The 56,256-nt window shown below is 65.2% G+C and carries 57 protein-coding genes, 1 tRNA gene and 2 pseudogenes (1 of these 60 running past the window's edge); 22 read left to right on the top strand and 38 right to left on the bottom strand.

What is annotated here, in order from left to right; all coding sequences use genetic code 11:
* Positions 1 to 123: 123 nt before the first annotated feature.
* From purM to purF, 6 genes and pseudogenes are all read right to left on the bottom strand, one after another.
* Entirely contained in the window at positions 124 to 1,203 is a 1,080-nt protein-coding gene (gene purM / locus ACIBG0_RS07845; RefSeq protein ID WP_397030412.1) for a phosphoribosylformylglycinamidine cyclo-ligase, read from the bottom strand.
* Positions 1,204 to 1,347: 144 nt separating this feature from the next.
* Entirely contained in the window at positions 1,348 to 3,033 is a 1,686-nt protein-coding gene (locus ACIBG0_RS07850; protein WP_397030414.1) for an ABC transporter ATP-binding protein, read from the bottom strand.
* A gap of 278 nt (positions 3,034 to 3,311) precedes the next feature.
* Positions 3,312 to 4,229: pseudogene (locus tag ACIBG0_RS07855) on the bottom strand (ABC transporter permease); the annotation flags it as partial.
* A 35-nt stretch (positions 4,230 to 4,264) separates the two neighbouring features.
* Positions 4,265 to 5,275 (bottom strand): ABC transporter permease, encoded by a 1,011-nt coding sequence (locus tag ACIBG0_RS07860; protein ID WP_397031160.1) that lies wholly within the window; start codon positions 5,273 to 5,275, stop codon positions 4,265 to 4,267.
* A 119-nt stretch (positions 5,276 to 5,394) separates the two neighbouring features.
* Positions 5,395 to 6,951, bottom strand: a complete 1,557-nt coding sequence (locus tag ACIBG0_RS07865) for an ABC transporter substrate-binding protein (protein ID WP_397031161.1) — start codon at positions 6,949 to 6,951, stop codon at positions 5,395 to 5,397.
* A gap of 387 nt (positions 6,952 to 7,338) precedes the next feature.
* Positions 7,339 to 8,898, bottom strand: a complete 1,560-nt coding sequence (gene purF, locus ACIBG0_RS07870; RefSeq protein WP_397031163.1) for an amidophosphoribosyltransferase — start codon at positions 8,896 to 8,898, stop codon at positions 7,339 to 7,341.
* A 217-nt stretch (positions 8,899 to 9,115) separates the two neighbouring features.
* Here purF and ACIBG0_RS07875 point away from each other — a divergent pair, with 217 nt between their 5' ends.
* Positions 9,116 to 10,369: an ABC transporter permease gene (locus ACIBG0_RS07875; RefSeq protein ID WP_397031165.1), complete on the top strand. Its 1,254-nt coding sequence runs from the start codon at positions 9,116 to 9,118 to the stop codon at positions 10,367 to 10,369.
* 54 nt (positions 10,370 to 10,423) lie between these two features.
* Complete coding sequence (locus ACIBG0_RS07880) at positions 10,424 to 11,440, top strand: acyl-CoA dehydrogenase (RefSeq protein ID WP_397030416.1); 1,017 nt, start codon at positions 10,424 to 10,426, stop codon at positions 11,438 to 11,440.
* A gap of 74 nt (positions 11,441 to 11,514) precedes the next feature.
* Here the strand turns inward: ACIBG0_RS07880 and ACIBG0_RS07885 are convergent, their stop codons facing one another.
* The 3 genes from ACIBG0_RS07885 to ACIBG0_RS07895 form a co-directional block, all read right to left on the bottom strand.
* A complete protein-coding gene (locus ACIBG0_RS07885) occupies positions 11,515 to 11,913 on the bottom strand; it encodes a sterol carrier family protein (protein ID WP_397030418.1) in 399 nt (132 codons plus the stop codon).
* Positions 11,914 to 12,106: 193 nt separating this feature from the next.
* Positions 12,107 to 12,676 carry a lysostaphin resistance A-like protein gene (locus tag ACIBG0_RS07890; protein ID WP_397030420.1) on the bottom strand — a complete coding sequence of 190 codons (570 nt, stop codon included), beginning with the start codon at positions 12,674 to 12,676 and terminating at the stop codon, positions 12,107 to 12,109.
* A 68-nt stretch (positions 12,677 to 12,744) separates the two neighbouring features.
* Entirely contained in the window at positions 12,745 to 14,496 is a 1,752-nt protein-coding gene (locus tag ACIBG0_RS07895) for an alpha/beta hydrolase (RefSeq protein ID WP_397030422.1), read from the bottom strand.
* 302 nt (positions 14,497 to 14,798) lie between these two features.
* Between ACIBG0_RS07895 and ACIBG0_RS07900 the strand changes: the two genes are divergently transcribed.
* Entirely contained in the window at positions 14,799 to 15,089 is a 291-nt protein-coding gene (locus ACIBG0_RS07900) for a YiaA/YiaB family inner membrane protein (RefSeq protein WP_397030424.1), read from the top strand.
* Positions 15,090 to 15,146: 57 nt separating this feature from the next.
* Here the strand turns inward: ACIBG0_RS07900 and ACIBG0_RS07905 are convergent, their stop codons facing one another.
* Entirely contained in the window at positions 15,147 to 16,940 is a 1,794-nt protein-coding gene (locus tag ACIBG0_RS07905) for an alpha/beta hydrolase (RefSeq protein WP_397030426.1), read from the bottom strand.
* Positions 16,941 to 16,993: 53 nt separating this feature from the next.
* Positions 16,994 to 19,288, bottom strand: coding sequence for a phosphoribosylformylglycinamidine synthase subunit PurL (purL, locus tag ACIBG0_RS07910; RefSeq protein ID WP_397030428.1), 2,295 nt, complete (start codon positions 19,286 to 19,288; stop codon positions 16,994 to 16,996).
* A 177-nt stretch (positions 19,289 to 19,465) separates the two neighbouring features.
* Here purL and ACIBG0_RS07915 point away from each other — a divergent pair, with 177 nt between their 5' ends.
* Positions 19,466 to 20,767 (top strand): glycosyltransferase 87 family protein, encoded by a 1,302-nt coding sequence (locus tag ACIBG0_RS07915; RefSeq protein WP_397030430.1) that lies wholly within the window; start codon positions 19,466 to 19,468, stop codon positions 20,765 to 20,767.
* A gap of 348 nt (positions 20,768 to 21,115) precedes the next feature.
* Here the strand turns inward: ACIBG0_RS07915 and ACIBG0_RS07920 are convergent, their stop codons facing one another.
* Together ACIBG0_RS07920 and ACIBG0_RS07925 are read right to left on the bottom strand one after the other, a co-directional pair.
* Positions 21,116 to 22,414 (bottom strand): M18 family aminopeptidase, encoded by a 1,299-nt coding sequence (locus ACIBG0_RS07920; protein ID WP_397030432.1) that lies wholly within the window; start codon positions 22,412 to 22,414, stop codon positions 21,116 to 21,118.
* Positions 22,415 to 22,832: 418 nt separating this feature from the next.
* Entirely contained in the window at positions 22,833 to 23,258 is a 426-nt protein-coding gene (locus tag ACIBG0_RS07925; protein WP_397030434.1) for a MarR family winged helix-turn-helix transcriptional regulator, read from the bottom strand.
* Positions 23,259 to 23,307: 49 nt separating this feature from the next.
* On the opposite strand from ACIBG0_RS07925, the gene ACIBG0_RS07930 reads away from it, so the two are divergent.
* Positions 23,308 to 24,384 carry a substrate-binding domain-containing protein gene (locus ACIBG0_RS07930; RefSeq protein ID WP_397030436.1) on the top strand — a complete coding sequence of 359 codons (1,077 nt, stop codon included), beginning with the start codon at positions 23,308 to 23,310 and terminating at the stop codon, positions 24,382 to 24,384.
* A gap of 79 nt (positions 24,385 to 24,463) precedes the next feature.
* Here ACIBG0_RS07930 and purQ read toward each other — a convergent pair whose 3' ends face one another.
* Together purQ and purS are read right to left on the bottom strand one after the other, a co-directional pair.
* Positions 24,464 to 25,141: a phosphoribosylformylglycinamidine synthase subunit PurQ gene (gene purQ / locus ACIBG0_RS07935; RefSeq protein ID WP_397030438.1), complete on the bottom strand. Its 678-nt coding sequence runs from the start codon at positions 25,139 to 25,141 to the stop codon at positions 24,464 to 24,466.
* Positions 25,142 to 25,217: 76 nt separating this feature from the next.
* Complete coding sequence (purS, locus tag ACIBG0_RS07940; RefSeq protein WP_040686358.1) at positions 25,218 to 25,457, bottom strand: phosphoribosylformylglycinamidine synthase subunit PurS; 240 nt, start codon at positions 25,455 to 25,457, stop codon at positions 25,218 to 25,220.
* Between the two features lie 95 nt (positions 25,458 to 25,552).
* Here purS and ACIBG0_RS07945 point away from each other — a divergent pair, with 95 nt between their 5' ends.
* Positions 25,553 to 26,197: an MBL fold metallo-hydrolase gene (locus ACIBG0_RS07945; RefSeq protein WP_397030440.1), complete on the top strand. Its 645-nt coding sequence runs from the start codon at positions 25,553 to 25,555 to the stop codon at positions 26,195 to 26,197.
* Positions 26,198 to 26,285: 88 nt separating this feature from the next.
* Here ACIBG0_RS07945 and ACIBG0_RS07950 read toward each other — a convergent pair whose 3' ends face one another.
* Entirely contained in the window at positions 26,286 to 27,650 is a 1,365-nt protein-coding gene (locus ACIBG0_RS07950; protein ID WP_397030442.1) for a dipeptidase, read from the bottom strand.
* Positions 27,651 to 27,884: 234 nt separating this feature from the next.
* Here ACIBG0_RS07950 and ACIBG0_RS07955 point away from each other — a divergent pair, with 234 nt between their 5' ends.
* Complete coding sequence (locus tag ACIBG0_RS07955; protein WP_397030444.1) at positions 27,885 to 29,315, top strand: glutamate decarboxylase; 1,431 nt, start codon at positions 27,885 to 27,887, stop codon at positions 29,313 to 29,315.
* A gap of 165 nt (positions 29,316 to 29,480) precedes the next feature.
* Here ACIBG0_RS07955 and ACIBG0_RS07960 read toward each other — a convergent pair whose 3' ends face one another.
* Complete coding sequence (locus ACIBG0_RS07960; RefSeq protein WP_397030446.1) at positions 29,481 to 30,182, bottom strand: DUF2334 domain-containing protein; 702 nt, start codon at positions 30,180 to 30,182, stop codon at positions 29,481 to 29,483.
* 92 nt (positions 30,183 to 30,274) lie between these two features.
* Here ACIBG0_RS07960 and ACIBG0_RS07965 point away from each other — a divergent pair, with 92 nt between their 5' ends.
* A complete protein-coding gene (locus tag ACIBG0_RS07965) occupies positions 30,275 to 30,565 on the top strand; it encodes a hypothetical protein (RefSeq protein WP_397030448.1) in 291 nt (96 codons plus the stop codon).
* A gap of 1 nt (position 30,566) precedes the next feature.
* On the opposite strand, the gene ACIBG0_RS07970 is transcribed toward ACIBG0_RS07965, so the two are convergent.
* The gene (locus ACIBG0_RS07970; RefSeq protein WP_397030450.1) at positions 30,567 to 31,217 is read right to left on the bottom strand and encodes a nitroreductase family protein; all 651 of its coding nucleotides are present in this window, start codon (positions 31,215 to 31,217) and stop codon (positions 30,567 to 30,569) included.
* 120 nt (positions 31,218 to 31,337) lie between these two features.
* On the opposite strand from ACIBG0_RS07970, the gene ACIBG0_RS07975 reads away from it, so the two are divergent.
* Positions 31,338 to 31,781 carry a MarR family winged helix-turn-helix transcriptional regulator gene (locus ACIBG0_RS07975; RefSeq protein ID WP_397030452.1) on the top strand — a complete coding sequence of 148 codons (444 nt, stop codon included), beginning with the start codon at positions 31,338 to 31,340 and terminating at the stop codon, positions 31,779 to 31,781.
* Positions 31,782 to 31,812: 31 nt separating this feature from the next.
* Here the strand turns inward: ACIBG0_RS07975 and ACIBG0_RS07980 are convergent, their stop codons facing one another.
* Positions 31,813 to 33,996: a S9 family peptidase gene (locus ACIBG0_RS07980; protein ID WP_397030454.1), complete on the bottom strand. Its 2,184-nt coding sequence runs from the start codon at positions 33,994 to 33,996 to the stop codon at positions 31,813 to 31,815.
* Between the two features lie 10 nt (positions 33,997 to 34,006).
* Complete coding sequence (locus ACIBG0_RS07985; RefSeq protein WP_397030456.1) at positions 34,007 to 34,378, bottom strand: MerR family transcriptional regulator; 372 nt, start codon at positions 34,376 to 34,378, stop codon at positions 34,007 to 34,009.
* Between the two features lie 178 nt (positions 34,379 to 34,556).
* Here ACIBG0_RS07985 and ACIBG0_RS07990 point away from each other — a divergent pair, with 178 nt between their 5' ends.
* Both ACIBG0_RS07990 and ACIBG0_RS07995 read left to right on the top strand, forming a co-directional pair.
* Positions 34,557 to 35,645, top strand: coding sequence for an alkene reductase (locus ACIBG0_RS07990; protein WP_397030458.1), 1,089 nt, complete (start codon positions 34,557 to 34,559; stop codon positions 35,643 to 35,645).
* Positions 35,646 to 35,686: 41 nt separating this feature from the next.
* A complete protein-coding gene (locus tag ACIBG0_RS07995; protein WP_397030460.1) occupies positions 35,687 to 36,727 on the top strand; it encodes a DUF2330 domain-containing protein in 1,041 nt (346 codons plus the stop codon).
* Between the two features lie 267 nt (positions 36,728 to 36,994).
* Here ACIBG0_RS07995 and ACIBG0_RS08000 read toward each other — a convergent pair whose 3' ends face one another.
* Positions 36,995 to 37,417: an HIT family protein gene (locus ACIBG0_RS08000; RefSeq protein ID WP_397030462.1), complete on the bottom strand. Its 423-nt coding sequence runs from the start codon at positions 37,415 to 37,417 to the stop codon at positions 36,995 to 36,997.
* 21 nt (positions 37,418 to 37,438) lie between these two features.
* A pseudogene (locus tag ACIBG0_RS08005) lies at positions 37,439 to 37,675 on the bottom strand (adenylosuccinate lyase); the annotation flags it as partial.
* Between the two features lie 3 nt (positions 37,676 to 37,678).
* Between ACIBG0_RS08005 and ACIBG0_RS08010 the strand changes: the two are divergent.
* A complete protein-coding gene (locus ACIBG0_RS08010; RefSeq protein ID WP_397031167.1) occupies positions 37,679 to 37,780 on the top strand; it encodes a hypothetical protein in 102 nt (33 codons plus the stop codon).
* 89 nt (positions 37,781 to 37,869) lie between these two features.
* On the opposite strand, the gene ACIBG0_RS08015 is transcribed toward ACIBG0_RS08010, so the two are convergent.
* Genes ACIBG0_RS08015 through ACIBG0_RS08025 form a run of 3 tightly spaced genes read right to left on the bottom strand, consistent with a single transcriptional unit; the run spans position 37,870 to position 39,219 of the window.
* Positions 37,870 to 38,001: a hypothetical protein gene (locus tag ACIBG0_RS08015; RefSeq protein WP_397030464.1), complete on the bottom strand. Its 132-nt coding sequence runs from the start codon at positions 37,999 to 38,001 to the stop codon at positions 37,870 to 37,872.
* Positions 37,998 to 38,471 carry an NUDIX domain-containing protein gene (locus tag ACIBG0_RS08020; protein ID WP_397030466.1) on the bottom strand — a complete coding sequence of 158 codons (474 nt, stop codon included), beginning with the start codon at positions 38,469 to 38,471 and terminating at the stop codon, positions 37,998 to 38,000. Before ACIBG0_RS08020 ends, ACIBG0_RS08015 begins: the two co-directional genes overlap by 4 nt.
* Positions 38,455 to 39,219, bottom strand: a complete 765-nt coding sequence (locus ACIBG0_RS08025) for a hypothetical protein (protein ID WP_397030468.1) — start codon at positions 39,217 to 39,219, stop codon at positions 38,455 to 38,457. Before ACIBG0_RS08025 ends, ACIBG0_RS08020 begins: the two co-directional genes overlap by 17 nt.
* Before the next feature lie 171 nt (positions 39,220 to 39,390).
* On the opposite strand from ACIBG0_RS08025, the gene ACIBG0_RS08030 reads away from it, so the two are divergent.
* The 3 genes from ACIBG0_RS08030 (at position 39,391) to ACIBG0_RS08040 (ending at position 40,475) form a co-directional block, all read left to right on the top strand.
* Positions 39,391 to 39,627, top strand: a complete 237-nt coding sequence (locus ACIBG0_RS08030; protein WP_397030470.1) for a hypothetical protein — start codon at positions 39,391 to 39,393, stop codon at positions 39,625 to 39,627.
* Entirely contained in the window at positions 39,624 to 39,794 is a 171-nt protein-coding gene (locus ACIBG0_RS08035; protein WP_397030472.1) for a hypothetical protein, read from the top strand. The genes ACIBG0_RS08030 and ACIBG0_RS08035 overlap by 4 nt, the downstream gene beginning before the upstream one ends.
* 324 nt (positions 39,795 to 40,118) lie before the next feature.
* Positions 40,119 to 40,475: a hypothetical protein gene (locus ACIBG0_RS08040; protein WP_397030474.1), complete on the top strand. Its 357-nt coding sequence runs from the start codon at positions 40,119 to 40,121 to the stop codon at positions 40,473 to 40,475.
* Between the two features lie 47 nt (positions 40,476 to 40,522).
* Here the strand turns inward: ACIBG0_RS08040 and ACIBG0_RS08045 are convergent, their stop codons facing one another.
* The 4 genes from ACIBG0_RS08045 to ACIBG0_RS08060 all read right to left on the bottom strand — a co-directional run bounded on the left by ACIBG0_RS08045 (position 40,523) and on the right by ACIBG0_RS08060 (position 44,330).
* The gene (locus tag ACIBG0_RS08045; RefSeq protein ID WP_397030476.1) at positions 40,523 to 40,783 is read right to left on the bottom strand and encodes a hypothetical protein; all 261 of its coding nucleotides are present in this window, start codon (positions 40,781 to 40,783) and stop codon (positions 40,523 to 40,525) included.
* A 21-nt stretch (positions 40,784 to 40,804) separates the two neighbouring features.
* On the bottom strand, positions 40,805 to 42,226 hold the full coding sequence (purB, locus tag ACIBG0_RS08050) for an adenylosuccinate lyase (protein WP_397030478.1): 1,422 nt from the start codon (positions 42,224 to 42,226) through the stop codon (positions 40,805 to 40,807).
* Between the two features lie 83 nt (positions 42,227 to 42,309).
* Positions 42,310 to 43,020, bottom strand: a complete 711-nt coding sequence (locus tag ACIBG0_RS08055; protein ID WP_397030480.1) for a TetR/AcrR family transcriptional regulator — start codon at positions 43,018 to 43,020, stop codon at positions 42,310 to 42,312.
* Positions 43,021 to 43,163: 143 nt separating this feature from the next.
* Positions 43,164 to 44,330 carry a pyridoxal phosphate-dependent aminotransferase gene (locus ACIBG0_RS08060; RefSeq protein ID WP_397030482.1) on the bottom strand — a complete coding sequence of 389 codons (1,167 nt, stop codon included), beginning with the start codon at positions 44,328 to 44,330 and terminating at the stop codon, positions 43,164 to 43,166.
* Between the two features lie 132 nt (positions 44,331 to 44,462).
* Between ACIBG0_RS08060 and ACIBG0_RS08065 the strand changes: the two genes are divergently transcribed.
* On the top strand, positions 44,463 to 45,434 hold the full coding sequence (locus ACIBG0_RS08065) for a M23 family metallopeptidase (protein WP_397030484.1): 972 nt from the start codon (positions 44,463 to 44,465) through the stop codon (positions 45,432 to 45,434).
* Between the two features lie 296 nt (positions 45,435 to 45,730).
* Here ACIBG0_RS08065 and purD read toward each other — a convergent pair whose 3' ends face one another.
* The gene (purD, locus tag ACIBG0_RS08070) at positions 45,731 to 47,002 is read right to left on the bottom strand and encodes a phosphoribosylamine--glycine ligase (RefSeq protein WP_397031169.1); all 1,272 of its coding nucleotides are present in this window, start codon (positions 47,000 to 47,002) and stop codon (positions 45,731 to 45,733) included.
* Between the two features lie 281 nt (positions 47,003 to 47,283).
* Here purD and ACIBG0_RS08075 point away from each other — a divergent pair, with 281 nt between their 5' ends.
* Both ACIBG0_RS08075 and ACIBG0_RS08080 read left to right on the top strand, forming a co-directional pair.
* Positions 47,284 to 47,658: a PH domain-containing protein gene (locus tag ACIBG0_RS08075; protein ID WP_397030486.1), complete on the top strand. Its 375-nt coding sequence runs from the start codon at positions 47,284 to 47,286 to the stop codon at positions 47,656 to 47,658.
* Between the two features lie 184 nt (positions 47,659 to 47,842).
* Positions 47,843 to 48,268 (top strand): HIT family protein, encoded by a 426-nt coding sequence (locus tag ACIBG0_RS08080; protein WP_397030488.1) that lies wholly within the window; start codon positions 47,843 to 47,845, stop codon positions 48,266 to 48,268.
* Here the strand turns inward: ACIBG0_RS08080 and ACIBG0_RS08085 are convergent, their stop codons facing one another.
* The 5 genes from ACIBG0_RS08085 to ACIBG0_RS08105 form a co-directional block, all read right to left on the bottom strand.
* Positions 48,269 to 48,451: a hypothetical protein gene (locus tag ACIBG0_RS08085; RefSeq protein WP_397030489.1), complete on the bottom strand. Its 183-nt coding sequence runs from the start codon at positions 48,449 to 48,451 to the stop codon at positions 48,269 to 48,271. It lies immediately after the preceding gene.
* Positions 48,452 to 48,532: 81 nt separating this feature from the next.
* Positions 48,533 to 50,029: a sensor histidine kinase gene (locus ACIBG0_RS08090; protein WP_397030490.1), complete on the bottom strand. Its 1,497-nt coding sequence runs from the start codon at positions 50,027 to 50,029 to the stop codon at positions 48,533 to 48,535.
* The gene (locus ACIBG0_RS08095) at positions 50,026 to 50,763 is read right to left on the bottom strand and encodes a response regulator transcription factor (protein ID WP_397030492.1); all 738 of its coding nucleotides are present in this window, start codon (positions 50,761 to 50,763) and stop codon (positions 50,026 to 50,028) included. Before ACIBG0_RS08095 ends, ACIBG0_RS08090 begins: the two co-directional genes overlap by 4 nt.
* 68 nt (positions 50,764 to 50,831) lie before the next feature.
* The gene (locus ACIBG0_RS08100) at positions 50,832 to 52,409 is read right to left on the bottom strand and encodes a trehalose-6-phosphate synthase (protein WP_397031171.1); all 1,578 of its coding nucleotides are present in this window, start codon (positions 52,407 to 52,409) and stop codon (positions 50,832 to 50,834) included.
* Positions 52,410 to 52,492: 83 nt separating this feature from the next.
* A complete protein-coding gene (locus tag ACIBG0_RS08105) occupies positions 52,493 to 52,663 on the bottom strand; it encodes a hypothetical protein (protein WP_169338030.1) in 171 nt (56 codons plus the stop codon).
* A gap of 188 nt (positions 52,664 to 52,851) precedes the next feature.
* On the opposite strand from ACIBG0_RS08105, the gene ACIBG0_RS08110 reads away from it, so the two are divergent.
* From ACIBG0_RS08110 to ACIBG0_RS08125, 4 genes are all read left to right on the top strand, one after another.
* On the top strand, positions 52,852 to 53,685 hold the full coding sequence (locus tag ACIBG0_RS08110) for an alpha/beta fold hydrolase (protein ID WP_397030493.1): 834 nt from the start codon (positions 52,852 to 52,854) through the stop codon (positions 53,683 to 53,685).
* A gap of 128 nt (positions 53,686 to 53,813) precedes the next feature.
* A complete protein-coding gene (locus tag ACIBG0_RS08115) occupies positions 53,814 to 54,056 on the top strand; it encodes an MbtH family protein (RefSeq protein ID WP_011207082.1) in 243 nt (80 codons plus the stop codon).
* A gap of 119 nt (positions 54,057 to 54,175) precedes the next feature.
* Positions 54,176 to 54,250, top strand: a tRNA-Thr gene (locus ACIBG0_RS08120).
* A gap of 158 nt (positions 54,251 to 54,408) precedes the next feature.
* Positions 54,409 to 54,915 (top strand): DUF3995 domain-containing protein, encoded by a 507-nt coding sequence (locus ACIBG0_RS08125; RefSeq protein WP_397030495.1) that lies wholly within the window; start codon positions 54,409 to 54,411, stop codon positions 54,913 to 54,915.
* Positions 54,916 to 55,006: 91 nt separating this feature from the next.
* Here ACIBG0_RS08125 and ACIBG0_RS08130 read toward each other — a convergent pair whose 3' ends face one another.
* The 3 genes from ACIBG0_RS08130 to ACIBG0_RS08140 all read right to left on the bottom strand — a co-directional run.
* The gene (locus tag ACIBG0_RS08130) at positions 55,007 to 55,330 is read right to left on the bottom strand and encodes a hypothetical protein (protein WP_397030496.1); all 324 of its coding nucleotides are present in this window, start codon (positions 55,328 to 55,330) and stop codon (positions 55,007 to 55,009) included.
* A 79-nt stretch (positions 55,331 to 55,409) separates the two neighbouring features.
* Positions 55,410 to 55,895 (bottom strand): h domain protein, encoded by a 486-nt coding sequence (locus tag ACIBG0_RS08135; RefSeq protein WP_397030498.1) that lies wholly within the window; start codon positions 55,893 to 55,895, stop codon positions 55,410 to 55,412.
* On the bottom strand, positions 55,892 to 56,256 hold the 3' portion of the coding sequence (locus tag ACIBG0_RS08140; protein ID WP_397030499.1) for a hypothetical protein. It continues 367 nt past the right edge of the window; 365 of the gene's 732 nt are visible here — the last part of the coding sequence; its start codon lies beyond the right edge, outside the window; the stop codon is at positions 55,892 to 55,894. The genes ACIBG0_RS08135 and ACIBG0_RS08140 overlap by 4 nt, the downstream gene beginning before the upstream one ends.

Below are 56,256 nucleotides of genomic sequence, written 5' to 3' on the forward strand. Positions count from 1 at the left end.
CCCGCGGGGGGGCCGGGCGCGGCCCGCCCCCCCCCCCCCCCGCGCGCGGCGCCCCCCCCCCCCCCCCCCCACACCAGGGGGCCGCGAACACGCAGCGCCGAAGGCGCTGCCAAAGACACAGACTCAGAAGCGCGGGTGCTCGCCGACCAGGACGGCGCGCACCGCCTCGGCATCCTTGGCCTTCTTGACGGTGCCGAGGGTCCAGCAAGCGATGTGGCGTGCCGTCAGCACGGCCAGGGCGCGGTCGACATCCTCGGGCGCCACCACGGCAACCATGCCGACACCCATATTGAAGGTCTTCTCCATCTCGACCCGGTCGACCCGGCCGCGCTGGGCGATCATCTTGAAGACAGGCGCCGGATTCCAGGTGCCGCGATCGAGCTCGGCAACCATGCCCGCGGGAATCACCCGACCCAGATTCGCGGCCAAACCACCGCCGGTGACGTGTGCGAAGGTCCGCACATCGGTTTCGGCGATCAGCGCGAGGCAGTCCTTGGCGTAGATGACCGTCGGCTCCAGCAGCTCCTCACCGAGGGTGCGGCCGAACTCCTCGATATGGCCGGTCAGCGACATCCGGTCGATATCGAGCAGGACCTTGCGGGCCAGGCTGTAGCCATTGGAGTGCAGACCCGAGGAGCCCATGGCGATCACCACATCGCCGGGACGCACCCGATCCGGACCAAGCACCGAATCGGCCTCGACCACGCCGACGCCGGTCGCGGACAGATCGTAGTCGTCCGGATCCATCAGGCCGGGGTGTTCGGCGGTTTCGCCGCCGAGCAGGGCGCAGCCCGCACGCACGCAGCCCTCCGCGATACCGGAGACCAATTCGGCCACCTTCTCCGGGACAACCTTGCCGATGGCGATGTAGTCCTGCAGGAACAGCGGCTCGGCGCCGCAGACCACCAGATCGTCGACGACCATGGCGACCAGGTCGAGGCCGACAGTGTCGTGCTTGTCCATCGCCTGGGCGATCGCGATCTTGGTGCCGACCCCGTCGGTGGAGGCCGCGAGCAACGGCTCGCGGTAGCTACCCTTCAGTGCGAACAGCCCAGCGAATCCGCCGAGCCCACCCTGCACCTCGGGCCGGCTGGCCTTCTTCGCCAATGGCCCGAACAACTCGACTGCGCGGTCGCCTGCCTCGATGTCCACGCCGGCTGCGGCGTACGAGGCACCGGCACCAGTGGGGGTCTGTTCAGTCATTTTCGGGGAGAGCTCCAAACCGAATCGGCGGATAGATGCCAGCTCACGCTACCGGAGTCACATAACAAGCTTGCAGCGGACGTCGCGCTGGATGGCTCCCGAAATCAGTCTTCTCCTTCGTACCGGGCACACGCCGCGCGCCGATCATTCGGTGTGCCCGGTGGCGAACATCGCGGCGGATTGGGCGCGCCTGCGTCGCTGCTCCACCGGATCGGGAACCGGGACCGCGGCGACCAGCCGCCGGGTGTACTCCTGTTCGGGTCGGCGCAAGATGCGATCACGATCCCCCTGTTCGACCACCGCGCCGTTGCGCAGTACCACGATCCGATCGGCCAGCTGGTCGACGACCGCCAGATCGTGGCTGATGAACAGGCAGGCCCAGCCGCACTCCTGCTGCAGCTGTCCGAACAGTTCCAGCACCGCCGCCTGCACCGAGACGTCCAGCGCGCTGGTCGGCTCGTCGGCGACCAGTAGGTCCGGATCGAGGACCAGTGCTCTGGCCAGGCTGGCGCGCTGACGTTGGCCGCCGGACAGTTCGTGCGGATAGCGGCGTTCGGTGCCCGCGGGCAGCTGCACGTCATCGAGGAGTTTGCGGACCCGCGCCCGGATCTGCGTGGCGCTGCCCGCCTTGTGCACGATCAGCGGTTCCGCCACGCAGTCGCCGACGGTGAGCCGCGGATTCAGCGAACTGGCCGGATCCTGGAAGACGAATCCGAAGCGGCGGCGAATCGGGCGCAGCTGCCGCTGGGACAGCTCCGCGATGTCCTGTCCGCGTACCTTCACCACCCCGGAGGTCGGGCGCTGCAAGGCCGCGACGCAGCGGCCGATGGTGGACTTCCCGGAACCGGACTCGCCGACCAGGCCGAGGGTTTCACCGGGCCGAATGGACAGACTCACGTTGTCCACCGCACGGAACGGCGGTCGGCCGAACGGTCCGGGAAACTGCACCACCAGATCGGACACCGCGAGCACCGGCTCGGCGGTGGCGACTTCCTCGACCGCACCGTGCTCCAACTGCTCGGTGCCCAGATGCGGTACGGCGGCGAGGAGTTTGCGGGTGTACTCCTGCTTCGGAGCCGCGAACAGCTCGTCCACCGACGCTTGCTCGACCACCTTGCCGTCGCGCATCACCACCACCCGGTCGGCGATATCGGCGACCACCCCCATGTTGTGGGTGATCAGCACGATGGCGCTGCCGATGCGATCACGCAGATCGCGCAGCAGCTCCAGGATTTCGGCCTGCACGGTGACATCGAGTGCGGTGGTCGGTTCGTCGGCGATGATCACCTTCGGCTCACAGGAAATCGCGATCGCGATCATCACGCGCTGCTTCTGGCCGCCGGAGAGCTGATGCGGGTAGTAGTCCACCCGATGCTCCGGATCGGGCAGTCCGACCATCCGCAGCAGCTCGATCGCCCTGGACTTGGCTGCCTTACGGCTCATATCACTGTGCGCCCGCAGTGCCTCGGCGATCTGATAGCCCACCGTGAACAGCGGATCGAGTGCACGACCCGGCTCCTGGAAGATCATCGAGATCGCGCCGCCGCGCAGTGCGGTGAGCTGCCGCTCACTCATCGAGGTGACCTTGTCCGCGCCGAGGGTGACCAGTCCCTCGACCCGCGCGGTATCCGGCAGCAGCCCGATCGCGGTGCGCGAGCTCACCGATTTGCCCGACCCGGATTCCCCGACAATGGCAAGCACCTCGCCGGGGAATACCTCATAGGAGACATCGCTGACCGCGTATACGGGACCGGCGTCGGTGGCGAAAGTGACCGACAGCGATTCGATGGACAGCGCCGGGCGCTCGGTCTCGGCTGACGCTTGGGTCATCGCGCTGGTCCTTCCGTGTTTTCGACTGGACCGCTGTCCTTTTCGGCACTCTCCACTGCGGAACTGCCCTTTCTGGCGCTGCTTTCTGGAGCGGTGTCCTTTTCGGCGCTGCCCTCTGGGATCCCGTCCATTTCGGCGTTACCTTTTTCGGCGCGGTCCTCGGCCCCGATGACGAGGTCGAGTTCCGCTGCGGTGAGTTCCGCTGCGGGCGCGCCCTTTTCGAGATCGGCGCCGGCGACGCCCAACGTGTCGCCGGCGACGGTGGCCGGGCTCACGGCACGGCGCGTGCGCAGCAATGGATTGAGCACCTCGTTGAGGCTCTCGCCGACCAGCGTCAGTCCGAGCACCACCAGCACAATGGCGGTACCGGGGAAGATGCCCGTCCACCAAATGCCATTGGAGACATCGGAAAGCGCCTTATTCAGGTCGTAACCCCACTCGGCGGCCTGAGTCGGTTCGATACCGAAACCGAGGAAGCCGAGCGCGGCCAGTGTCAGGATGGCATCGCCCGCATTGAGTGTGACGATCACCGGCAGCGACTGGGTGACGTTGGCGAGAATATGCCGAAACATGATTCGAGTGGTGGAGGCACCGGTGACCCTGGCCGCGTCCACATACGGTTCGTTCTTCACCGCGACGGTCGCATTGCGAACCACCCGAAAGTATTGCGGCACATAGATCGCCGTGATCGCGACGGCCGCCGACAGCACGCCGCCGAAGCTGCTCGACTGCCCACCCGCGACCACGATGGAGACGACGATCGCGAGCAGCAAGGTCGGGAACGCGTAGATGGCGTCCATGAACAGTACGAGCACCCGGTCGAGGGCACGTCCGATATACCCGGACACCAGACCCAGCGGCACGCCGACGACCAGTGACATCACCAACGAGATCGCGATCACCAACAGCGCGGTACGGGCACCGAAGATCACCCGGGACAGCACATCCTCGCTGCGCACCGACGTGCCGAACCAATGCTGACCCGAGGGCGGTTGCTGTGCGACGAAACCGACACCGTCCGCGGAGTTCTGGGCCAGCCCGTACGGCGCGATCAGTGGAGCGAAGATCGCCACGAATACGAATACCGCGACGAGCCCGAGTCCGACGATCAGCGTCACCCGCTGCAATCCGGCGGTCATCGTGAACAGGCGCAATCCGGGAATCCGCCGGCGTTTGGTCGGCGGCACCGGCGGCATCACCAGTGGTTCGTTCGCCAATTCCGGAGCGGTCATCAGAATCTCACCCTCGGATCGATCAGCGCGACAACGACATCCACCAGGAAGCTGATAACTGCGACGGCCAGTGCCAGGAACGCGACAATCCCCTGCACCGCGATGAAATCGCGCTGATGCAGGTATTCCGCGAGCTGGTAACCCAGCCCCTTCCATTCGAAGGTGGTCTCGGTGAGCACCGCACCGCCGAGCATCGTCGCGATATACATACCCATCACCGTGATGATCGGAATCATCGCGTTGCGCACGGCATGTCTTCCTGTCACCACTCGCGTCGAAAGTCCGCGTGCCCGTGCGGCGTCCACGAACTCGCTGCGCAGCGTCTGAATCAGATTGACGCGCACCAGGCGCAGGAAGATGCCCGCTGTCAACAGACCCAGCGCCACCGCGGGCAATATCGCATGCTTCAGCACGTCGATCAGATAACTGTTGTCCCCGTAGAGGATTGCGTCGACAACCATGATGTTGGTCTTCGGCGAAACATGCTGCAGTTGCAGCTCGACAGGCGTGCTCGCCCGGCCGGCGACCGGTAGCCACTCCAGCTTCACCGCGAAGATCAGCTTCAGCAGCAGACCGACGAAGAAGACCGGCGCCGCATAGGCCAGGATGGCGAATAGCCGCAGACCGGCATCGGCGGTCGAATCACGGTGTGTCGCCGCGTATCTCCCGAGCGGAACGCCGACCGCGAAGGCGACGAGCAGCGCCCAGAACACCAGCTCGAGGGTGGCCGCGCCATAGGTCGTCACCACCTCGCTGATCTGCCGATTGTCCTGGGAGTGACCGAAATCGCCGTGCATCAGCCCGGAGATGTACTCCCAATACTGAGTCAGGATCGGCCGGTTCAGACCGGCCGCCTCCTTGCGCACTTCGATCTGTTCCTGGGTCATCCGTCCGCCCATCGCGGCGCTGATCGGATCGCCGATCACTCGCATCAGGAAGAACACGACGGTGACCAGGATCCACGCCGTCGGCAGAATCAACAACAGTCGAATCACCAAGTACCGCACCAACGCCAGCTGCCGGGAATCCCCACTCGACTTCCCGGCCCACGGCAGCCCGAAGCGCCGGGCCCGATCCGGTGCCTGCTTTTCCGCGGCGGCAATCGTTTCGGGCCCGGCTTCGCCGGAGGTCACTTGCTCAGCACCGTGTATCGGAACTTGAACGACGCGTCGAGTGTGTCCGACACACCCTTGACGCTCGGATTCGACACCGCGATCTGCTTACCCGACAGCAGCGGCAGGGTCGGCAGATAGTTCTGCGCGAGATCCTTCTGCACATCCTCGATCAGCTTGATGCGCTTGGTCTTGTCCTGCTCGGTCGTCTCCGCGGTCAGCTGCGCGGTGATCTTCGGGTCCTCGAAATGTGACTGCAGGAAGTTATTCGGCGCGAAGAACGGGGTCAGGTAGTCATCGGCGTCCGGATAGTCCGGGAACCAACCGAAGTGATAGAGCGGGTAACCGTCGCGGGCCCGCTCCTTCTGGTAGGTAACCCATTCGGTGGATTGCAGATTCACCTTGAACAGTCCGGTCGACTCCAGTTGCGATTTGATCGCCGCATACTCTTCGGAGCTGCTCGAACCGTAGTGATCCGGGTTGTACTGCAGGTTCAGCTCCACCGGTGTCGCGACGCCCGCGCCGGAGAGGAACTTGGCCGCCGCATCCTTATTGGGCTTGGCACCGTAGAGCTCCTTCAGCGGCTCGGCCGCACCCGGCATGCCCTGCGGCACAAAGCCGTACGCGGGCTGATAGGTGTTCTTGTAGACGCCCTCGGCCAGCGCGGGCCGGTCGATCGATGAGGCGATGGCCTTGCGAACCGCCAGTTTCTGCTCGGGGGTACCGCCCGGCATGGTGTTCAAATTGAAGACGATGTAGCGCAGCTCGCCGCCGGGCCCGTCCGACACCGTGACCTTGCTGTCCTTGCGCAGCGATTCGATATCGGTCGGCGTGAAGGATCGGTATGCGACATCGAGCGCACCGCTCTGCAAATCCAGCTTCATATTGTCCGAGGTCGCGTAGTACTTGGTGGAGACCCGCGAGGTTTTCGGTGTGCCGAGGATGCCCTTGTAGTCGGGGTAGGCCTGGTACTCGACCAGCTTGTTCTTGTCGTAGCTGGCGATCGTGTACGGGCCGGAGTAGCCCTTGGTCTTCACCACCTCGTCATCCGGCAATACCTTGTCGGCCGGGAAGACCTTCTCGTCCACGATCGGACCGGCCTGGGTCGGCAGGATCGCGGGGAAGGTCTGATCGTTGGCGACCTTCAGGGTGAAGTTCACCGTCAGGTCGTCGACGGCCTCGGTTTTCTCGAGATTGCCGAGCAGCGAGGCGGGACCGTTCGGGTCGTTGATGCCCTGCATGCGATCGAAGGAGAACTTGACGCTCTTGGCGGTCAAGGGATTCCCATTGGCGAACTTCAGCCCCGACTTCAGCTTGCAGGTGTATATCGTCGGCGAGCTGAAGTCACACTTGTCCGCGGCGTCGGGCTTCGGTGTGGCATCGCCCGGTGCGAAATTCAGCAGATACGAATAGATCTGGTTTTCCACCAGCAGCGAACCGTTGTCGTAGGCGGCCGCGGGGTCGAGCGAGAAGATCTTGTCCGTGGTGCCCGCCACCAAACCCGCCCCGTCACCACCCCCACCGGTGCGCCCCGAACCGCATCCCGCGATCGCGGAGACGGCCAGCGCCGCCATCCCGACCGCCGCGATTCGTCGCGTCCGCCCAGGCTTGTTCGAAACCCTCATCATCAGGCCCCACTTCTCGAGCGCGCCACACCGCATGTGCTGGATCACAGGTCCGCGGCGGGCACGGTGAACTTCCGATATGTCGGGCACCGTACCCACGATCCATTTCTGGGATGTTGCGTTTTCAAAGAAAAAGTCACGGGCTGGTTAGCGGCCGTTGCGAATGGCGCACGGGCAACACCGGATCACCGGACGAATGACCAGGTTCGCCCGGAACTCGTCGCCGCTACGTCTCGAGCAGGCCACGGCACAGCCGCGGACAGCTCGCGCGGAAAGCGCCCGAACAAGATCGAACCCCCCGGCTTTCGCCGAGGGGTTCATGATCATCGAATTCGGTCAGGGACGGCTCAGCGCGCTCGCATTCGCGTTCTCGCTCAACAACATTGCCTCGGACTGACCGGTGAGCATGCCCTCCAGCACGTTCTTGCCGATGGCCGCCTCGGTGGGCAGCGGAATCGGATAATCACCGTCGAAGCAGGCGCAGCACAGTCGCGAGCGCGGCTGCTCGGTGGCGGCGACCATGCCCTCGGTGGAGATGTAGCCGAGGGTGTCCGCACCGATCGAACGGCGCACCGCCTCCACCATGTCGTCGTAGCTGTCATCAGCGCCCGCGCCATTGGCGATCAACTCCGCACGCGAGGCGAAGTCGATGCCGTAGAAGCACGGCCACTTCACCGGTGGCGAGGCGATCCGCACGTGAATCTCCAACGCGCCCGCCTCACGCAGCATCCGGATCAACGCGCGCTGGGTATTGCCGCGCACGATGGAGTCGTCCACCACGATCAGCCGCTTACCGCGGATCACCTCGCGCAGCGGATTCAGCTTGAGTCGGATGCCGAGCTGGCGGATGGTCTGACTCGGCTGGATGAAGGTGCGTCCGACGTAAGCGTTCTTCATCAGGCCCTGCCCGTAGGGCACACCCGAACCCTGCGCGTAACCGACCGCGGCGGGGGTGCCGGACTCCGGCACCGGAATAACCAGATCGGCCTCGACCGGATGTTCCTTGGCCAGCCGACGGCCGATCTCCACCCGGGTGGCGTGCACCGAGCGACCGGCGATGGTGCTGTCGGGCCGGGCCAGGTAGACGTATTCGAAGACACAGCCCTTGGGTTCGGGATTGGCGAAACGCATGGACCGCACACCATCGGCATCGATCGCCAACAATTCGCCCGGCTCGATCTCCCGGACGAAGGCGGCGCCGACGATATCCAATGCGGCGGTCTCACTGGCTACGACCCAGCCACGCTCGAGCCGACCGAGGCACAGCGGACGGACACCGTGCGGATCCCGCGCGGCATAGAGGGTGTGCTCGTCCATGAAGGTCAGACAGAACGCGCCCTTCAGCGTCGGCAGCAGCTTCAGCGCGGCCTGCTCGATACTCGAATCCGCGGCGGCGTGGGCGAGCAGCGCGGTCATCACATCCGAGTCGGAGGTGGCGGTGATCGGCGCGGGGCGGCCACCGGAGACCGGCGGCATACCGATCAGTCCGAGTTCGCGTGCGCGCGCACTCAATTCGGCGGTGTTGACCAGATTTCCGTTGTGGCCCAACGCAAGTCCGGAACCAACCGAGGTGGTGCGGAAGATCGGCTGGGCATTCTCCCAGGTGGTGGAGCCGGTAGTGGAATAACGGCAGTGACCGACGGCGATGTGGCCCGGCATCGCGGCCAGTGTCTGCTCGTCGAATACCTGGCTGACCAGGCCCAGATCCTTGAAGACCAGAATTTGCGAGCCGTCGGAGACGGCGATGCCCGCAGCTTCCTGGCCACGGTGTTGTAGCGCATACAAGCCGTAGTACGTGAGCTTGGCCACGTCCTCGCTCGGCGCCCAGACTCCGAACACACCACACTCTTCACGTGGTTCGTTCTCGACCTGATCGGGATTAGTTTGGACCGGCATTTCGGCGTTGGTCACCGTTTGCTCCCTGTTCGGGCGGGCTGGGGGCAATGGCCAGTCTACGTGTGCGGGATGTGCCGCGATCACCGCCACCGGGGAGGCGCGGCAACCACGGAGCGACGCTGCCGTTTTTCCGCGCCGCACGGTGTTACCGTGGCCAGCCGTGACGACTTCGGACAGTGCGCGCCGCCGTGGGTCGGATACCCGGTCGACCGCGCGCATGTGGGTGGCCCCGATCGCGATACTGACCCTGTTCATGGCGCTGCTCGGCACGATGTATCTGGATTACGTCGTCGATCCGGAGAAGAACCTGCACGACTTCCCGATCGCCTTGGTGAACCAGGATGTCGGCGATACGGTCGGCGGCCAGCAAGTGAATTTCGGCACACAGATCACCGATGCGCTGCGCCAGGGCATTCCGTCGGACAAGGTCGATCTGCAGGTACTCGGCATCAACGAGGCCGAGCTGAAGATGCAGTCCGGTGCGGTGTACGGCACGATCCTGATTCCCAGCGATTTCAGTAAGCGCCTCGCCATTCTCGGCGCGGGCAGCGTGGTGCCCGGTGATATCCAGCGTCCGACGCTGACGTTGCAGACGAATCCGCGCAGTGGGGCGTTCGTCACAAATATCGTCACGACCATCGGCACCCGGGCGCTCACCCAAGTGAACGAGCAGGTCGGTAAACAGCTGACCGATCAGGTGAATGCACAGTTGAAGCCGCCGGGCGGCGGGGCCGCGCCCGAGTTGACGGGTGCCACGCGGGTGGCGCTCGCGGATCCGGTGCACATTGTCATCGCGCCGTTCCGCCCGCTGCCATCGGGCACCGGCCAAGGGTTGACGGCGTTTTTCTACGCCCTGCTACTCCTGCTCGCCGGGCTGGTCGGCTCGATGACCATCCACACCATGATCGATGCGGCACTCGGATTCGTACCCACCGAATACGGACCGTGGTACGTGCATTTCCCGACGACTCCGATCTCGCGGTTCAATACGCTGCTGATCAAATGGGGCGTGATGGTGATCACGGCGAATATCGTCGCGGGCGTATTCCTCGGTGTGGCCGGGCTGCTCGATATGCCGATCGACCATCCGCTGACGCTGTTTCTCTACAGCGCGCTGGCCATCATGGCGGTGGGGATCACTGGATTGTCCGTGCTGGCGGCGGTCGGTTCGGCGGGTCTGCTGATCAATCTGATTCTGTTCATCATTCTCGGGCTGCCGTCCTCGGGCGGCACCGTGCCGATCGAGGCGACGCCGAAATACCTCGGCTGGCTGGCGAAATTCGAGCCGATGCACCAGGTGTTCGTCGGTGTACGCGCAATTCTGTACTTCGATGCGAACTTCCCGGCAGGGTTGGCACGCGGGGTGTGGATGGCGGTGCTCGGGCTCGCGATCGGGCTGGTGCTCGGCACCTGCGCCACCCGGTACTACGACTACAAAGGGCTACACAGGCGCGATCTGTCCCGCGGCTGAGTCAGGCTCATGGCGGGTGCGACCGGTTTCGCCGCATGCACCAAGATAGGTGCTGTGAATTCGTGGATCGAACACGCGCGGTATCTGGCCGATGAGATATTCGCACCACAGGCCGACGCGGTCGACCGCACCGGCGAAATTCCCGGCACCCATTTCGACCTGCTCGCCGAATACGGGTTCTACGGCGCGACCATGGCCGATGATATGGATATCGCCACCTTCACCCAGGCGGGCGAGCTCCTGGTGGGCGGATGTCTGGCGACCACCTTCGTCTGGGCGCAGCATCTCGGGGTCGCGCGCCGGATCGCCACCTCTCCGAATCCCGAACTGCGCGAACGACTTACCGAGGACCTGCGACACGGACGGGTGCGCGCCGGTGTGAGCTACGCGGGCGCGAACGACCAGCCCGGCTTGATCGCACGTCGCATAGACGGCGGGTATGTGCTCGACGGCACCGCACCATTCGTCACCGGATGGGGTCTGGTGGACATTCTCGGCGTGATGGCCCGCGATGCCGACGACGAGGGGTCGCTGATCAGTGTTCTGGTGCCCGCCGAACCGGGCCCCGCGGTGCACGCCACCGCGCTCCCGCTCATCGCCGCCGATGCCAGCAAGACCGTGACGCTCACCTTCGACGGCCTCCAGGTGCCCGATGCCGCTGTGGACAACCGAATTTCCCTGCGCAACTTCCATGCCTCATTCATCCTGGCCGCCTGGCGCAACGGTGCGATCGCTCTCGGCATCGTGCGCCGCTGCCTCGGCGAACTCACGCGCTCGGGCGTCGACACCACCGCCATGGCCGCCGAATCCGCCCGCATCCGTACCGAACTCGACGATGCGCTCACCGGCCAGTCCGATATCTACCTTGCCCGCGCCCACGCCTCCGAACTCGCGGTCCGCGCGGCGACGGCGCTGGTGACGGCCGCCGGTAGCGCGGCCGTCACGCGCGGCAACGCCGCCGAGCGCTCACTACGCGAGGCGACCTTCACGCTGGTCTTCGGCTCCCGCCCGGCCATCAGAACCGCGCTGCTGGACCGCCTCACCCAGGCCACCGACACCGTCTCCCCTTAGGCCGCGAATCCTCGCAGCCCTCACCGGGATTCACACCTCCTCTGGGCACAATGTGCGCACAGTGAGGATGATCGTCAGTCCGTGGTGGTGGCACGCGTGATGGGCAGCCAGTGGGCCACTTCGCCAGCTCGGCTACCGGAAGCGCTGACCACGCCCGATGCCACCGCAACATCGAATTCGAGGAGGCCGGTGGCAAGTAAAAGCCAAGTGCGCGCGTCGGTTTCGATGACATTCGGCGGTGTGCCCCTGGTGTGCCGCGGGCCCTCGATGCACTGCACGGCCACGAAAGGTGGGACGCGCACCTCGACGGAGTGGCCGGGTGCGGCGGCGGCGAGGGCGCGAACGGTGGTGCGGACCGCGGCGGCGAGTTCGGGCCGGGCGGGTGCGGGCGTCGAATCGTCGCGCAGCCAGGCGCTGACCGCCGCGACCGCCGCTCGCAATTCCGTTGGATCCACCTTTGCTCGTCCTGCCACGATGCCGAGAATACTGGGAGGCGACTGGCCTGAGCGCCCGCGCTCTTGCCCGCCGGGGGATCCCCGCCGAATCGAGCGAAAATGAGCGCTGTGTTCGGTCGTCGAGGTCAGGGATGCACGTTCGGGCCCGTTCGCGCCGGTATGGATGGTGCGGCGACAAGCTGGGAGCCGCAACGTGACAGGCTGAAGCCGGTCAACTGCTCGGCGTATCAGCCGCGGCGATTCGCGGCGCAAGCGCACCCCCGGCGTTCACGGCGAAGTGCAGCAGAGCGGGGGCTGTGGCACTGTCGGTGCGGCGGCGCAGCAGGTCGAATAGGAGGCCACCGGCAGCGGTCGCGGCAATCGATGCCGGAACGCTGTCGCCCGCAGCGTGTGCGGGATAGATGTGCCAGAGGCCGAAGGTAGCCGCTCCGATCAACGCACCACCTCCCGGCCCGAACTCGTTGTCCAGCAACCGGTTCAGTGTTGCACGAAAGATGAGTTCCTCGCTGTAGGCGGTGCCGATCGGGATATGTACCGCGACCCACTCACCGAGCGACACGTCCGGAGCCCGGTCGGCGAACCCACCGAGACGATCACGCAGCGCCGGAATAGCAACGGCCGCACCATAACCGGCGGCGACCACGCTCGCCGAGGCGAGTCCGTAACCGAGACCACGCACGGACAACCAGTTCGGTCGGCCGCGAAATGCCAATGCGTAGCCAGTCGCGAATCCCGCATTGGCTGCGGTGCGGCCGCGCAGATCCAGCTGCAAGCGCGGCAACAGCCAATTGCTCCACGCCAATGGAACACCAATCGCGACAGAACTTTTCGCAACGCGCCCGATAAATGTCATTTGATCTCGCGCTCGTAGTCCTCGGCGGCCTCGATCTGGGCCCGGATCTTGTCGGACTGTTCGACAGTCCAATCCGGTGGCGCCGCGACGGCGATCCAGCCGTCCAATACCAGACTGCCGTACCGGTGGCCGTGTCCGTCGGCGACGCCCTGCGCGTTGGACAGATCACAGGTGACCTGCCAGAACGTGACGAATGGCCACCAGCGCATCTGCGAGGACACATCGGAGCCGCGCGGTTCGGACAGCCAATCCGGTTGGGAGAAGATCAGGTCCGAGGACCACCAGACGATCGGGTCGGAGGCGTGCTGCAGATAGGCGATGCGCGGAGCCCGCCATTCGGTCGTCGGACGCGCGAGATCGGCACTGTCGGAGGCGAATCGGACCACCAAACCATCGGCGTACAGCGGTTCGACCTCGCGCGATCCTGGATCGCGTCGCGAAACGAACTGATCCCATAGTCGATTCGAATTCGGGGGGCCGACCCACAGCGCACCGTCGACCTTGGAGCGCAGATCGGCGAGTCCGTCGAAGGCCGCCTCCGAGCCCTGCGAGCCCAGACTCTCGCCATACACGAGCAACTTCGGCCGCGCCCCCTCCGGCCGTGCCGACCAATGCTGGTACACCGCGTCGAAGAGCTGCTTACCCGCATCCGTTGCCTTGCCGCGGTCCGCGAGGAAGGAAAGCACGCTCGGCAGGTACGAGTACTGCGAGGCCACGATCGCGGTGTCGCCGCCGTACATGTATTCGATGGCACCGGCCGCCATGGAATTGACCCATCCGGTGCCGGTCGTGGTGACGACCACCAGCACCTTGCGGTCGAAGGCACCCGTGCGCTCCAATTCGGAGACGGCGAGCGCGGCTCGCGCTTCACCACTCTGTGCCGACTCGAGACCCACATATGCGCGAATCGGTTCGCGGGCGGGCTTACCGGTGGTCGAGGTGATTCGAGCGGCGGAGGGGCCGTGCGAGACGAACCAGCGGCCCTCGAACCCGAGCGAATCCCATTTCGCCAGCGATGCCGGACTCCCCGAGCGTTCCGGCTGCACCGGCTGAACAGCATTCGGCGAGGTGTGATCGTTCTGCACGCTGAATGCCGAGTTGGCCACCGCGAAGAAGGCGCGCGAGGCGACGCCGTTGAACAGCGTGACGGTCAGCACCACCAGGACCAGGAATCCAGCCGATGGGGCCAGCTCGCGCGGTACCCGTACCCAGCGGTTGAGCTGGCGGGCCAGGAATCGGATGATCTCGCGCAGCGTCCGATACACCACGACCACGCCGGTCCCGACCGCGATACTGAGCAATCCCGTGCGCAGATAGGCGGGGGTCGTGGTGCCCTCCATACCCATCAGCGCGGTGATTTCGCGCTGCCAGCGGGCCGACTGCACCAGCATGAAGGCCGCAGTGAGGGCGGCAGTGAGCAGGATCGCGGATTTCACCGCATAGCGCACCCAGGTCGGCGGCGGCGAAATTCGATCGCGCAGCAGCTTGGCCAGCCGCGGCCGGACCCAGAGCCGGAACAACCACTCCAATAGACAGCCGAGACCGTAGCCGAGCGCGGCATTGATGCCGCTGATCAGACCCTGGAACAGCCAGTCGCGCGGTACCAGTGACGGCGTCACCGAAAGCGCGAAGAAGATCGTCGCGAAGACCAGCCCGGCGTAGTTCAGGTCGATGATGTCCTCGGCACGCCGCACGACCACAACGCCGCGCGCACGCAGCTTCGTCAGGGTGGTCGCGGTTTCGAGCATCGTCTCAGCGCGATGGCGCGGTGCCCGGATCGTGGCGGTTCGGATGGGGCACGGGCGTGGACGGGTCCGTAGCGATCATCATCGGAACAGTATGCGGGTGCGCGCGGGTCAGCGGGTATGTTGCCCGCGGCGCCACGCGGCATCGGGGGTACAGATCACACGCGGGCTCGGCCGAGGCGACCGACTCGATGCGCGAATCATCCAGCGGCAGTGTCACTTACCGTGACGTTCGGCAATTACCCAACGCACTCGAGTAGTTGTACGCGGTCGCGTAGCGCCCCGAATCAGCAGACTCGGTACCCATGACCAATCCCAACGCCCGACCGAAAACCTCTTCGGCCTTCCTCGCGCAAGCCGCGATCGCGTTCGGCGTCAGCTTCTTCGGGACCGGCGTCGGCATCTTCTACCTACCATTGGATATCGCACAGCGCGGCTTCCTCGGCATGTCCGTGCTGTTCCTGGTGTCGAGTGCGTTCACCCTGGCGAAGGTGGTTCGCGACCAACAGGAATCGGCGAGCATCGGCCGCCGCTTGGACGAGGCGCGGATGGAAAAACTGATCGCGGAGCACGATCCGTTCAAATCCGTCGCCTGATGTGCGCACCCGGACGGGGCCGGCGACGAGGGGTTCGGGCCCGCCAGGGTGCGTGCGCTATTTGAGCTGGTGCTCGCGGGCGGAGGAGATCGCCAGATAATCGCGGATCCGATCCGCCAGATCGGCCGACCAATCCGGCGGCTGCGCGATCGCGGCCCAGGCATCCAATACCAGGTTGCCGTAGTTGTGCCCATGTCCGTCGCTGACACTCTGCGCCCTGGGCAGATCCGCGGCGACCTGCCAGAACGTGACGATCGGATACCACGCCATGCGTGCGGAAACATCGGGACCGCGCGATTCGCGCAGCCAATCGGGTTCGCTGAACAACAGATCCGGTGACCACCAGACCACTGGATCGGAGGCGTGCTGCAGATAGGCGATTCGCGGCGCCAGCCAGTTGTCCCCAGGCTTCCACAGGTCGGCGCGGCTATCGGAGAAGCGCACCACCAGTCCGTCGGCATAGGTCGGCAGAATCTCCGACGTGCCGGGATCGCGGCGGGCGGTGAATTCGCGCCACAGCCGGTTGGAATTCGGTGGTCCGACCCACAGCACACCGTCGGTCTTCGCTCGGATGTCGGCCAGGCCGGTGAAAGCGCCTTCGGAACCTTGGGATCCGAGGCTCTCGCCATAGACGAGCAGTTTCGGCCGCGCGTCCTGCGGCCGGGCCGACCAGTGTTCATAAACCTTGTCGAAGACCAGCTTTCCCATCTGCGTGGCCTTGGCCTTATCGGAAAGGAACGACAGCACGCTCGGCAGATAGGAGTACTGGGTCGCGGCAATCGCGGTGTCGCCGTTGTACATCAGCTCGATGGATTCGGCGCTGGACGAATCGACCCAGCCGGTGCCCGTCGTCGTGACGACCACCAGCACCTTGCGCTCGAAAGCCTTGGTTCGCTCCAACTCCGCCGCGACCAATTCGGCCTGCGCCTCGGGCCCATCGGCCGACTCCAATCCGGCGTAGACCCGAATCGGTTCGCGCGCGGGCTTTCCGGTGACCTGGCTGATATCGGCCGCGGTCGGCACGAACGAGACGAACCAGCGGCCCTCGGATCCCAGCGTGTCCCAGACCGCCAATGAGTTCGGACTGCCGGAACGCTCCGGCAACCGCGGCTGCACGGCATTCGGCGAGGTGTTGCCGTTGCGCACGCTGAACGCCGAATTCGCCACATCGAAAAACACTTTGGTGAGCACGCCATTGAACAGCAGCACCGCCGCGACCACCACGACGAGTACGCCGGTCGGGACGGCCAGCTGGCGCGGGAAGTGGGCGCGCCTGATCAGCTCGAACGCGATCGAACGGACGAGCCGCCGCAGTATCCGGAATACCGCGATGGCAATCGCGCCGACCAGCGCGCTCAATGCGCCGGTGCGCAGGAATCCGGAGGTTGTCGTGGGTTCCATCCCCATGAGCGCGGTGATTTCACGCTGCCAGCGAGCCGATTCGATCAGTAGGAATACGGCGACGCCGAGACAGGCGAACACAATCGCGGTCTCGACCGCACCGGAGAGCCGCTTCGGCCGTTTCGACCGAACTCGTGTGGCTGCGGGCGGCAACTGAGCGACCTTGCGGTGCAACGGTTTCCGCAACCACTTGCGGTACACCCATTCGAACAGGCAACCGACGCCGTAGCCGATGGCCGCATTGATCCCGCTGACCAGGCCTTCGAACAACCAATCCCGTGGCAGCAGTGAGGGTGTCAGCGACCAGCCGAAGAACACCGTAGCGACGATGAGACCGACGTAATTCGGATGGAAGAAGCGCTCTATGGCGCCGACAATTCTGCCAGCGCCGCCGCGGCCCGAGCTCAGGCCGCGGCGGGGCAGCGTGACCACGGACGCGACAGCGAACATCGCGAATCGAGCCCCGCGGAGGGCTACCGAGACCGCACCAGCCTCAGGTGCGCTCAAATGGCAGTGGCCCCGAATAACTTCGGCAGCATGCCCTCATGCGCTTCGCGCAGATCGTCCAGGGTGATCGAGAACTGACCCTGCACCTCAACCGAATCCGAACCCTGATCCACCACACCGATGCGCACCCACGGCAATTCGCGCGCGGTGCACATCTTGGTGAAGCGCGTCTCCTCCGAGCGCGGCACCGCGACAAGCACCCGGCCCGCCGATTCGGAGAACAGCTGCACGAACGGATCCGAACCCTCGGGCAGCAGGATGCGGCAACCGGTCTCACCGGCCAGCGCGGCCTCGACCACGGTCTGGATCAGACCGCCCTCGGAAAGGTCGTGCGCGGCACTGATCATGCCGTCGCGCGAACCGGAGGTCAGTACCTCGGCGAGCAGTTGCTCGCGGGCGAAGTCGACCTTGGGCGGGACACCGCCGAGATGGTCGTGGGCGACCTGCGACCAGATCGAGCCGCCGAATTCGTCGGCGGTCTCGCCGAGCAGAATCAGCGTTTCACCCGGCTCCAGGCCGAGTCCGGTCGGGATGCGCCGGTGCACATCGTCGATGACGCCGAGCACGCCGACCACCGGGGTGGGCAGAATGGCCTCCTGACCGGTCTGGTTGTAGAAGCTGACATTGCCGCCGGTAACCGGAATGCCCAGCGCCACACAGCCGTCCGCGAGACCGCGCACCGCCTGCTGGAACTGCCACATGACGCCCGGATCCTCCGGCGAGCCGAAGTTGAGGCAATTGGTGACGGCCTTCGGCGTCGCGCCCGTGGTCGCCACATTGCGGTAGGCCTCGGCCAGTGCGAGCTGCGCGCCGGTGTAGGGGTCGAGCTTGGTGTAGCGGCCCGATGCGTCGGTGGCCAGCGCGATGCCGCGCCCGGTCTCCTCATCGATCCGGATGACACCGGCGTCGGCATGTTCGGCGAGCACGGTATTGCCGCGGACGTAGCGGTCGTACTGCTCGGTGATCCACCGGCGGCTGCACAGCTGCGGGCTGGCGATCATCTGCAATGCGGTGGCGCGCAATTCGTCCGGAGTCTTCGGGCGGGGCAGCGTGTCCGGGGTGTCGGCAATGAGCGCGTCCTGGAAATCCGGTCGCTGCACCGGGCGCTCGTACACCGGACCCTGGTGTGCGACCGTGCGCGGCGGCACATCGACAACGGTCTCGCCGTGCCAGCTGATCACCAGCCGGTCGCCCTCGGTGACCTCGCCGATGACCGTGGCCAGCACATCCCACTTGTGGCACACGGCCATGAACGCGTCCACATTCTCCGGCGTGACCACCGCGCACATGCGCTCCTGCGATTCACTGGAGAGCACCTCGGCCGGGGTCATCCCCTTGGCGCGCAGCGGCACCTTGGTCAGGTCGATATGCATGCCGCCATCGCCCGCGGCCGCGAGTTCGGAAGTGGCACAGGACAATCCGGCGCCGCCGAGGTCCTGGATGCCGACCACCAGCTTGGCCGCGTACAGCTCGAGACAACACTCGATGAGCACCTTCTCGGCGAACGGGTCGCCGACCTGGACGCTGGGCAGCTTCTTGCGGCCGGTACCGGATTCGTCACCGGAGAAGGTGTCCGAGGCGAGCACCGAAACGCCGCCGATGCCGTCGAGCCCGGTGCGCGCGCCGAACAGAATGATCTTGTTGCCAGCGCCGGAGGCGAAGGCCAGATGCAGATCCTCGACCCGCATGACACCGGCGCACAGCGCGTTGACCAGCGGATTGCCCTGGTAGGAGGCATCGAAGACGGTCTCTCCGCCGACATTCGGCAGGCCGAGCGAGTTGCCGTAGCCGCCGACACCGCGCACCACACCGTCGACAACGCGACGGGTATCCGGTGCGTCTGCCGCACCGAAGCGCAGCTGATCCATCACCGCGATCGGACGCGCGCCCATGGCCATGATGTCGCGCACAATGCCGCCGACACCGGTGGCCGCCCCCTGATACGGCTCCACATACGACGGGTGGTTATGGCTTTCCACCTTGAAGGTGACCGCCCAGCCCTCGCCGATATCGACAACGCCCGCGTTCTCACCGATGCCCGCGAGCATCGCCGATTTCATTTCCTCGGTGGTGGTCTCGCCGAAGTAGCGCAGATGCACCTTCGAGGACTTGTAGGAGCAGTGCTCACTCCACATCACCGAGTACATCGCCAGTTCGGCGTCGGTCGGCCGACGGCCGAGGATTTCCTTGATCCGCGCGTACTCGTCGTCCTTGAGACCGAGCTCCTTGTACGGCTGCGGGGCGTCGGGAGTTGCTGCGGCTGCGCTGACGGTGTCGACCTGCGGAGTCACGGAGTACCAGGGTCCTTTCGGGCCGGAGCGCGAAGCTGGGGATTCGCCATGAAGTTTAGCCGTGGCCCGCCACGGGCGGCCGGTCGCATCGACCAGGCGTCCGGATCGCCGCTTTTCGGGCCCGAAGGCCCCGGGTCGGCACACATCGCGCGAGCTCGCAACCGCTACGCTTTGGCCGTGAACGATCGATCGGGGGTTGCGGATCCGGCCGAGCAGCCCGTCACCACGCAGAACACTCGACTCGAACTCGACTCGGATGTCTCGCCGCGATTCTCATTGTCGAACCCGCGGGTGCGCTGGCTGTTGATCGCCGTCGCGATGTTCGCCGTATCGGCCATCGTCTCGCTGGTGGTGCACTGGTGGAACGGATATATCGATCTCCAGGTCTATCGCAACGGTGCGCGCGTCTGGCTCGACGACGGCGAGTTGTACGGACCGATGCCCCCGGTCGAGGGGATCGGACTGCCGTTCACCTATCCCCCACTGGCCGCACTGTTCTTCGCACCACTCGCGCTGATGCCGCTGCCACTGGCCGAGGTGCTGGTGACCGCCACCTCGGTGCTCAGCCTCGGCATCACACTGTGGCTGGTGCTCGCGCGGCTGCGCCCGTCCCTCGAACGGCGGACCATGCTGGCGCTGGTCATCGGCGTGGTCGCGGTGGCGCAGATGTCGGAACCGATCCGGCAGACCTTCGGCTTCGGTCAGATCAATCTGGTGCTGATGGCCGCGGTCACCATGGATTGCCTTGTCCGCAAGCCGGTCTGGCCGCGCGGCATGCTGATCGGCATCGCGGTGTCGGTGAAATTGATTCCGGCCGGATATCTGCTGTACTTCCTGCTTCGCCGGGATTGGAAAGCGGCGGGCACGCTGATCGTCTCCGCGGTCCTCGCTGTCGGACTCGGATTCCTGCTGTTCCCGAGCGATTCGGCCGAATATTGGTTCCACACCCTGGCCGATACCGGCCGCATCGGGCCGCCCTACTTCGCGGGCAATCAGTCGATCAAGGGCATGGCCTTCCGCCTCGGTGTCCCCGATTCACTAGCCACCGTGATCTGGATCACGCTGTCGCTCATCGCGATTACCCTCGCCGCGGTATGGATGCACCGGCTACTCGAAGTGGGACAGCAGGTCACCGCACTGATGGTGAACGCTGCCGCCGTACTGCTGGTATCCCCGGTTTCCTGGTCGCACCACTGGGTTTGGATCGCCCCCGCCATCCTGGTCGCGGCCGACGCCATCGCCCGCGGCACCCGAAACCGCTGGTTCATCGGCTCCGTCGCCGCCTTCACCGTCCTGTTCATGATCGGACCCCAATGGCTCCTGCCGCATTCCAAGGATCTGGAACTCGGCTGGGCCTGGTGGCAGCAGCTCATCGGCAGCAGTTACGTCCTCGCGACCCTTGCGGTATTCGTGGTCGCCGTCAGCACCTACCACCCAGCGAAAAGCGCGGTGCCCGAGCAGGCCAGCGCCGCTGTCTGAACGGCGATCGTCCGCCCCCGACGCGCCTATCGGCATTCCAGCTCTTTCCACCGGTACACGTCCCTGCGAGCTTGCCATCGGCACCGGACCTGCGCGCCTATCCATGACGCACACCGACGCGCCAGACTCGAGCGCCGAATGTCGGCAGCACCAGCACGCATCGAACTCATCCGCCGATGCGGCGAACTCATGGCCACCCAGACCTGCCCGCCCATCCATGACGCACACCGACACACCAGACTCGATCGCCGAATGTCGGCAGCACCAGCACGCATCGAACTCCTCCGCCGATGCGGCGAGCTCATCGGCACTCAGGAGGTGCGAAAACTGCGGATCGCCACGACACACCTACCGATCGAGTGGTGCGGGAGTCAGGAAAGCGGCTAGGGCGGCGGCATAGGACGAAACATCTTCTGCACCCATGATTTCGCGCGCCGAATGCATCGCCAGCTGCGCGGCGCCGACATCGACGGTGGGCATGCCGGTGCGGGCGGCGGTCATCGGGCCGATGGTGGAGCCGCAGGGGAGATCGGCGCGGTGCACATAGCGCTGAAGGGGGACCTCGGCTTGGGCGCAGGCCAGGGCGAAGGCACCCGCACCCGCGGCATCGGTGGCGTAGCGAAGATTCTGGTTGACCTTGAGTACCGGGCCGCCATTCACCTCGATGCGATGTGCGGGTTCATGACGGTCCGGGTAGTTGGGGTGCGTCGCGTGTGCCATATCACCGGAGGCGCAGACGGATCCGGCCAGTGCGGCAAGATATTCGGCGCGGCCGCCGCCGCGGGCGAGCACGACGCGCTCGAGCACCGTCGGCAGCAGATCGGACTGCGCGCCACGGTCGGATTGGCTGCCTACCTCCTCGTGATCGAACATCGCCAGCACCGGAATGGCCGCACCGGGTTCCTCGATCGCCGCGAGGAAGGCATTCAATCCGGCATAGCAGGTGCCCTGATTGTCCAGGCGCGGCGCACTCACCAGATCGCGGTCCCGCCCGACCAATCGGCTCGGCGCCAGATCATGGGTCATCAGCTCCCATCCGAGCACCGACCGCGGATCGACCTCGGCATATTCGGCCACGAACGCCAGGAATGAGCGCGGCTGCGCACCCAGACCCCAGATCGCATTGACGTGCCGCTGCGGATCCAGCGTGACACCGCGGCGATCCTCCGAGAGATGGATGGCCAACTGCGGCACCCGCAAGATCGGTTCATCGATGCGAACCAACTGGTCGCGCACCGCATTTCCGTCACGCACGGTGAGCCGCCCGGAAATGCCGAGTTCGCGGTCCAGCCAGGAATTCAGCCAGGCTCCGCCGTAGGGCTCCAACCCGACCAGCTGCCAGCCCACCGCGGCCAGGTCCGGATACTGCTTCACCCGCAGGTTCGGACTGTCGGTGTGCGCACCGACCACCCGGAATGGCGTCACACCGGCGGAATCGGCCGTCGCCCACGCGACCAGCGAACCGCCGCGCACGACATAATGCCGACTCGGCCCATCCGTGGGCCACGGCTCCGACTCCGCGAGCGGCGTGAAACCGTGGGCGTCCAGTTCCCGCGCGACCGTCCGGCAGACGTGGAACGGCGACGGTGAATCGTCGATGAAGGCGCACAACCCGGCGGCCGTGGCAGCGGTAGTGGAAACGGGCATGTCTGCGATCCTATGCAGCCGTCGCGCAGACCTGAGGATCCGTCTCGATCAGATCCCGCACGTGCTCTTGTCCTCGACCGGAACCAGAGTTCGACAGAAGTGGAGCGGGCAGCTCTCGTGGACACCGATCGCATGGCCTCCGTTTCAACAACCTGTGCAGACCGAAGTGGTCCCGCCCCGCATGAGAAACCGCACCCGTTGCGGCAGGTCGGGGGTGAAGACCGCGGTTTCGCTGCCGAGAATGACCGTCGCCGTGGAGTGCAACGATCTCGTCGTACGCCTATGGCCGAATATTCGGAAAACATAACCAGGTCTATTGCCAACATAACCCGAGGAATGGAAATCGCGCGCCGAGATCAGCGCGACCGAACATTCGTCAGATTAATTCATCCGACGAATGAAGCTGTACCAATTTGAACTACTCCGCGGAAACGAGTTCGAGCAAACGCATCAGCTCGGCATAACGCCGCGCACCGATACGCGAACGCAACTCCTGCTCCGCGCGCTCCTCTTCGACGCGGACCGCGTCGACCAGATCCGAACCGAGCCGGCTCAGGCCGATCAGGATGCGGCGGCGGTCGTCCTCCGCGGCCACCCGGAAGATCAGGCCGCGTTCGGCGAGTGCGTCGGCGTGCCTGGTCGCCGAGGACGGCGGTAGCTGTGACCTGGCCGCGAGCTCACTCATGGTGACCCCGAACTCGGGGGACAGATTCGACAGCATCGACCATTGATCGGCCGTCAGTTGCCTGGCGCACAGCGCGGCGTCGAGGTGATCCAGCCAGCGCCGTTGCGCGGCACGCAGCACACCATGCAGCGTGGAATATCCGCTTACAATGGTCGTCATTATTTCCTGCCTGCCATGAATTTCGCTCGAACGAGAAGAAGAGTACCGAATGTCAGCGTTCGGCGAGAGCCCAGACGGCACAATCGAGATACTGAACATAGTCCCCATGCAGGGACCGGGCGGTATTGTCGCGGCGTCGTGTGATGCGGCGGTTTCCCTCGCGGTCGACGAAATCAATGCTGGGACCGGTTTTCTGGGCCGCGAAATTCGTACTACGAATATCGATGGCGGCCGGAATCCGCGCGAGGTCGCCGATGAGGTTTCCGCGCTGCTGGCCACCGGGATGGTGCACGCGATCACCGGCTGGCATACCTCGGCGGTGCGATTGGCCGTCGCACGCGCCAATGCCAGCCGGGTGCCCTACCTCTTCGCCACCGGACACGAGGGTCTCACCAATGAACTACCCGGGGTGCTCATGCTCGGGGAGCATCCGGCGGGCCAGACTCTGCCCGCGGTGCACTGGCTGCAGCGCGAGCACGGTGTGCGCCGCTGGGCGATCATCGGCAACGACTACATCTGGCCGCGCGAATCGGCCAAGGCGGTGCGCCGCAGCCTGGCCGATCCGAATGCCATCGTGCTGGAGCGATTCGTACCGCTCGGCGCACCGGACTTCGCGGAATTCCTCGACCATCCCGCATTGGATCAGGCCGACGCCGTCATGATCCTGATGGTCGGCGCGGATGTCTCCCGCTTCAACCGGCAGTTCGCCGCCACCGGACGCGCGGACACGCTACTGCGCGTCAGCCCGGCCGCCGACGAAAACGTCCTGCTGACCGCCGGTCCCGCGGCCAATCACAACTTCTACGTGGCATCGAGCTTCTTCGTCGACCCGCGCACCGACGACGGCCGCGACCGACTGGCCCGCTACCGCCGACTACACGGTACCTTCGCACCCGCACTGACCAGCTTCAGCAATATGAGCTACGAGGCGATCCACACCCTGCGCGCGATCGGCGAGACAGTCGGATCACTGCACGTCCCCGACATACACGCGGCCCTCGACCAGGGCGTTCAACTCGAAACACCCGGCGGTTCCAGAAGTTTCGTCGGAAACCAAGCCCAGCAGCACGGCTATATCGCGCTGGCCGACGGCGTCGATTTCGACATCATCGCCCGGATCACCTGAGCTGACCTACCTGATCGGTGACCCCAGCGGAGCGAGTCTTACGAGCGAGGAGTTCGCGGCCCGCCGAAGGCGCGGCAAATTAAACACCAACCAGGTTGTCGAGTACCGAGAGGAACAGGCCGAGGCCGTCGTCGCTCGGACCGGTCAGCGGCTCGGTAGCGTGTTCGGGATGCGGCATCAGGCCGACGATCCGGCCATCGGCCGAGGAGATGCCCGCGATATCGCGCTGAGAGCCATTCGGATTGTCACCCGCGTAGCGGAAGACCACCCGGCCCTCGCCCTCGAGTTCATCGAGCACACGATCGGAGGCCTGGTAGCGCCCCTCGGCGTTCTTGACCGGGATGAGGATCTGGGCACCGGGCTCAAAACGCGAGGTCCATGCGGTATTCGCGGTTTCGACGCGCAGCCATTCGTCACGGCAGACGAAGTGCAGACCCTCGTTGCGGGTCAGCGCACCGGGCAGCAGACCCGCTTCGCACAACACTTGGAAACCGTTGCAGATGCCCAGGACCGGCAGGCCCCGACCAGCGGCCTTGACGACCTCACCCATCACCGGGGCGAATCTGGCGATGGCACCGGCGCGCAGGTAGTCACCGTAGGAGAAGCCGCCGGGCACGATCACCGCGTCGACCTGCTTCAGATCGGCATCGGCATGCCACAGGCTGACCGCCTCGGCACCGGCCAGCTTGACCGCCCGAGCGGCGTCGACATCATCGAGCGTGCCCGGAAAAGTAATGACCCCGACCCGCGCGGTCATGACTGCGCCTCGTTGGCGCTCAGCTCCGCCTTGCCCGCGATGGCGGCTGTGTTTTCGATTCGCTCGTTACGGTCGCTCATGCCGAAACCCGCACGACCTTCCAGTCCTCGATCACGGTATTGGCGAGCAGTGCCTCGGCGATCTGTTCGAGCTCCGCGTCGCTGACACTGTCGTCGACATCGAGTTCGAATCGCTTGCCCTGCCGCACATCCGACACTCCGGCGAATCCCAGGCGCGGGAGCGCGCCGGCGATGGCCTGACCCTGCGGATCCAGGATCTCGGCCTTCGGCATCACCTCGACCACGACTCGTGCCACGCGTTGCTCCTCAGGTGGTGTTGGGGTTACCTGAGCAGCGTAGTTGTCCGGGCTGTCCGAGCTACGGTCGGGGTCGAGTCAAATAGCATGGCCCCATGCGCATAGCCCACTTCGGCCATTCCTGCATCCTCGTCGAATTGCACGGCAAGAAGGTGCTGTTCGATCCGGGCACATTCTCACACGGCTTCGAGGGCATCACCGGCTTGGACGCCATCGCCGTCACCCACCAGCATCCCGACCATATCGATCCGAGCCGGATCGAGGCACTGCTCGACAACAACCCGGACGCGCGCCTGTTCAGCGATCCACAGACCGCAGCGCAGCGCGGCGAGCCATGGGAGGCGGTGCACGCGGGCAATGTGATCACTCTCGGCGATCTCCAGATCACCGGAGGCGGCGGCAGGCATGCGGTAATCCACCCGGAGATCCCGGTGATCGATAACACCGTCTTCCAACTCGGCACCTCGGACGACCCGGCCCAACTCGTGCACCCAGGCGACTCGCTCTGGGTGCCGCCGGTGCCGGTCGGCGTCCTCGCCATCCCCGCATCCGCCCCGTGGATGCGCATCAGCGAGGCCGTCGACTACCTGCGCGCGGTCTCCCCGCGTACCGCCTTCCCCATCCATTTCGGCATCATCCAACCCGAAGCCCAAGGCATCTACTTCGGCCGCCTGGCCGAAATGGGCCCCACCGGAACAGAATTCACCGTCATCGCCCCCGAGTCGCAGCGCGACCTCTAACACCTGGACTATTGATCACCATGTATCCCTGGCGGCAATCGTCGAGAGGATCCGCCACGGACGCATGGTGATCAGGCGTCCAACACCCTCACCGGGCCTGTTCGGCGTAGGTGGCGAGGAAGAGGGCCTCGGCGAGGGCCATGTGTTCGATTTCGGAGGGGTCGACGCTCTCATTGGGGGCGTGAATGAGGCATTTCGGTTCCTCGACGCCCAGCAGCATGATCTCGGCGTGCGGGTAGGTGTCGGCGAAGACATTGCACAGCGGGATCGAACCGCCCTGGCCCTGGGTGGTCGTCGCGCGGCCGTACGAGGCGGTGAGCGCGGCTTCCATGGCGGTGCGGGCAGGACCGCCGCTAGCCGACCGGAACGGCGCGCCGATGCCCTCGGTTTCCACGGTGATTTTCGCGCCCCACGGCGTGTGCGCCCGCAGATGTGCGGTCAGCAGTTCCAGCGCCCGGTCGGGTTCGACGCCCGGCGGAATGCGCAGGTTGAGCCGGGCTCGGGCGGTGGGCTGGATGGCCGCCGCTGAACCGACGACCTTCGGCGCGTCGATGCCGAGCACCGTCAAAGCCGGTCGCGCCCAGAGCATATCGGCGACGCTGCCGTCACCGGTGAGTTCGACACCGCCGAGTACGCCTGCGTCAGCGCGGAATTGGTCCGCCAAATACTGCACACCGGTCCAGCGCTGATCGTTGGGCAGACCGGCCACGGTGGTGTTGCCGTGTTCGTCGCGCAATGAGGCGAGCAGGTGGACGAGCGCGGCCAGCGCATCGGGGGCGGGACCGCCGAACATACCGGAATGCATTGGGCCGGCGAGGGTTTCGATGGCGACGACCACGTTCACATTGCCCCGCAGCGACTCGGTCAAGGTCGGCATCCCGATCGCGAAATTGCCGCAGTCGCCGATCAGAATCGCATCCGCGCGCAATAGATCCGGATTGGCCTCGACAAATTGTTCGAGTCCGCCGGTGCCCTGCTCCTCGGAGCCCTCCGCGACCAGCGTCACCCCGAGCGGGAGATCCGCGCCGAGTGCCCGCAGCGCGGTCAGATGCATCATGATATTGCCTTTGCAGTCCGCACTGCCGCGCCCGTACCAGCGGCCGTCCTTCTCGGTCAGCTCCCAGACCGGGGTGCGCCAGGCATCGTCGTCGAGCGGCGGCTGCACGTCGTAGTGGCAGTAGAGCAATACCGTGGGCGCACCGTCCAGCGCGGGACGCGAGGCGATGACGGCCTTACTGCCATCGGGAGTTTCGTGCAGACCAACCTTGGTCAGACCCGCCCCGGCGAACGCGTCGGCCACCCACTGCGCGGTCCGGTCGCACTCCTCCGGCGGGAACTGCCGGGGATCGGCCACCGACTTGAACGAAACCAGTTGAGTGAGATCGGTTTTCGCCTGCGGCATCAGCGCGGCCACCCGCTGGCGCAGCGCCGCGATGCGGGAGTCGTCGATCATCTGCGAAACCTCATTTCCGATCCGATCCAGCACAGAAGCGGCCGACCGCGCGCCGCCCGCCCACTTTGACATGAACCGCTCGGCGCATACGGAGAAATCAGCCGACCGATCGGTCTGTGTCGTCCGGATCGGAACACCGAAAATCCGGTCGCCACTGTGACATGCTGAACCGTCGACGCTGGTTGCCACTGTTTTCGCAAGGACATCACCCGAGCCATGTTCGGAGGCGGTTCGATGACAGAAGAACTGGAGCCCGACGATCTATTCGCCCTGCCGGGCCTGCGCCGGTCGGCACCGAAGGCCGGATTTCCGATAAACGAGTTGATCCCCCAGGTCGCCTACGAGATCGTGCACGACGAACTGATGCTCGACGGCGTCTCCCGGATGAATCTGGCGACTTTCTGCACCACTTGGGTCGACGACCAGGCGCGCCGACTGATGAACGAATCCCTGGACAAGAACATCGTCGACAAGGACGAATACCCGCAGACCGCCGAATTGGAGCGCCGCTGCGTGCGGATGGTCGCCGATCTGTGGCACGCGCCGGATCCGGCGGGCACGCACGGCACCTCGACCACCGGCTCCAGTGAAGCCGCGATGCTCGGCGGTCTGGGCGCCAAATTCCGCTGGCGCAAACGCGGCGGCACCGGAACCCCGAATTTCGTCTGCGGCCCGGTGCAGGTGTGCTGGGAAAAGTTCGCGCGCTATTTCGATGTGGAGATCCGTCAGATTCCGCTGCGCGGGGACCGGCTGACCATGCATCCCGACGATGTGACCGACTACTGCGACGCGAACACCATCATGGTGGTGCCGACCTTCGGGCAGACCTACACCGGGTTGTTCGAGGATGTCGCCGGAATAAGTCAGGCGCTGGACCGACTACAAGAAGACAGCGGCCTGGATATCCCGATCCATGTCGACGCGGCCAGCGGCGGATTCCTCGCGCCGTTCACCGCACCGGATCTGATCTGGGATTTCCGGTTGCCGCGGGTCAAGTCGATCAATGCCTCCGGCCACAAGACCGGGCTCGCACCGCTCGGCTCGGGCTGGGCGATTTGGCGCGAGGCCGCCGATCTGCCCGAGGAACTGATCTTCAATGTGGATTACCTCGGCGGCAGCATGGCCACCTTCAATCTCAACTTCTCTCGCCCGGGCGGGCAGGTGATCACCTCGTACTACGAATTCATCCGGCTCGGGCACACCGGATACACCCGTCTGCAGTCCCAGCTCTACCACGTCGCCCAGCATCTGGCCGAAGGCCTGCTCAAACTCGGTCCGTTCGAGATGATCCACGGCGGCGATCCGCATCGGGGGATCGCGGCGGTGTCGTGGCGACTCACCGAGGATGTCGGCTTCAATCTCTATGAACTGTCGGATCGGCTGCGGACCAGGGGTTGGCTGATTGCCGCGTATCCGTTGCCCGCCGACCGCGAGAACGAGACGATCATGCGCGCGCTGGTCCGGCACGGGTTCAGCATCGATATGGCCGACCTACTGCTCACCGATATCGCGCGCGGTATGGAGCAATTGGACAAGCATCCACACTCCGAACCGCTCACCCGAGCCGAAGCGGGCGGATTCACGCATAACGCGACCGCTGCCGTACCGAGTGATAAGGCGAAACCGGTCCGGTCCCGATCTCGAGCCCCTGGAGGCCCCGGCTGACAGACGACGCCATCGATATGTCGACGCCGAACGGAACCTCGATCGAACACCTCGGCGCACAGTCGATTTCGCCGCGCGCCGCCGCCCGGTCACGCCATTACGGGCGGCGGCGCCTCGTGCGGGCGGTGCCGACCACACCCCCTACACGGCTTCGGGCAGACCCGATCAGGCCGCCTTGACCGCGGTGAACGCCTCCCAGCGGTATACCTCGCTGGCCGCACCGTGGAACAGCGCGAGATCGACCGCATCGAGCATCGCCTGCCGCGGACCGGAGCGGCCGAGCTGAGCGGCGGAAACGGCCAGCCGCAGCACACCACCGCGACGTGCGGTCCTGGCCGCACCGAGCACCAACGCGCGACACCACCACGGCTCGGCGCGGAAACCCTCGCCCATGCCGTAAACGCGCGCCTTCTGGGCGATATTGCGCTCGAGATCGAAAATCGAGGTCAACCCGAGCGCGAGCCGGAAACCTGCCTCGGGCAGCGCCTCGATCGCGCCCGCGGAGGCATCCCAGCGCGGTGCCGCGAACAGCCGGGTGCGCAATTCCACCTGCTCGAGCACGCGATCCGCCGCGGTCAGCCGCAAGCGCGCCTCATGCCGGGGCAGGGTGGCGAATTCGGCTCTGCGCCGTTTGGTCGCCGCCTGGTCGTAGCCGTGCAGCACGATCGCATCACCGCGGGCCCGCCGACCACGCAGCCAGGCCTGCGTCGCCGGATCTTCCACCAGCCGGTAGCCGCCCTTCAACCTGGGCGCGACCAACAGCGAAAGCCGCACATCGCGGCGATCCATTTCGGCCGCGAATTCGATAGCCGCGTCCCGCGTGGTGTCCCGGATCCCGGAAATCGACACGATCAGCTCAGCGTTCATGACCTTACGGTGCCAGCCGCACATGTACTCGGCGTGCAGGGCGGATGACCCGCCGACGAACACTGCGGCACATCTGACCTAAGATCTGCGGCGTGAAGACAGCCCTGTTCAGTGCTCTGTCAGTTCCACTCCTGCTCATCGCACCGGCCACGGCGCTAGCCGATCCGGACGCCCCCGAGATCTTCAGCCGAGACGAAACATGCACTGCTACACAAGGTTTCGTCAACCAGGTGCGCAGCCGTACGCCGGACGCGACACCGGATCAGATCGCCGACGCCTACATCGCGATCATGGATGCGAACGGCGCATATCAGGGGATCGACCAATTTCGCGACAGCGATCGTGCGACATTCCTGGACAACATGCGCACCTGCGGCCTCTGATTTACCACCGCTCCCAGTGCAGTACCTGCTCCCTCGGCACCCGGACGGCGGGTTTGAAGTCGGTGCCGAGGGTGTAGGCCAATGGGATGAATGCCGCGAGCATCACCGAGTCGTACGGAATACCCAGCACCGCAGCTAGTTCGCGTTCCAGCGGCCCCTGCGCACTGGTCCAGGTGGTGCCGAGCCCGCGAGCGCGCGCGGCGAGCATGAAGCTCCACACCGCGGGCAGAATGGAACCCCAAGCGCCCGACTGGATCTCGACCGAGGCCCGATCGGTTCGGCCCTCGATGGCCGGGATGACCATGGCCGGAACACGATGGATATTTTCGGCGAGATAGCGCAGTCCATCGAAGACCCGCTCGGTCGAACGTGGGGCATAGTTCATCCGCCGGACATCATCGACGGTCAGCGGCTGTCCGGTTCCGACGGTGAGGGCGCGCCGGAAGATGTCCCCGACGACTCGACGCTTGGCCCGGTCTGTGACAACGATGAAGTGCCAGCGCTGCCGATTGCGTCCGGTCGGCGCCTGAGTCGCAAGGTCGATGCACTCCTCTATCAGCTCGCGCGGCACCGGACGGTCGAAATCCAGACGTTTGCGCACGGCACGGGTCGTGGACAGCAACTCATCCGGGGTCAGGTCCAGCATTGTCATCGGGTACTCCTCGGGCGATTCATGCAGACGGGCAGACCGTATGTCCAAAAATCATCTGCTGTCAAACGATTGGCACGAAGACGATTAATGGTAGGCTGGCGGCACCGACAGCGAGGGACCATGACCAAGCCGACCTACTTTCCACAGCTCGCCGCCGAGCGGCCGGATATCGCACTGTGCCGCGCATCGACCACAGTGGCCCGAGCAGGCGAAATCCACGCCGCGACACAGGGTTTGGGCGTTGGACAGCAATTGGTATTGAAGATGCTCGATGCCGTCGGCGCGTGCTCGCAGCAGACGCTGAGCGAGGAACTGCGGATCGACCGCAGCGTCATGGTCAGCGTCTGCGATGACCTGGAGAAGTCGGATTACGTCCGGCGCGAACGTAATCCGCACGACCGGCGCTCATACGCTGTAACCATCACCGACGCGGGCCGCGAACGGCTGCGCGAGGCGGAGGCCGCGATTCCGGCCTATCTCGATGAGACCTTCGCGGCGCTGACCGCTGCCGAGCGCCGCCAGCTCACGACGCTGCTCGGCAAACTATTGGTACCCACCGGGTGAGCGGCCGGGGTGGACCGACCGCTCACCCGACCTAAACGTCGGCCAGCCCGAGGGTGTCCAGGAGCCACGCGTACTCGAAGGCGACTTCCTTCCACTGCTCGTAGCGGCCGCTGACGCCGCCGTGGCCCGCACTCATTTCGGTCTTGAGCAGCAGTGGTGCGTCACCGGTCTTGGTCGCACGCAGTTTGGCGACCCACTTGGCGGGTTCGACATAGAGCACGCGGGTGTCGTTGATACCGGTGACGGCCAGGATGGCCGGGTAGTCCTTGGCTTCGATGTTCTCGTAGGGGGCATAGGACTTCATGTAGTCGTAGATGTCCTTGTCCGCCAACGGATTCCCCCACTCATCCCATTCGATGACGGTGAGCGGCAGCGATGGGTCCAGGATCGAGGTGAGCGGGTCGACGAACGGTACGTTGGTCAGAATTCCCTTGAACAGCTCGGGCGCCATATTCGCCACCGCGCCCATCAGCAGACCACCCGCACTGCCGCCATCGGCGACCATCCGGTCCGCCGAGGTTACACCGGTATCGATGAGATGCCTTGCGCACGAGATGAAGTCGGTGAAGGTGTTCTTCTTGGTGCGGGTCTTGCCGTTCTCGTACCAGAGCCGCCCCATTTCACCACCGCCGCGCACATGCGCCACCGCGAACACCATGCCGCGGTCGAGCAGCGAAAGCCGCGAGACCGAGAATGACGGATCAATGGGGGTCTCGTAGGAGCCATATCCATACAGCAGTAGCGGTTTCGGGCCCGCGGGCAGCCCCTTCTTGCGCACCAGCGAGATCGGAATCCGGGTGCCGTCCGCGGCGACCGCCCAATCTCGTTCCTGCTCATAGTCCTCGGCGTCATAACCGCCGAGTACCGGCTGCTCCTTGCGCAGCAGCAACTCACCGGTGGCCGGGACATAGTCGAAGACCTGCGTCGGTGTAATGAACGAGGTCAGCCCGATGCGCAGCGTCGGCTGCTCCCATTCCGGATTGCGGCCGGAGCCGACCGCGAAGAGTTCCAGATCGAATTCGAGTTCGTGCCGCTGGCCGTAGCCGGATTCGGTCAGTGGCCAAATGGCAACGCGGGGAAGGGCTTCACGCCGATAGCTCAGCACCAGATGATCGGCGAACGGATCGATGTCCTCGAGCCGCACATCGTCGCGGTGGCCGATCAGCAATGTCATATTCGACGGATCCGATACCGGGGCCTCGGCGAGTACGAAGTTCTGCGCCTTCACCCCGTCCACGACATCGTTGTGCAGGATCAGGAAACGGTCCTCGCCACCGACCACGGCATGGTCCACCGAGTACTCGACACCTTCACGTCGCGGAATGACGACCCGGAAATCCCCTTCCGGATTATCGGATTCGAGTACCCAAGCCTCGCTGGTGATCTTGGAACCGAGCCAGATCATCAGGTACTTCTCCGAGCGCGTCGCGCCGATGCTCACCCAGTAGCGCTCATCGGGCTCATGGAAGACCTCGACATCGTCATCCTTGGCCGTGCCGAGCCGGTGCCGCCACACGGTGTCGGGTCGCCAGGATTCGTCGACGGTCTGATAGAAGACGTGTGTGCCGTCCAGCGACCAGGTCGCGCCGGGTGCGGTGCCCGCGATCTCGTCGGCGAGCATTTCGCCGGTGCGCAGATCCTTGAAGCGCAGCAGGTAGCGCTCGTCACCACTGGTGTCGACCGAGTACGCGAGCAGGTTGCCGTCATGGCTGACCGAGAACGCGCCGATGGTGAAGAAGTCGTGGCCCTCGGCGGCCTGGTTGCTGTCGAGCAGCACCTGCTCGCCGGGAATCTCGGTATCGGCCTCGAGTTGCGGCGGGGTCCACGCGTCGATCCCCGCCGCGGTGGCATCGATGCGACAGCGGCAGTGCACGCCGTACTGCTTGCCCTCGAAGCTGCGCGAGTAGTACCAGTACTCGCCGATCCGGGTCGGCACCGACAGATCGGTCTCCTGGGTGCGCGCCTTGATCTCGTCGTAGAGCTTGTCCCGCAGCCCGCCCAGATGCGCCGTGCGCGCCTCGGTGTAGGCGTTCTCGGCCTCGAGATAGGCGATGACCTCGGGGTTTTCCTTATCGCGGAGCCATTCGTACTCGTCGATGAAGACGTCGCCGTGGTGCACCCGCTCGGTGCGCACCCGCTTGGCGACCGGGGCCGTCACCACGGCCGATTCATCACCCGGACCGGCGAGCGTTCCGGTTCCACTGTCGAGAGCCATGGGCTCCACCCTACTGTTCGGGCTGCGCGCCGCCCGCCGCTCGGATGATCTCGTCGAGTACCGCGCCCGCCCGGTGCAGATCGGTCATCGCCTGATCGATGCGGCGGCGCTCCTCGGCCAGCTTGTCCACCAGGAACGGTGTCGCCAGTTCGTTCGGGGTGCCGTCTGCGTCGTGGATACACGGCAGCAACTGGCTGACGGTATCGCTGCCGATGCCCGCGGCGAACATTTCGCGAATGCGCAGCACCCGCGCGACCGCCGACTCCGGATATTCGCGCTGACCACCGGAGGTGCGCTCGGATCCGAGCATGCCCTTGGCCTCGTAATACCGCAGCGACCGAACGCTCACCCCCGTCCGCTCGGCCAACTCACCGATGCGCATATCTGTTCCGCCTTCCGGACCTTTGCCGACGTGCAACGGAAGGCGCGCGGCGAACCGGCGGCCACGCGCGAAGAGCTGCTGGACGTTCCCGACGAGTTACCCATGCGCTCCCGAGATCAGCCGTTGCGGTCTCGAGCTTACTTGACCTCACATCGATGTCAGGTTTTATGGTGCCGTCATGCAGCTATTGAGCGAATACCGCAACCATGTTCTGGCCCTGCCCAATCGCATCGTCATGTCACCGATGACCCGGCTGCGTTCACATCCGGACGGTTCGCCGACCGCCGATGTCGTCGATTACTACGCGCAGCGGGCCACGGCCGGACTGATCGTGACCGAGGGCATCTGGCCGCATTCGACCGGCCAGAGCGAGGCCTGGGTGCCTGGCCTGCAGACGGGTCGCCATGTCGATGCCTGGCGACGGGTCACCGAGGCGGTGCACGCGGCGGGCGGGCGGATCGTCGCACAACTGATGCACGGTGGTCGGAAGGGACATCCGTTGGCGCGGGTCGACGGATCGTGGCCTACCGGACCATCGGCCGTGGTGGACGACGATCGACCGCACCTGCTCGACGGCACCAAGGCCGATCCGATCACACCGCGCGCGTTCAGCCGTGCCGAAATCGCCGCCGTAATAGAGCATTTCGCGATCGCCGCCGCCAACGCGATCGCGGCGGGCTTCGACGGTGTCGAAATCCATGGGGCCAATAGCTATCTGCCGCACCAGTTCCTGGCCGATAACACCAATCTACGCACCGACGAATTCGGCGGTTCGATCGAGAACCGTATGCGCGCGCCGCTGGCCATCGTGGACGCCGTTGTCGAGGCCGTCGGGTCGCACCGGACCGCTATTCGACTGTCCCCGGGCAACCCGCAGTTCAATATGTACGAGGCGGATCCGGCACCGCTGTACCGGACGTTGGTGGCCGAGTTGGATCGCCGTGACCTTGCCTATCTGCATCTGACCGATAACGACAACTATCCCGCGCTGGCCGATCTGCGGCCGCGCTGGCACGGCACGCTCATCGCGAATATCGGCGAGAACCGCAAACCCACCGGTGCGGTCGAGGCCGAGACCGTGCTCGAGCAGGGGCTCGCCGATCTGGTGTCGTTCGGACGCGCGTTCATAGCCAATCCTGATCTGGTGACACGGATTACCTACAATCTGCCGCTCGGTTCGATCCGGGAGGATCTGCTGTACGGGCGCGATGCGGCGGGTTACAGCGACTATCCACGCTGGGGGTTGCGCGAAACGCGGTGCGCCTGAGGTCCGGATGCTCGGCCACGCTGGCCAGTAGGCTCGCGGCCATGCGCGCCACAATCGCAAATCGCCTGCTGGCCGTCATGGGGATGCTGTTCGCCACGGCCGGAATCGGTGCGTTCGCACCGGCTTCCGCATGCGCGTGCGGTGCGGTCGCCAATCCGGCCGGGCATCCGGCGTCGGTGCGCGAAGAGACGGGGCTGGTCAGCTGGGACGGACAGCGCGAGACGGTACTCATGCGGCTCGCGCTGAAATCCGGTACCGACCAGGCGGCGCTGATCGTGCCGACACCGAAACCGGCGACCGTCGCGGGCGGCTCCGCGGCGACGTTTACCGAACTGGCGAACTTGACCGCGCCCAAGATTGTGACTGAGCGACGATGGTTCTCGAGTTCCGGCGACACCGCGGGCGAGGGGGCGCTGGCTGCCGCCGGGGGCGGCCCGACCGTCCTCGATCGCGTGCGGCTCGGCCCGATCGAAGCAACCACGCTGTCCGGCGGCAATCTGGACGGCATTCGAAAGTGGCTGAGCGACAATGGCTACGAGATGCGTCCCGAGGTGGTCAGTACGCTCGAGCCGTATCTGCGCGAGGGCTGGTCCTTCGTGGCAATGCGCCTCACCAGCGCCCAACCACTCGATGGCGCAATAGATCCGGTGCGTCTGACCTTCGATTCGGATCGGTTCGTGTATCCGATGCGCATGTCGAGCGCCGCTGGGCAGGCCCAGTACGTGCACCTTTACGCGCTGAGCGAGCATCGTGTGCGCCGGTCCGATCCCGATGCCGCCGCCCAAAGTGTGCACGTCGACTTCGCAGGACGAGTTGCCACATCGGATCCAGAACTCGCGTCGGTGACCGCGAATGGCCGCAACTACCTGACCGAACTGCGGATTTCGATCGATACCCCGGCGGATATCCGCTCCGACTTCGCCTTCGAAACCGATGACAGCGATGCGGAGGTCTACCAGACGATCCACCGAACCGAGGCTGTGGAACTGTTCGGCGTGCCCGCGGGCATCGTCATCCTCGGCACGGCATTCCTGGCCGCGCTCGTCGTGGTCTTCGCCATCGTCCGCGTGCTGCGGGCCTGACCTCAGGCTCCGAGAAGCCCCCACATATTCACCCGATTGTCGCCGCGGTTGGTCCGTCAGCGCCATGCTGGCTTTCACCAGCATGGCGCTGACCAGACAGTTCCAGACGGTCCTCGCGGTGGTTGTGGTCCACAGCATGCGGTCACCAGGCCGGATGTCCAGGTGCAGGGCATCCAGCTTCAGGTGTTCGAGCAGGATCGCGCCATGCCCGTGCGCTCGACCCGCCCATGGCGAGAATGTCGGACGCTGACCGGCAATCCGCCCGGCTCAGCGATCGAGCGCGCCGCGGATCGAACTCGCCAGATAATCCAGGTCAGCGCGGTGCGGACTGGTCGGGCGCCCACGTAATCCGAATCCGTCGCCCGGTGTTCGCGGGATGACATGCAGGTGCACATGGAACACTTCCTGCCCTGCGGTCACACCATCGGCCAAGAAGAAGTTGACTCCATCACACGCCACCTCGCTGGCCCGCAGCGCGCCCGCTAGCTTCTGCGCCACCTGGAACAACTTCCCGCCGACCACCGGATCCAGCTCCGCCAAATTGCGCGCCGCAATCTTCGGCACCACCAATAGATGTCCGGGCGTCATGGGCCGAATGTCCATGAACGCCACCACATCATCGTCCTCATACACCCGGCTGGCCTCGGCCCGCCCAGCCACAATGTCCCCGAAGATCGTGTACGGATTCACTGGACCACTATGGCCGGTCGGCTAGAGGATCGGGGACGGGGTGTAGCGAGCGGCGTCCGGGTACCGGTCAACGAGCTTCTGGACGGCGGCCACCACATCCGAAATCTGAGCTTCCGCCGCGCCGATGAAGGCGGACTTGTCGGCCAGGGCGGCATCCAATTCGGCGCGATTCAACGGAAAGCGGGAGTCGGCGGCCAGGCGGTCCAGCAGATCGGGTTCACGGCCCTGCTCGCGCATGGCGAGGGCGACGGCTACCGGCTGATCTCGAACTGTAACCGCCACGGCGGTCAGGAGGTCCACCACCTGCATCTACACCTTGTCGGCGGGCACGCCCTCGGCCCGATGCTCGAAAATCGTTGGTGACAAACATTTTGGCCATCGTGTATGGGTTGTGTTCCTCGATGACCTCTGCCGTTGTGTACGGGTAATCAAGCCGATAGGCCCCCGGTTCGTCATTCCGGGGACTTGTCGCGCCACCGGTCCAGCGCGGCACCGACCCGCGCGCGGGCAGCCTTGCCGGTTACCGACTGCGCGGCAAGAGTTTCGAGCGCCTTTCGATTAAGTGTTCGCGTTGTGCGTCTCATCCCAGATACGGAGTTGAGCGTTGTTCGGCGTGGTGCTGCAACCGGAGCCGAACCGTCTGGTGTACCGGCAGTGTCTCGAGTTCTTCTAGCCGCAGGAATTTAACTTCCGTTGACTCGGAACTGACTTCGATACGGCCACCGATCACCCTGCCGTAGAACGTGATGTTGAACTCTTGGCGGACCTCGCCGTCTGCGTAAGCGATCACGTGCTGAGGGTCGGTATAGATACCGAGGATCCCGGTGATCTCGATATCCAGTCCGGATTCCTCCTTGGTCTCACGGATCACGCACTGTTCTAGCGTCTCTCCGATCTCCATGATTCCTCCGGGGAACGACCAGTTCCCGGAGTCGCTGCGGCGCTGCATGAGTATCGCGCCGTGTTCATCGACTACCAGTGCCGAACCTCCGGGAACCAAGCTGTTCGGCCGAGGTGCGTTGGGATCTCGGTAGTAGTCACGCCGTGAGCCCATCGGAGTTCACCTCTTGCAGGTACGGGATTACGGTTCCCCAAATCTGTTCGAATTGGTCTTCGAACGATGCGAACAGCCCGTAAGGGGAAAGCTTTCGGAGGTAGAGCGCGGAGTGCTGATAGCCCCTCGCTCGAACCAGGTACGGCGTCACCAACATCAGGTCATCGAACCTGAACACCGAGTTGTACAAATGCGTCGTGTGTAGCCCGATTCGGCACCCGGGAGTCTCGGCAAGGCTGCCGATCATGCTCAGCGCGTTTCGTATCCGTCCCGGCAATGTCCCTTGCATCTGCTCGAGCGCGTCACGCTCGGCTACGTGTGCGGACTCCGGGTCCGCGAAGGCCAGCCGAACACTCGCGCCGTTGCGGCACTTTTCCGCGATCAGATCAGCGGCATCAGGCAACAGTTCAAGGACGAACGGGTAGGCATAACCGATGATGTCGATTCGCTGAGTCGCACTCAGCAGCAACGATGTCCACACTTCGTTAGGCACGTCGGCCCGGTGTGCGTACGCCCCGATGACTTCGGCTGTGGCAGGAGCGCCCGCGCTGATGTCCGGACGAGTCGCAGGCCACAGGCTCGACTCCGATTCGCCGAGCGCGCTCGCCACAGCGGCGCGAGTTCGTTTGTGCGGCACTCGACCCGCTAGCCATCGGTTCACGGTCTTCACATCTACCTTGACCGTCTTCGCGAGTGCGGCGGAGTCGATCTGTGCTCGCAACATCGCCGACTGGAGGCGGTGACTCATACCGAAACGATACCGGGACGTTTCGGCGCTTTGAAGTGTCCGGCGAAACGTCCTTCGCGCAGTTCTAGCGTCCCGGGTCCGCCCATACCGTCTAAATCGGCCCCCGTGGCATGTGACGCCGTACCGGTCACGGGGTGCCTACCAACAGCCGACTACAGGAGTCGAGTCGAGATGGATACCGACAAGCCAACACGATTGTTCGTGTTCCCAGGTGGAGTGTTGGAGGTCACCGACTACGGAGACGACGATTCCGGCGGTGTGTACCTGGAGTTGCTGACTCCAGCCGATCATCTACTACCGCAACGGGTTCCGGGTGCTGCGCAGATAGCCCCGCCGAATAGCCCTGTCGAGGCAGCCGACGCAGAGACGTGCGCCACGGTGCTGCGACTGCTCCGAGACCTGCCGTGATCGCGCTCGGGTGGGTCGTGTGCTTCGGCCTGCCGCTTGTGGTGATGGTCGCAGTGATCGTGTGGCCGGAACGGATTCCGAAGGACCGCACCGTCAGGGAAATCCGCGAACGGATCGAACGCGAGGACACGGGCGCGATGAAGCCCGGCCCGTCACGGGAGTACTGATCGGCTCCCGGCTGGTCAGGCACAAGGAATGAGGAAATCCCTTGCGGTACAACATTTCGCGACTTGCCTTCGTCGTTGCAGCCGCTACTGCCGTGCTGGTGCTGGTGACCTCCCCAGCATCGGCAATCACGATCGAAATGTGCGAGCAGTCGGGCGGGATAGTGGTCCGCTGCGCTGAGCAACCGGTGACCAGGGAGGACAAGGTGATGTGTCCGACACCGGGGAAGACCATCCGGATTTGGTGCGTCGGAGGCCGCGAATACAACGGGTGGGAAATATTCGAGTCCAGCGGCAATAGCCGCTACGGCCGATAAGGTGTCGGCCATGGCCGAACACCAGTCGGTAACCACGATCACTGGGGCAAACGCCAGCGTCATCGCTGCGTTGCGCCGCGCCGCCGAGATAGCAGCAGAGCAAGGGCATGGGGACGTGATTTGCTGGGAGGATCTGTTGCTCGCACTGCTCGATACGGCCGACGCTCCACCCTCACCGCTCGAATACCATTGGAAACAACGAGGTTTCGACGCATTGACGCTTGACGGACTTCGAGACCTTGCAAGGTCCATCGTCCCAGGTGGCCCGGGGTCTGATGGTGACGCGGCGGAACCGGCAACGGTCACGTTCGAAGTCACAGGGCCGTACGCCGAGGAGTTTCGGGTGGTGGCCGAGCGTCGTCAGTGAACGGGCTGGAGCCCTCGTTGCCTGAAAACTCGAGGGCTCCGGCAAAGTTACTGCCCCGGCGTGTTCGGCACGGTCCGTTGGAGGATCTGTGCCGCCTTTTCCGTAACCCGCCCACCTGCGCGACCGGGAACCGACGTCAACATGCCCTCTTTCCGAGCCCGCTCGAGGTGCTGGAGCACCGCACACGATGAGCGGCCGATCATGTCCCCGAGCGTGCCCGAGACGTTCCGCACATCATCGTCCTCATACACCCGGCTGGCCTCGGCCCGCCCAGCCACAATGTCCCCGAAGATCGTGTACGGATTCACTGGACCACTATGGCCGGTCGGCTAGAGGATCGGGGACGGGGTGTAGCGAGCGGCGTCCGGGTACCGGTCAACGAGCTTCTGGACGGCGGCCACCACATCCGAAATCTGAGCTTCCGCCGCGCCGATGAAGGCGGACTTGTCGGCCAGGGCGGCATCCAATTCGGCGCGATTCAACGGGAAGCGGGAGTCGGCGGCTAGGCGGTCCAGCAGATCGGGTTCACGGCCCTGCTCGCGCATGGCGAGGGCGACGGCTACCGCGTGTTCCTTGATGACCTCATGGGCGGTCTCGCGGCCGACACCGGCGCGCACGGCGGCGATGAGCATGCGGGTGGTGGCGAGGAAGGGCAGGTAGCGGTCGAGTTCGCGAGCGATGACGGCGGGGTAGGCGCCGAATTCGGTGAGCACGGTGAGGAAGGTTTCGATCATGCCGTCGATGGCGAAGAAGGCGTCCGGCAGCGCGACCCGACGCACTACCGAGCAGAACACATCGCCCTCATTCCATTGCGCGCCAGCGAGTTCGGCGGCCATCGAGGCGTAACCGCGCAGCACCACCTGCAGGCCGTTGACGCGCTCGCAGGAGCGGGTGTTCATCTTGTGCGGCATGGCGGAGCTGCCGACCTGCCCGGGCTGGAAGCCCTCGGTGACCAGCTCATGGCCCGCCATCAGGCGAATGGTGTGCGCGAACGACGACGGACCCGCACCGACCTGAACGAGCGCCGACAGCACATCGTGATCGAGCGAGCGCGGATACACCTGTCCGACACTGGTCAGCACATTCGCGAAGCCGAGATGCCGCGCGACCTGTTGCTCCAGCGTCGCCAGCTTGGCCGAATCGCCGCCGAGCAGGTCGAGCATGTCCTGCGCGGTGCCCATCGGGCCCTTGATACCGCGCAGCGGGTAGCGGTCGATGAGCTCACGCAGGCGGGTCAGCGCGATGAGCAGCTCGTCGGCGGCGGAGGCGAACCGCTTGCCGAGCGTGGTGGCCTGGGCTGCGACATTGTGCGAACGGCCCGCCATAACCAGCGTGTGGTACTCGGCGGCCCGCTCGGCCAGCCGCGCCACCACCGCGACACCGTGCGCATGCACATGCTCGAGCGAGAGCCGGATCTGCAGCTGCTCGACATTCTCGGTGAGATCGCGGCTGGTCATGCCCTTGTGCACATGCTCATGCCCGGCCAGCGCGTTGAATTCCTCGATGCGCGCCTTCACGTCATGGCGGGTGACCCGCTCACGCTCGGCGATCGAGGCCGGATCCACCTGATCGATGACCCGCTCGTAATCGTCGATGACACCCGCAGGCAGGTCGATGCCGAGTTCGGACTGCGCCCGCAACACCTCCAGCCACAGCCGCCGCTCGAGCACGATCTTGTTCTCGGGCGACCAGAGATGCACCAACTCGGGGCTGGCGTATCGAGTGGCAAGGACGTTCGGGACGAGGCTCACGACTGTGCCTCGCTGGCGCTCGGCTCCGTCGTACGCCTAGGCGCTGTACCTTTGGTTCGCTCGCTGCGCTCTCTCACGTCTTGTCAGTCTAGTGTCCGAAACCTGTCGACCTGCTGCGGCGTCTGTATCTGATGTGGTGCGAGCGGGCCCTCCGTGGTTACGCGAGCTACCGCCTCCGGGCCTGACGCTCGCACCGGGGGCGCGACGATATCGATGACCTCGAGCAATGCCCCGCGCGCCATTCGCCTTGGCTCCGGGTCCATTTCGCTCAGCGCCGCGACCACGGCACCGTCGACCACCGCGACCATCCTGCGCAACTGCTCGGGCCGGACCGCCCGATCGGAGCGGCGCAACACATCGGCGAGCAGCTCGTCCAGCTGCGCCCGCAGTCGCAGCTGTACTTCACGCAGTTCCGGATGCCGCGCCGAGGCCACCGAACGTTCATAGCGTGCGATGAGCTGTCCGCGTGCGCCCTCGTCGTTTCCGTCCGACCCCACCAACAGGTCCAACACCAGATCGACGGTCGCCTCCGCGCCGCGTCTGCGGTGGCTCACCTCGCCGACCCGACGCCGCATCGCGTCCAGTTCCACATTGCCGCTGAATTCGACCGCGCGCGCGATCAAATCATCGAGCGACTCGAAGTAATACGTCGTCGACGCCAGCGGAAGGTCGGCGCGCGTCGCGACCGAGCGATGCCGCACCGCATCGAATCCGCCTTCGAGTAACAACTCGGCGGCGGCCGCTACCAAAGCCTGGCGACGCCGTTCGCCTTTCGGGGTCGTCGCGGTTATCACCGTGCCATCGTGCCAGTCATCATCAGTTCATCCGTGCGAAATCAGAGAGGAAACCCAGAGAGTGAAAACCCAGCCATCGTTGTTTTACCGCATCTGCTCGTTCAGGGTGTCGAACTGTGCAAACTCGTTGTCGGACAGGATGATCAACAACGCAGGTAGTGACCCAGCCGAACGAGTGCCGCCTCGATGTCGGCGGTAGCTCCGGCAAAGGAGAACCGTACCGTCCGGTGCCCCGCCGCGGTATCGAAGTCGATTCCGGGCGCGAGGGCGACTCCGGTGTGATCGAGCACCTCGGCACACCATTTGCGGGAATCATCGGTGAGATGGCCGATATCGGCGTAGGCGTAGAAGGCGCCGTCGGCCGGAGCCAGCTCGGTGATGCCGAGTTTCGGCAGACCCTCCAGCAGCAGTTGCCGATTCACCGCGTAGCGGCGGACGTGGCCGTCGAGTTCCTCCTTGGCCTCGGCGCCGAAGGCGTGCAGCGCCGCGAACTGCGAGACCGCGGGTGGACACACGGTCATATTCGACGCCAGCCGCTGCAGCGCGGGCCGCAAACCGGTCGGCGCCAGCATCCAGCCGAGCCGCCAGCCGGTCATCGAAAAGTACTTCGAGACCGAACCGATGACCACGGATTCGCGCGAGGTCTCCCAGGACGATGACGTCCGGCCGACGCTGACGCCCTGGTAGGTGATGCCGTGGTAGATCTCGTCGGAGATCAGTAGGGTGCCGTGCGCATCGCACCAGCGGGCCAGTGCGGCGAGTTCAGCCGGATCGATCATGGTGCCGGTCGGGTTGGCCGGACTGGCCACGATAAGGCCCGCGGGCGGTTGCGGGAGCGCTTCCAGCATGGCGACCGTCGGCTGGAATCGGGTCTGGGCACCGCAATCGAGTTCGACCACACGACAACCCAGCGCGGTCAGGGTGTTGCGGTAGGCCGGATATCCGGGCCTGGCCACCACGACGGTATCCCCGGCATCGAATGCGGCCAGGAAGATGAGGGTGAACGCGCCGGACGATCCGGTCGTCACCACGACGTCATCGGGCTCGACGGCGTATCCGTAGGTATCGCGGTGGTGTTCGGCAATCGCTTCGCGCAGCGGCAGCACGCCGAATGTCTCTGTGTAACCGAGCAATTCGGAATCGATCGCCGTCTTCGTCGCGCGCAGCACCGGTGTGGGTGCTGGCGTCGAGGGCTGCCCGGCCGCCAGCACCAGCACATCGCCGTGCGTCCTGGCCCTTTCCGCGGCAGCTTTCCAGACATCCATCACGTAGAAAGGTGGAATGGTCGACCGGCGAGATTCTCTGGACACCCGACGTACGGTAGACCTTCCCGAACATCGGGTGGGCGCCGATGCTCGGCTTTCGTCGACAGGTATCGAAATGCGACCCACCGCGCGGTTCGGCAGGTGCGCGGCATGCGGCACGGGTTATGGTCGGCGTTAATGCTTGACAAGGCTCGCCGGGCGCGGCTGGACCGAGTACCCGGGGTGGGTGGCATCGGTGTCATTCCCCCCGATTGGCGTGCCGAGTTGCGCAAGCGGCGCGAGTCCGAGTTGGGCGGGCGGGCGCGTGAAGTGCTCGGCGAGTGCAAGCAAGGCCTGGTCTGGCTGCGTCGGCAACCACCGCCCGACCTGCGTGCACTGTGGGAGGACCGGCCCAAACTCGACTACCGCGCGTTAGTGCGCAAGCACCGGATTCTGATCGTCGGAGTCTGTGTCACCGCGGTATTCGCCGCCGCCGATTCCTCGTTCGATTGGGGCGTCACGGATCGCACCCCGAGCCCGGACGAGACCCAACGCGTCGCCTTCGCCTATCCACAGCAGATGCAGTCGACACCGCCGTCGGTGAAGCGCTATCTGAACGCCATTGCCAACGGTGAGCGCATCCGTGAGCAGGAGGTCGTCGCGGCCGCGGCCCGCGCGACGCTGGAACGCGCCAAGGCCGAGGCGGCCGCGGCCGTGTCCGGTGAATATCAGCCGTGGATGGCGGGCAGCGCGCCGACCACCGCCGGGTCGGTGCTGCCCGGCATCACCGGCATGGTTTTGCCGGCGCGCGGCACCTTCACGTCCGGATTCGGCTCGCGCTGGGGCACTTTCCACAACGGCATCGATATAGCAGGACCGATCGGCACACCGATTTATGCCGTCGCCAGCGGGACCGTCATCGATGCGGGTCCCGCGCAAGGCTTCGGGCTATGGGTGCGGATCCGGCACGATGACGGCAGCATCACCGTCTACGGGCATATGTACGACTTCTTCGTCTCCGTCGGCGAACGTGTCCCGGCGGGGATGCAGATCGCCCGCATGGGTAACCGCGGTGATTCCACGGGGCCGCATCTGCACTTCGAGGTGATTGTCAACGGACAACACGTCGACCCACAGCAGTGGTTGGCACTGCACGGACTCAGTGTTTAATGGCCGCGCCTGCGGCGCGGCGTGTTCGCGGCCCCCTAGTGTCTCGCGTCCGAGCCGTCGAGACTCGCGCCTTCGGCGCATGCGCTTCGACGGCTCGGACGCGAGACGGACCGCGAACGGGTCGCTCGTAAGACTCGCTCCGTGGTGGTCAGTGCGGGCGGGGCGTTCAACACCTCAGGCACGCATGCTCAAAGGTCGAATCCCGAGCGCGCGGCGCATACGCTTCGACGACTCGCACGCGAGACGGGCCACTCGTATAACTCACTCCGTTGGGTCACCAGTGCGAGTCATATACGTCAAACGCTAATGCGATCCTCGACTGCGGCGAGGCCGATGTCGGTGCGGAAGTGGCTGCCTGGCAGCTTGATCGAGGCGATGCGGTCGTAGGCGTGCGTGCGGGCGTCGGCAAGATCCGCGCCGATGCCGACGACGCTGAGCACACGACCGCCCGCGGAGACCAGCGCCCCGTCCTCGCGCAGTGCGGTTCCCGCGTGCAGCACAGCGGACGAGTCGTCGGTAGTGCCCTCGTCCGCTCCGGTGATCACATCACCGACGCGGGGGTGACCCGGGTAGTTCTCGGCGGCGATTACCACCGTGACGGCCGAACCGTCGCGCCAACGCGGCGCGGCGACCTCGGCGAGCGTGCCGGTCGCGGTGGCGTTCAGCAACTCGCCGAGCGGACTCTCCAGCAGCGCGAGCACGGCCTGGGTCTCCGGATCGCCGAAGCGACAATTGAATTCGACGACGGCGGGTCCGTCGGCACCGATCGCCAGACCCGCGTAGAGCAGGCCCGAGAAACCGCAGCCACGCCGCACCAATTCCGCCGCGACGGGCTGCACGACATCCTCGACGATCGCGGTGACCGTCTCCTGCGGCAACCACGGCAGCGGGGTGTACGCGCCCATACCACCGGTATTCGGCCCGGTATCACCGTCGCCGACGCGCTTGTGGTCCTGCGCGGGCAGCAACGGCACCACGGTCTCGCCGTCGACCAGACAGAACAGCGAAACCTCTGGCCCGTCCAAGAAGGATTCCAGCAGCACCGGATGGCCCTGCTCGAGCAGTTCGGCACCGTGGTCGCGGGCCGCAAGCCGGTCGGCGGTCACCACCACACCCTTGCCCGCGGCCAGGCCGTCATCCTTGACCACCCAGGTCGGGCCGAACCGGTCCAGTGCCGCGTCGAGTTCAGCGGGGTTGTCCACGATCTCGCTGTGCGCGGTGCGGACCCCGGCGGCGGTCATGACGTCCTTGGCGAAGGCCTTCGAACCCTCGATGCGCGCGGCCGCGGCCGACGGACCGAAGCACGCGATACCCGCGGCCCGGACCGCATCGGCGACGCCGAGCACCAGCGGCACCTCGGGTCCGATCACCACCAGGTCGGCGTCCAGCTCGGTTGCCAGGGCGACAACCGCCTCCGCGGAGGACTGATCGACCGCTCTGACCTGCGCGCACTGGGCGATACCCGCATTGCCCGGCGCCGCGAACAACGCGGTCACCGCGGGGTCCCGGCGCAGGGCCAGGACGAGGGCATGTTCACGGGCTCCGGAACCGATAACGAGTACGCGCACGGGCAACAGCTTAGGGTGTGCCGAACTCGCCCCGACCAGTAGTCCGTGCACCCGATACTCGGGGTTCATCGGCCGTACACCGCACACCCGCCGATCCCGGCAGGGCGATACCGATTACTGCCGCGGCCCACCCCGATAACCACTGGGGGCGGGTAAGCGATGACCGATTTCGTAAGCACATGGGGCACGCCCAAAAGCCGACCGCCCGGTTACCGCCGGCCCGTATTGTGGGTATCGAGGCACCGGACGACCGGCAAATACGCGGAGAGGCGGGGGAGTCTATGGGTCTGATCGACGGACTGATGGGCAATGCCGGGCGGATCGATCCCGGTAAGGCGCAAGAGGAATACGCGAGACTGATGGGCGGCGGTGAACAGGTCTATGCCGCTTATCTCCTTGTCCGTGATGCGATTCTGTTCACCAACAGGCGGCTCATCCTGGTCGACAAGCAGGGTGTCACCGGCCGCAAGGTGAGCTATCACAGCATCCCCTACCGCGCCATCACCCACTTCTCGGTGGAAACCGCGGGCACCTTCGACCTCGATGCCGAACTCTGCATCTGGATCTCCGGCACCCACGAACCGGTGCAGAAGCGATTCAACCGCCAGGTCGACATCTACGAAGTGCAGAGCATCCTGTCCCACTACGTCGCCTGACCACTGACCCACGGGTGATCACCTGGACCAGGTCAGCAGCAATTCGAGAAACTGGCTCGATGCCACCGATGGTGACGAAGGCCGCCTCCGAGATGCCGTTCGTTGTCTCGATCCGCGGCGCCCGAGCATTGATCTGGCGGTGGGTGAGCAGACCTGCGGGAGCGCTCGGCGTAGCCTGCGGTGCATGGCTTCTGTTTTCAGCGCGATCATCGAGGGCCAGCTGCCGGGCCGTTTCGTCTGGGAGGACGACGAATTCGTCGCATTCCTCACCATCGCCCCGGTGACGCAAGGGCACACACTGGTGGTCCCCCGCAAGGAGATCGATCAGTGGCAGGACGTCGACGCCGACACCTTCGCGCGGCTCAACGGCGTCGCCCAGAAGATCGGCCGAGCGGTCCGCCAGGCCTGGGACGCCCCGCGCGCCGGCCTACTCATCGCCGGCCTGGAAGTCCCCCACCTGCACGTCCACGTCTTCCCCGCCTTCACCATGGGCAACTTCGACATCTCCGGCGCCAACCCCCACCCCACCCCCGAATCCCTCGACGAAGCCCAAACCAAAATCAAGTCCGCCCTCCGCGACCTGGGCTACGGATCCAACGTTCCCGATTGATCAGGCGTCGCTGCGGTGCGCCGGGTGGGTCGACCAGGCCGTATAGGTGTCGCGGAAAGCCTCGCAGACGGTCGCCGCATCCGGGCAAGTCGAGTTCGCCGAACCCGACACCGACATGATTTCGGCGATCGCGGCGGCGATGCGCGCGTCGATCGACAAAGAGCCGGTGTCGGTCGAAGACACCGAGATCCGATGAGCGGCGAATGGATCGTGCTGGTATGTCGTCGTGATCGGACTGCCCTTGGCCGTCGGCAGTGCGGTCGCTCAGCGATTTTCGCGGGGGAGGCGGACGGTGAAGGTGGTGCCTTCGCCCTCGGCGCTTTCGACACTCACTGTGCCGTTGTGGGCGTCGACCAGGGCTTGGACGATGGACAGGCCGAGGCCGGTGCCGCCGCTGGCGCGGGTGCGGGAGGTGTCGGTGCGGTAGAAGCGTTCGAATATGCGGTCGGCTTCCTCGGGCGGTAGTCCCTGACCGGTATCGGCGACTTCGAGCAGGACCTCGTCTTCGGTTGGGGTCAGCCGGACCGTGACGTCGGCGTCTGGCGGAGTATGTGTGAGGGCGTTGTTCAGCAGGTTGGCAAGTATCTGACGCAGTCGCGCTTCGTCGCCGACCACTTCCAATGTCCCTGTGCCTGAACGGATCTCCAGTTCGACAGCGCGGTGCGGACCGTCATCGCTATTGGCCGCGGCGACGGCGCGGGCGCTGTGCACGGCGTCGCTGGCAAGGGCGAGCAAGTCGACCTGCCCCCGTTCCAATGGGCGCTGCGCATCCAATCGGGCCAGCATCAACAGATCCTCGACGAGCAGGCCCATGCGCTGGGCCTCGTGTTCGATGCGGTCCATGAACATGGCCGGATCCGCGGTCGCGCCCTGCCGGTACAGTTCCGCGAAGCCACTGATGGTGGTTAGTGGGGTGCGCAGCTCATGACTCGCATCGGCGATGAAGCGACGCATCTTCGCCTCGGAGCGCCGGGCCGCCGACTCGGACGCTTCTGTCGCGGCGAAGGCCCGCTGGATCTGGGCGAGCATGCCGTTGAGCGATTGGGACAGCCGGTCGACCTCGGTATTAGTGCCGCGCACCGGAACTCGGCGATGCAGATCCCCGGCGGCAATGGCGGCGGCGGTCTTCTCGACCGCGCGCAGCGGCCGCAGACTGCGTCGGATTACGAAGTAGGCGAGCACCGCCAGCGCGCCGAGCACCGCGGCGCCGACCATGAGCTGCAACATGATCAGTCGATTGGCAGTGTCGATATTCTCAGTGAGCGGTATCGCGACCGTCGTCGTCGTATCGGGCGAAACCGCCGTCATGGTCCGCCATTTGACCGTCGAGCCGTTCTTGGAACCGATGGTCACCGGTTTGGTGAGTACCTTGCTGCCCGGCGGATCCGTGCTCGGCCGCGTATCGGTCAACCGTGGCAACTCGGGTTCGGCCTCCTCATTGAACGGCCTGGTCTCGAGATAAACGGTGCCGTTGCCGCCGGGGGTCGGCTCGATGCGGACATAGAAGGTGCTCGACGGATGCGGCGGATTCGAAGGAGTCGGCGGCCGCGGCCGCGACCACGCCATCACCGCATCGCGAAGCTGCTGATCGGTGCGGTGCAGCAGCGAATTCTCCAGCGCCGAGGTGACGACCATGCCCGAGGCGAACAGTCCGAGCGCGCAGAGCAGCACCAGCGCGAGCACCAGCGTCACCCGCAGCGGAATCGCCGAAGTAGCGCGGGCCAGTTTGCGACGGGTCCGTTCGATTCGAGAGGTGATCATTTCTCGGACTGGCGCATGCGATTCGGCGCGCGCATCACATAGCCAACGCCACGCAACGTGTGAATCAAACGCTGATCGCCCGTGTCGACCTTCTTACGCAGATACGAGACATACGTTTCGACCACGCCGACCTCACCCCCGAAGTCGTAGCGCCACACATGATCCAGGATGCGCGGCTTACTCAACACCGTCCCGGCATTGACCATGAAATACCGCAGCAGGGTGAATTCGGTGGGCGACAACGCAACCGGCACGCCCGCCTTCCACACCTCGTGCGTGTCATCGTCGAGTTCGATGTCCTCGAACCGAATTCGCGAACTCTCGCGCTGCGGTGCGGTATGCCCGAACCGGCGCAAGACAACTCGCAGCCGGGCCACCACTTCCTCGAGGCTGAACGGTTTGGTGATGTAGTCGTCGGCGCCGAGGGTGAGTCCGGCGACCTTGTCCTGCACGTCGTCGCGCGCGGTCAGGAACAGCACCGGCGCGTCGATGCCGTCGGCGCGCAGTCGGCGCAGCAGCCCGAAGCCGTCCATGCCGGGCATCATCACATCGACGATCAGCGCCTGCGGTCGGAAGGTGCGCGCCTTGTCCAGTGCCTGTGCCCCGTCGATCGCAGTGTCGACCGCGAACCCCTGATAACGCAGGCTCACCGACAGCAGCTCCACGATCATGGGTTCGTCGTCCACCACCAGTACCCGGGCCTCGGGCGTGGACTCCGCAGGCGCACCACTCATTGCTTCATAATCCGGCAATCGACTGGGAACTGCCTGGACCTTCCCTGGGTGATTCCTGTGAGGTGGCGTCAGCGACGGGGAGCTCGCGACTCCGGGTACACATCGTCGTCGGTCAGCAGTGCGCTGCCCGCGACCTGGTCCTGCGCCAGCGCTTCCAGGAACGACCGCGCCCAGCGATCCACGTCATGCGCGAGCACCTGACGGCGCAGGGAGCGCATTCGGCGACGACGCGTATCGCGGTCGTCCTCCAGCGCGGAGATGACGGCATCCTTGACGCTGTTCAGATCGTGCGGGTTGCACAAATACGCTTGGCGCAATTCGGCTGCGGCACCGGTGAATTCGCTCAATACCAACGCTCCGTTGAGACCGCTGTGACAGGCGACGTATTCCTTGGCGACCAGGTTCATCCCGTCGCGCAACGGAGTCACCAGCATGACGTCGGCGGCCACGAAGAAGGCGACGAGTTCGTCGCGCGCGATCGGCCGGTGCAGATAGTGCACGACCGGATACCCGACCCTGGCGAATTCGCCGTTGATCCGGCCGACCTGGCGCTCGATATCGCCGCGCATCTGGATATAGCTCTCCACCCGCTCACGGCTCGGGGTGGCCAGCTGCACCATGACGGTATCGGCCGGATCCAGCCTGCCCTCCAGCAGCAATTCCTCGAGCGCGGCGAGACGGATATCGATGCCCTTGGTGTAGTCCAAACGGTCGACGCCGAGCAGGATATTTTTCGGATTGCCGAGTTCGGCACGGATTTTCGCGGCCCGTTCCCGGACCGAGCGGCGGCGCGAATGCTCGTCGAGTTCGGCCGAGGCGATCGAAATCGGGAACGCGCCCACCCGGACCGTGCGGAAACCCACCTGCACCACGCCGAGCTTGGAGCGCACACCGACAGTGCCGCGCGAAGTGGGCTGCCCGGCCAGTCTGCGAGCCAGGTAGAGGAAGTTCTGCGCGCCGCCGGGCAGGTGGAAGCCGATCAGGTCGGCGCCGAGCAGACCCTCGATGATTTCGGTCCGCCACGGCATCTGCATGAACAGCTCGACCGGTGGGAACGGAATGTGCAGGAAGAATCCGATGGTGAGATCGGGCCGCAGCATGCGCAGCATCTTCGGCACCAATTGCAATTGATAGTCCTGCACCCAGACGGTCGCGCCCTCGGCCGCGACCTTCGCGGTCGCCTCGGCGAAACGCCGGTTCACCGTGACATAGGCGGCCCACCAGGCCCGGTCGTAGACCGGGCGCACAATCACATCGTGGTACAGCGGCCACAGCGTGCCGTTGGAGAAGCCCTCGTAATACTCGGAGACTTCCTCCGCCGATAGCGGCACCGGATGCAGTTCGAGGCCGTCCTCGATAATCGGATCGATATCCACATCCGGAACACCGGCCCAGCCGACCCAGGACCCCTTGTTATTGCGGAGTACCGGCTCCAGCGCGGTCACCAGACCACCCGGGCTGCGCTTCCAGCGGGTGGAACCGTCGGGCAGTTTCTCCAGGTCGACCGGCAGCCGGTTGGCGACGACGACGAAGCCGGAACCGGCCCCGTTCATGTCGGCGAGGACGGAGGGGACCACCGTGGTGTCGGGTTCGGATGGGGGCTCTAGAAAGGCGTGTTCGGAGTCGTCGGACGGCTGTTGGGTCATCTGGTCCACTCACGCATCCTTTGCGCGTCGCTGTTCCCGTTGAAGTTATGAGATAGTCGACGGCCCCGTTGACGTCGAGGTGGTTACTCGCCCCGAGAGTTAGGCCCGATGCCCAGCATCGACAGCAGCATCCGGCATTCGTCCGCATCCTCCGCGTAGGCCGCGACAACGCGCTGCGCCTGACGGGCGGTCTCGTCGGCGAGTGGTTCCAGATCGTCGTCCGCGATGTCGTTCGCGCTGCTCTTCGCGGCCATCTTCTTGTCCTCCCGGCTCAGTACGCTCGTACGTGCGAATAGTCAATGGTATCTGGCCACCGTCCAGGTGTGCCGCACCTGGATGCGGGTGACCTAGGACACGTTCGGCGTCATACCCTTCGCTTGTTCATCGAAAACCGAGGCCCTATACCTTGGGAACGCAGCACCAACTCCACGAAAGGGTCGATATGCCACTGGCCACGGTGAACGGAATTTCACTCAACTACCAGGTCAAGGGCGACCGAGCCAAGGGCACGGAGGCGAAGGGCGCGGGTCCGCTGGTCGTCATGATCATGGGTACCGGCAGCCCGGGCAGGGTCTGGGAGTTGCATCAGGTCCCGGCGCTGGTCAAGGCGGGATATCGGGTCTGCACCTTCGACAATCGCGGCATCAAACCGTCCTATGAGGCGGCTGAGGGGATGACCATCGATCAGCTGGTCGGCGATACCGCCGGACTCATCGAACTGCTCGACGAGGGTCCGGCACTGGTGGTCGGCACGTCGATGGGCGCGCGGGTGGCTCAGGAACTCGCGCTGGCGCGTCCGGAATTGGTGCGCAAGGCCGTATTCATGGCCGGGCACGGCCGCCTCGACCAGTTCCAGAAGACGCTTTCGCTCGGCGAACACGAACTCGACGCCAGTGGGGTCACCCTGCCCGCGAAGTATGAGGCCGCGGTGACCGCGGTGATGAATATGTCGCCAGCGACCATGGCCGATCCGAACGCCGCGCGGGACTGGCTCGATCTGTTCGAATTCACCGGTGGTGCGGTGACGCCCGGCATCCGCGCCCAGCGCCGGATGGACCACGATTTCGACCGGGTGCAGGCCTACCGCGGCATCAAGGTGCCGTGCCTGGCCATCGGATTCGCCGACGATCGGATGATTCCGCCGTATCTGTCCAGGGAGGTTGCCGAGGTCATCCCCGGTGCGCGTTACCTGGAAGTTCCTGATGCGGGGCACTATGGCTATCTCGAACGTCCAGAAGCGGTGAACAAGATCCTGCTCGATTTCTTCGCGGCCTGAGGTAACCGCCTACGCGTAACGTCTGCCTTGCTAGGGTCGACACAACGCTCGGGGATCTTCCGACGCTCGACAGCGTTGGACGAGCCAAGGGCAATCCCGTACATGCGCCAGTATCCAGTGAGGTGAAATTGAGCACCAATCCCTTCGATGACGAAGACGGCCGCTTCTTCGTTCTGGTCAACGATGAGGAACAGCATTCGCTGTGGCCGGCCTTTGCGGAGGTTCCGGCCGGATGGCGAGTCGTTTTCGGCGAGGACAGCCGCGCCGCGTGCGTGGAGTACGTCGAAAAGAACTGGACCGACATGCGTCCGAAGAGCCTGCGTGACGCCATGGCCGCCGATGACGCGGCCCGTCAGGGCGCCCAGTCCTGACTCGCGGTATCCGATACTGCGCCGGGCTCTGCTGAACCGTCACTGCGTGGCACCGTAAAGCCGGTGTCACGCAGCTGGCGCGCCCGGTTATGATTGGCACCGTTTGTAAGACACCGTCCGCCTCCTTAGCTCAGTGGTAGAGCACTCGCCTTGTAAGCGAAAGGTCGTCAGTTCAATCCTGACAGGGGGCTCCATAGGTGCGCGTCGGTCCCGGCGCGCCCGTCCGCCCGAAACACACTGCCGGACAAGCGATCATGTGGAACTGGTGGCGGAGCTTCTCGGGCGATGCCGCCACCAGTTCCACCTGATCGGCCGACCTGCGCGGTGATTTTGGGGACGTATGCTGCGTTGGGTGAGGTTGGGTCGGAGGGATTGGGCCGTGTTGGCCGCGGTGGTGTGGAGCTGTGGGTTCGCGGCGGTGCACTTGTTCTGGGCATTGGGTGGGGCTGTGGGGCTGGCGTCGTCAGCGGGCTCGGATTTGGCGGCTCGGCGTCCGCCGATGTTCGTTGCGGCCGGTCTGTGGGGCGTGGCTGTTGTGCTTCTGGCTGGTGCTGCGTTCGTTGGTGTGGCAGCAGGTGTGGATATGCCGCGCCGGTGGCGCTGGGTTATGGCCTGGATGATCAGGATTGCCGGGCTGGTGTTGCTGGCTCGCGGTGTCCTGGTCGAGGTCGCGTTGGCCGCGAATGCGGGTGGTGTCCGTCGCGAGGTGGGGCCGCATCAAACTTGGTGGAGTCTGGTGCTGTGGAATCCGTGGTTCATGCTCGGTGGCGTGCTGTTCATCGGGGCGGGTCTGGGTATTGCGAAGCGTTGCGCACGGCCAGCTGGTCGTGCGCAGGCTCAGGCTGCGGCTGGTCTCTGATCTCGCTAGAGCCGCTTGGTTTCGAGCATGGCGTAGAGGACGTCGCAGCGACGGCCTGATCGCCGGGCAGCTGCCCCACAACCAGCCCGGTTCAGGCGTCCGGCCCCTCGGCACGCCGGGCCCTGGCCGACATGCCGCGCTGCCACCAATCAATCGCCGTACCCGCGCCAGTCATGTCTTCGATCAGATGCGCGGCGGCTTGCACCTGCGCACCGGACTCGCCGCAAAACGTCCACAACCGCTGGGCCGCCCGATGGTACTGGTGGATCACCGCGTCGACCTCGAACGCATCCAACTGCCCGGCACGGAACCGGTCCACTGCCCGGCCGACGTGCTCGAGCAGCTCGCCGAGCCGCGCTTCGTGATACGCCGCCACACAATCCCGAGCAGCCTGCCGTTCCGCCTTCGACGCCACTCGAATCACGCTACCGACCGCGGACTCCGCCAAAGCCATCGTTCGAACCGCACGCGGCGGTGACAGCGGCTGCAGCCAACTAAATCGGGTTTACTGCGGATACGAGCCAGTGGCCGTTGTCCTTTTCGAGGTTTACGCGGACTCGGCTTGTGCTGATGTTGGCTTGGGGAGAATCCTTGCCGGTGGTTACCTGGTTCAGGTAGAGCAGAACCACCGCGTGGGCGGGTTCGGCGGAGACTACGCCGGTGGCCTGGGTGGTGGCTTGGACGTTGAGTTCCTTTTCCTTGGCGCCGGGGGCGATGGCCTCCCTGATCAGTTTCAGGTAATCGTCGCGGAAGCTGCCGCTGAGATTGTCCGCGGCCTTGGGTAATTCGGCATCCACCGTTTTGAAGTTGTAGGTGAACATCGCTTCGACGGTGCGTTGGGCGGCGGGGACGGCTTGGGTGCGCGCCTGTTCGCTTTTGCGGTCGTTCCAATACTTGTATCCGGTCACGCCGCAGATGGCCGCCAAGGCGACGATGACGAGGGCGACCGCGGAGGCCACCAGAACCAGACGCCTGCTCATGCCACGAACTCCACTTGTGAGGCGGTGATCCCGTTATCGCCGCGGGTGACGGTGACCCGGAATCGGTAGTACCGCGTCTGCGGATCCGCCATGCCCGCATTGGTCAGGGTCTGCTTGGCGGCGACAAGCACGCGGGCCGAATCCCCGTCCTCGCTCTCGATGGCGGATTCGACGATCTCACCGGTGGCCTTCACCTTGGCCTGTTCGACAACGCTGGCATAGGCATCCTTGCGCTGGGAGTATTCGGCCTTGAGTTCGCCGGAGGCGACCGCCAGGACGCGGTCGATATCGGCCTTGGCGGTGTCGTCCTTGATCGTGGTGAGATTGAGAATCGCCTGTTTGGCGGTCTGGACGTAGTCCG

It is taken from the genome of Nocardia sp. NPDC050630 (genome assembly GCF_044457245.1).
Taxonomy (GTDB): domain Bacteria; phylum Actinomycetota; class Actinomycetes; order Mycobacteriales; family Mycobacteriaceae; genus Nocardia.

Coding starts and splice junctions, on each gene's coding strand:
- purM (WP_397030412.1), bottom strand. CDS start 1,203: ATGACTGAACAGACCCCCACTGGTGCCGGTGCCTCGTACGCCGCAGCC.
- ACIBG0_RS07850 (WP_397030414.1), bottom strand. CDS start 3,033: ATGACCCAAGCGTCAGCCGAGACCGAGCGCCCGGCGCTGTCCATCGAA.
- ACIBG0_RS07865 (WP_397031161.1), bottom strand. CDS start 6,951: ATGGCGGCGCTGGCCGTCTCCGCGATCGCGGGATGCGGTTCGGGGCGC.
- purF (WP_397031163.1), bottom strand. CDS start 8,898: ATGCCGGTCCAAACTAATCCCGATCAGGTCGAGAACGAACCACGTGAA.
- ACIBG0_RS07875 (WP_397031165.1), top strand. CDS start 9,116: ATGTGGGTGGCCCCGATCGCGATACTGACCCTGTTCATGGCGCTGCTC.
- ACIBG0_RS07895 (WP_397030422.1), bottom strand. CDS start 14,496: ATGCTCGAAACCGCGACCACCCTGACGAAGCTGCGTGCGCGCGGCGTT.
- ACIBG0_RS07900 (WP_397030424.1), top strand. CDS start 14,799: ATGACCAATCCCAACGCCCGACCGAAAACCTCTTCGGCCTTCCTCGCG.
- ACIBG0_RS07905 (WP_397030426.1), bottom strand. CDS start 16,940: ATGTTCGCTGTCGCGTCCGTGGTCACGCTGCCCCGCCGCGGCCTGAGC.
- ACIBG0_RS07920 (WP_397030432.1), bottom strand. CDS start 22,414: ATGCCCGTTTCCACTACCGCTGCCACGGCCGCCGGGTTGTGCGCCTTC.
- ACIBG0_RS07925 (WP_397030434.1), bottom strand. CDS start 23,258: ATGACGACCATTGTAAGCGGATATTCCACGCTGCATGGTGTGCTGCGT.
- ACIBG0_RS07930 (WP_397030436.1), top strand. CDS start 23,308: ATGTCAGCGTTCGGCGAGAGCCCAGACGGCACAATCGAGATACTGAAC.
- purQ (WP_397030438.1), bottom strand. CDS start 25,141: ATGACCGCGCGGGTCGGGGTCATTACTTTTCCGGGCACGCTCGATGAT.
- ACIBG0_RS07945 (WP_397030440.1), top strand. CDS start 25,553: ATGCGCATAGCCCACTTCGGCCATTCCTGCATCCTCGTCGAATTGCAC.
- ACIBG0_RS07950 (WP_397030442.1), bottom strand. CDS start 27,650: ATGATCGACGACTCCCGCATCGCGGCGCTGCGCCAGCGGGTGGCCGCG.
- ACIBG0_RS07955 (WP_397030444.1), top strand. CDS start 27,885: ATGACAGAAGAACTGGAGCCCGACGATCTATTCGCCCTGCCGGGCCTG.
- ACIBG0_RS07960 (WP_397030446.1), bottom strand. CDS start 30,182: ATGAACGCTGAGCTGATCGTGTCGATTTCCGGGATCCGGGACACCACG.
- ACIBG0_RS07970 (WP_397030450.1), bottom strand. CDS start 31,217: ATGACAATGCTGGACCTGACCCCGGATGAGTTGCTGTCCACGACCCGT.
- ACIBG0_RS07975 (WP_397030452.1), top strand. CDS start 31,338: ATGACCAAGCCGACCTACTTTCCACAGCTCGCCGCCGAGCGGCCGGAT.
- ACIBG0_RS07980 (WP_397030454.1), bottom strand. CDS start 33,996: ATGGCTCTCGACAGTGGAACCGGAACGCTCGCCGGTCCGGGTGATGAA.
- ACIBG0_RS07985 (WP_397030456.1), bottom strand. CDS start 34,378: ATGCGCATCGGTGAGTTGGCCGAGCGGACGGGGGTGAGCGTTCGGTCG.
- ACIBG0_RS07990 (WP_397030458.1), top strand. CDS start 34,557: ATGCAGCTATTGAGCGAATACCGCAACCATGTTCTGGCCCTGCCCAAT.
- ACIBG0_RS07995 (WP_397030460.1), top strand. CDS start 35,687: ATGCGCGCCACAATCGCAAATCGCCTGCTGGCCGTCATGGGGATGCTG.
- ACIBG0_RS08015 (WP_397030464.1), bottom strand. CDS start 38,001: ATGAGACGCACAACGCGAACACTTAATCGAAAGGCGCTCGAAACTCTT.
- ACIBG0_RS08020 (WP_397030466.1), bottom strand. CDS start 38,471: ATGGGCTCACGGCGTGACTACTACCGAGATCCCAACGCACCTCGGCCG.
- ACIBG0_RS08025 (WP_397030468.1), bottom strand. CDS start 39,219: ATGAGTCACCGCCTCCAGTCGGCGATGTTGCGAGCACAGATCGACTCC.
- ACIBG0_RS08030 (WP_397030470.1), top strand. CDS start 39,391: ATGGATACCGACAAGCCAACACGATTGTTCGTGTTCCCAGGTGGAGTG.
- ACIBG0_RS08040 (WP_397030474.1), top strand. CDS start 40,119: ATGGCCGAACACCAGTCGGTAACCACGATCACTGGGGCAAACGCCAGC.
- ACIBG0_RS08065 (WP_397030484.1), top strand. CDS start 44,463: ATGCTTGACAAGGCTCGCCGGGCGCGGCTGGACCGAGTACCCGGGGTG.
- ACIBG0_RS08075 (WP_397030486.1), top strand. CDS start 47,284: ATGGGTCTGATCGACGGACTGATGGGCAATGCCGGGCGGATCGATCCC.
- ACIBG0_RS08080 (WP_397030488.1), top strand. CDS start 47,843: ATGGCTTCTGTTTTCAGCGCGATCATCGAGGGCCAGCTGCCGGGCCGT.
- ACIBG0_RS08090 (WP_397030490.1), bottom strand. CDS start 50,029: ATGATCACCTCTCGAATCGAACGGACCCGTCGCAAACTGGCCCGCGCT.
- ACIBG0_RS08095 (WP_397030492.1), bottom strand. CDS start 50,763: ATGAGTGGTGCGCCTGCGGAGTCCACGCCCGAGGCCCGGGTACTGGTG.
- ACIBG0_RS08100 (WP_397031171.1), bottom strand. CDS start 52,409: ATGACCCAACAGCCGTCCGACGACTCCGAACACGCCTTTCTAGAGCCC.
- ACIBG0_RS08105 (WP_169338030.1), bottom strand. CDS start 52,663: ATGGCCGCGAAGAGCAGCGCGAACGACATCGCGGACGACGATCTGGAA.
- ACIBG0_RS08110 (WP_397030493.1), top strand. CDS start 52,852: ATGCCACTGGCCACGGTGAACGGAATTTCACTCAACTACCAGGTCAAG.
- ACIBG0_RS08135 (WP_397030498.1), bottom strand. CDS start 55,895: ATGAGCAGGCGTCTGGTTCTGGTGGCCTCCGCGGTCGCCCTCGTCATC.